Consider the following 54,699-nt stretch of genomic DNA (forward strand, 5'->3'; position numbering starts at 1 on the left):
CCACTATATCGCCCCCTGCGGCCATAACTTGCGCCGGCAATTTGAGATGGTGAAGCGGGCAGCCGAAGGCCTGTGCAGTGTACGGTGCGAGATTTGCCACGCTGAGAAAGAACAGGCTGAAGCAGAAGAACGGGGGTGGCACCTGATCGGAGAAGACACAGGTGGCAACCAGAACTACCGTCTGTACCGGCATGCGTCCTGCGGCCACGAACAAAGGATCGCCCGTGCCAACATGCAAACCAGCCGGTTTGCCTGCGGGCAATGCGGTGAGGACTGGCCTGCCGCACCAAGCTACCTCTACGCGATGCAATTCCGGCTGGCCTCCGGGTTGCGCCTCGTCAAGCTTGGCTTTTCACGGAACCCGGATTCCCGCCTGCGCCACCAGTTGCTGAAGCACCGTGACCTGGACGCGAAGATCCTGAAGACCGTTCCGATGGCAACCGGGCAGCTGGCCTTGCAGGCCGAGAAGCGGCTGCACGCGAAGCTGCAGGCGGGGTTTTCCGATCAAGTCGCACCGCCAGAGCTCTACAGTGACGCCCTGCGGGTCCGCAGCGAGGTCTATTTCGCCGATGCGGCCCAGGTGATCTTCGCGATGCTCGACGCCATCGAGGCAGAAGAAGACAGCTAAGCGCCCCCCTCCTCTTCAATTTCCAACATCTCCCGCCCGGTTTCACCGGGCGCCCGATCCCTTTTGCCTGTTCACAGGAGGCTTGCCATGAGCCAGCTCGATCTCTCCAAATCCGCACGCCCCGATTGGTGGCAGTTCGCCGAAGGCTGCGCCCGCCGCTATCATCTCTATTACCATGAGCTGCAGCAGGCGCGCCGCAAGACACTCAAAGAAGACGCGCCAGACGACAGTGCTGGCGCCGAGGAGCCCCTTGTGCCCCCTGCACCGGATCACCCCCATTCTTTGCTGCAACATCTGAGCGAGCAGCCGGACGCGCGGCATCTGCCGCCGGAACTCTGGGAAGCGCTGGAGCAGGAAGGTGCCGACCCATATGCCTGTGACAACACGGGCCGCTGGCTGCCGGACCCAGACCTGCCGGCAGACAAGCTGCTTCTGCTGCTGCGGATCGCCGCGGCCTTCGGCTCCCCGGCTGCAGTGGACGCGCAGCTTGCCCGTGGCGCCGTGCTGATCCTTCGCAACGTTCCTGCTTCCGGTTTTTCAAGCGTGGAAAACCTCCTTAACCACGCCCTGCTGCCGCCGGGCTGGCAGGCCTATGACGCCCGGCGCCAGGTGCAGCTGCCTCAGCGCGTGACCCTTGCTGTCCCCAGTGCCCGCGATGGTGCGATTGAACAGCAACACATTGATGAGCTGCGCGACCAAATCATCAAAGGCCTGGCGCACAGCCAGCCTTTGTGGATCTGCCTGCCGGATGAGATGGCCCTGCCGGCGCCGCTGGTGGCGGAGCACTGTCATCAGCTGGCATTGCCACAGGTGGACGCAGATTTTCTGATCGCCCTGTTGCGTCGGACCCACAGCCGCACGGGCCGCATTGATGAAGCCGCCGCCCGCGCCGCGCTGCCCCCGAGCGGCCAGCTGCAAGAACTCTCCACCCCCACACTCTCTTTCGCCCTGCGTGCGCCCACTGCCAAAAGGGTCGCGCAGCGCATCACACAAGCGCTTGCTGCCGCTGCGGCTTCACCGCCCGAAGCCCACGCCCCGAGGGAAGAGATCACAGGCATTGGCCCAGCATATGACACCGCCCGGCAACTGGTTGCTGACCTGCGCCTGTGGGCCGAAGGCGGCGTGGCCTGGAATGAGATCCCGCACTCCTTGCTGCTTTTTGGCAAGCCAGGCACCGGCAAAAGTTATCTGGCCAGGGCAATGGGAGGGAGCGCCGAGGTTAATTGCATCGAGACCAGCTGCGCTGAATGGCAGGCCAACGGTCACTTGGGTAACCTCCTGCTTGCGATGCGCAAAAGCTTCGATGAAGCGAAGAAGAATGTTCCCTGTATCCTTTTTTTGGATGAAATTGACGCGATCGGTTCCCGCGACAGCGTCGGCGACAACAGTGCCAGCTACAGGCGCCAGGTGGTCGCCGGGTTCCTTGAGCAGATGGACCGCGTCAGCCGGGAGGAAGGGATCATGGTCGTCGGTGCCTGCAACCACCCGGAGCACCTAGACCCCGCGGTGCTGAGAGCCGGGCGGTTTGACATCAAGATCGAGATGCCGCTGCCAAGCAAGGCGATGCTGCAGCACCTCATTGCTGAGCGGCTGCAGGACGCAGTCCAAGAGGGGGATCTGCAGCTGCTGGCGCGGGACAGCATCGGCAAGACCGCCGCCGACATCGACGCCGCGGTGCGCTCTGCCCGCAGTGAAGCCCGGCACAGCGGCTGCCCGCTCGATCTCCAGCTTCTACGCCGCCATCTGCAAGTCATGGAACTGAAGGAGAGCCATGACTTACTTTACCGCATCTGCGTCCATGAATGCGGCCATGCCATCGTCGCCTGGATCTTCGGCGAGGCGATCACACAGGTCCGGGTGGCTGCCGCAGGCGGAACAATCGAACGGGATGTTCCTCCGAATGCAGGTCTGCCGTCGGATTTCGACCGTCAGTTGTACGTCCACTTGTCCGGTCGGGCAGCGGAGCGGCTCATCTTTAATACTGTGTCCGCGGGCGCTGGCGGCAGTGCCACGTCCGACCTCGGGAAAGCAGCGCGGATGGTCCTGGCAATGGATTTTGAACTGGGTTTAGGCGCCTTCGGCAACAGCTGGTTTGGACCGCAGGATCACGCGCAATTGGCTGAACCCGACCGCAAACGCCTCCGTGAGAAACTCGACTACGCCGAGGACCACGCGCGCGCGCTGCTGTACCCCCATCAGCAGCTGCTGCAGGACATGGCTGCAGACTTGGTGCAGAAACGAGAGTTCGATGCCAAAGCGGTCCGGTCCTGGCTGCGCGACGTGCCGCGCAAAAATGGTCCGGAGCCGGTCCAGGACCAGTAGATGCGCCCGCCAACCAAGCCGCGCCGCCACCGGATTTGCACAAAGCTTATGCGCAAACTTCCGCGGTGCAGGCACCGGTTGACCCAAAATCCGGATAATTCCCTCCTGGAAAAACTTTGCCCAAAACCCCTGCCGGACAGTTCTTTGCCCAACGTCCCTGCCCGGCGCCCTCTGCAGAGGGAAAGTTCCGTATTTCTAGGCACTTATCCACATCTCTCGCCTCTACAGGTTCATAGCGCGGGTCGATCCAACCCAATCGAGCGCCGTAAACTGTCTCCATCAACGCACGCGGGCGGCCGCCGCCCGCCGGAGACAGGAGACCTCGGTCAATGGCACGGGACCGGAGAAGACATGCCAAAAGCCAGCAGGCGCCGGAAACACCCGGTCGCCCGGCCACAATCAACTGCCTGCTTGAGGATCATCCGATGCATGCACTGTCCGAGGAGCGTCTGCTGACCACAGAGGAAGCTATAGCCTATCTCGCCCGCTTCAAAATCTTCACCAGTCGCAGCGGGCTGGACTCCAAATTCAAAAGCGGCAGCCTCGCACGGGTTGAGGTGAGCGGACGAGTTCGCATCCTCTACCGTCCGCCGGATCTGCTAAACGCATTCTTTAAGGGGGAGGTTCAGAGATGCCCCTCATTCTCTTTCGGCGCAAAAACAGCCAAGGCAAACCCACCGGAAATTTCGTCATCCGGGGTACCCTCGCAGGACAAAGCATTTATGAGAGCACTGGAGTTAGCGACAAAAAAGCCGCAGAAATCATCCGTGTAAGACGGTCAGCCGAAATCATCGAGCGTGCGACACTTGGTAAGTCGGCAACCCTGACTTTTGCCGAGGCTGCGCTGACCTACATGGAAAGTGGTGGGGAAACCCGGTTCATCGGACCGCTGCTGATTCACTTCGGGGAAAAGACACGGCTGGCCGACGTCGACAATGACGCGGCGAACAAAGCGGCACGGGCGATCCTGATGCCCGACGCTGCACCCGCCACCATCAACCGGCAGATCATCACCCCCATCAGCGCCATCTACAATCTAGCCGCTGACGATGGCCATGTGACTCCGCGCCGCTTCCGCCGTCGCAAGGAGCCCCAGTCCAAAATCCGCTGGCTGACACCTGGCGAGGCCGAGGATCTACTGGAAGCAAGCGAGCCACACCTGCTCCCGATCGTGACATTCCTGCTTGGAACCGGCTGCCGCACCAGCGAGGCGCTGGGACTGCAATGTGAAAACCTTCACCTAGAAACCCGTCAAGCGCTCATTCCGACATCCAAGAATGGCGAGCTGAAAATGGCCGAATTTCCGGCGCGTGTGATGCGTCTGCTTGCTGCTTCAGGACTGCCGGAAACCGGGGCTGTTTTCCGCACGCCGAAGGGAAAGGCATACAAGCTCAGCACCGGCAGCGGCGGTCAGATTGAAGCTGCCTTCACCAAGGCGCGTGTTGCGGCCAAACTAGGCGGCGATGTGACACCGCACACGCTGCGGCATACCTTTGCCACATGGCACTATGCGATGAACAAGGACTTGCTTCTGCTGATGACGCGTGGCGGCTGGAAGAAACCAGATATGGCGCTCAAGTATGCCAAGCTGGCCCCCGCCGATCTGCCAGAAAAGCTTCTGGCGCACGGCTGGGACTTCCGTACACAGTTGCAGGCCGATCAGGGGCAGAAAGCCATTTTCGGGGCAAAGATCAGGGTGATAAAGTAGGTAGGATGCCGGGGTGAAAAAGTTGATTTGGTTAGCCTAGGCTCCGCATATACGCCATTTTTTAGCCATGAGCGCATTCACTTTCGCAGGCGGGGTGCGGCAAGCTGACCCCGCGCTCATCCGTCAGATTGCGTCAATTAGTGAAGGGTGACACATAGTTTTTTCACTAAGGCGCCACTAACCCCTCAATCTTTTTTTCAGCAGACTCCCCTCTCTCGCACCAGTCTTCATTATTAACTCATTGGTTTGCCATCGGAGCAAGCAGACGTTTATGCTGCGTGCGGCGAAATCGAGTTTCGAGCCCCTAACCTGCTGGTGCTGCGGCTTACAGGAATGTCTGTTTCCGTGTTTCCTACCAGAATGCCGCCTTGTCAGACTTTTATCTGCTGGAACTATCGTCACAGTATCGACAGCAAAAAATCTCTTCGAAGACCAGCAGATTGACGACAGATCAAGGGAAACCTGAGCGCATGTAGGCGATGATCTTCCAGATGTCTTCTTCACTCAGCGTTTGTTTAAAAGCTGGCATGTCTGTTCCGAAGCGTTCTCCACCCTCGGAGATAGCCCAAAGAAGATACTCATCTCCCGACATCGGCATCTGGATCAACCATCTCAGGAGGGCCGGAGAGGGAACGAGCGAGCGTCCGGCTTTACCATCTCCCAAACCCTTGGCGCCATGACACCTCGCGCAGTTTTCCGTGTAAAGTGCCTGACCCTCCGTAAGATTTCCGGGTGTCGCGCGAATGGTGCTTCGAGCCCCCCGATAGGCTGAAGGCACGCCCTCGTTCATGTATGTCCAGTGTCGCTGCATGCGCTGCTGCTGGCCAGGTCCCATGTTGCCATGCCCCCAACCAGGCATGCGTTCAGACCTCATGTGGCCCGGTCCCATTGGCCCATGACCCCACCAGTCTCCTGCTTGCTGTTGGGCACCGGCCACACCGGCAATAGCGATAGACAAAACGCCAAGGGCAAGAATGCGTAATCCACGCCGTGTCATCTTCTCCTCCTTACTGATTCCGCTCGATGAATGTCGCCTCAGGCCGCTTCGTAACTCGTGAACACCTCGGTGCTGCCGTCCTTAAGGATCAAGAATACGTCGTAGGCCTCACGACGATCTTCCGGCCCCATCCCAGGCGAACCGTAGGGCATCCCAGGAACAGCAAGTCCAATGGCGCTAGGTCGCTCCTCCAATAGACGACGAATGTCGGCAACCGGTACGTGCCCCTCGATCATGTAGCCATCGATCTCGCCTGTGTGGCAGGAGATCATTTTTTCGGGAATGCCGTTGTCCAATTTGTGGCGGACGAGCAGTGTTCCAAAGCTGCGCTCCTCGGTAACGCGAAAGCCTTCCTGCCGAAGGATATCGATCCAAGCACTGCAACAGCCGCAATTCGGATCCTTGAGAACATGGATGGAAGGTGTGTTTTGCGCAAACGTGGCAAATGGTGCTGTGCTGGCGAAGCCTGCGGCGTAAGTCAGTATTTGGCGGCGTTTCAGGTGCATAGTGAGAGTCCTCTGTACTTGCGACTCAGTTGAGCAAATTTCGCATCATTCGAGATAGGTTGTCTTGATCCTCGTCAAACATGCTGATGTTCTCCAACTTCCCGGCGCTCGGCGAGCGCTTGGCGCACGATCTGGAAAGCAGGGGAAAGAAACAACGTTGCCATGACCGCAGCAACAATCAGGTCAGGCCAACCGCTTGCCGTGCCCCAGACCCCCAAGGCCGCAAACATAACTGCCACGTTCTGGCGCCAAGCCCTGTCGCTACGGCAATCAAGCAAAACGAACTCGGGCTATGCTACCACCAAACCGGCGAGAAGCAGCAGACCGACCGTGATAAGCGACAGGCTGTCAATGTCTTGCAGGAGAGCTTCAATACCGGTCATCCGATGTGCTCCCAATTCACCCTGCGCAGCAGGAGAGCTGACCTACATCCATGTCAAAGGTCTGCGCTGCGAGTTTCAGCCCTTCTACGGTAGTGAGATAGGGAAATATCGTAGTTCCAAGTGACTTAGCGGTCATTCCGAATTTCAAGGCCATGGCCAGAGTCTGGACGCTGTCGGAGCCTTCCGGCGCCATGATAACACCTCCCAGAAGCTGGTCTGTCCTGGCATCGGCCACCAGTTTAATCAGGCCGCGCGTGTCCCGAGCCGCAAGCGCGCGCGGCACGTTGTCGAGCGTGAGAACGCTGGTTCTCACCTCATGGCCCGCCGCTTGCGCCTGCGCTTCGGTCAGGCCGGCGCCCGCCACCTGCGGGTCGGTGAATACAACCCAGGGCATCGCCGCATTATCGTAGGTCTCTTGACCGCCCAGAACTGCATTGCGGGCTGCCAGTTTCGCGCCATAGGCTGCCATGTAGACAAACTGATCGCGGTCCGTCACATCCCCGGCCGCATAGACGCCGGGGCGGCTGGATTGCATATCCACGCCGACAGCAATGGCCCCTCGCGCATCCGTTTCAACCCCCAGCTCCGCAAGGCCAAGTCCCTCGGTATTCGGGGTGCGCCCGGTTGTCAGGACGAGATAATCTGCCTCCAGATCCTGCACCGCACCGTCCTTTTGCACGTGCAGAACTGCTTCGCTGCCTTCACGGTGGCTACCCTCGTAGCTAACGCCTTCCAAAATCGTAATGCCTTCGTCGCGCAGGATTTCCGCCAGCGCTTCGGAGACCTCTGGCTCAGCCTGCGGCAGCAGGCGAGAGCGGCAGACAAGAGACACACTGACGCCCATCCGGGACATCATCTGCGCCAATTCAACGCCGATGAATCCGCCGCCCAGAAAAATCAAGCGTTCAGGCAAATGCTCCAATTCCAGCAGAGACGTGCTGTCCAGGGACGGCACAGTTTCAATTCCCGCGATGTCTGGCTGTGCTGGCCTCCCGCCGGTTGCGATGATCACCTTCGGCACCTGGATAAACCGGCCTCCTGCCTCGACACCGCCCGCAACCAGCCGCGCGGGGCCTTCTTCGATATAGGTGACACCCTCGTATCCTGGGAGCAAATCGGCATACTTCTTCTGCCTCAGCATAGCGACCAGATCATCCTTGGCCCCGGTTATCGCAGCCCAGTCTGTGACTTCTGCGCTGGCTTTCAGACCGCGAAAGCGATGCGCAGCCATCGCGCCATGCACCGCCTCGGCGGCACGGATCATCGTTTTCGAAGGCACACAACCCACATTCACACAGGTGCCGCCGATGGTGCCGTGCCCGATCAGCGCCACGCGTTTGCCGCCTTTGGCCGCAGTAATCGCGGCCGAGAAACCCGCCGATCCGGCCCCAATGACAGCAAGGTCATATTCTCCATTCGGCGTGCAGCAGTCGCTGTTCATTTTTTGATCCTTTTCAGGGCGCGCGCGGGCGCCGTTGTTTTGTGATTGGTTCATGCTCCGGCGAACTTTGCCGGGATCAGATTCAGCCCCAAAGGAGCACCATCCTAGTGGGGGCAGAAACAGCCGCAGCGCATCGAACGCCAGACCAATGCAAGAGCCGCAGCCGCCAGCCCAATGGCAATCATGCCGTACCCGGTCAGCCACCCGCCAACCGTTCCGACAAGCGCAGACAAAAGGACACGGCCGCCACAGCAGATTATCACCAGCGGTGCCGCCAGGATTGTCGCGGCGAGGCCTCCCATCAGACTGTCGCGCACAGGATCAGCCCTTCTCCATCGCCGGATAACCAGCATTTGCGGAGGCTGCCGAAATAGCTTCAGCGCTTGTTGCCGCGCTGTCAAAAACAACCGTGGCAGTCTTTGCTTCAAAATCCACGTCTACAGAGCGCACGCCACCCACCCCCGCCATGGCGTGCTTCACAGTCACCGGGCAGAGCGCGCAGGTCATATTTTCAACTGCGAAGGTTACAGTCTCCTCCGCTGCAACGCTTTGGGCGGCAGCGGGCAGCGCAAAGGAGGCGATGGACGCCATTCCGAGAAGGCCAAAGCCGAGAACCGCGGCGAGCATTTTTTTCATGAGATATTCCTTTCAATAGAAGAGCGGCGCCCACCAGGTGATGGTCAGAGCTGCCACAACAAGAACCAGCGAGATCCAGAGTGCGGTTTTGGTGATGCGTGCCGAAGAAGGCTTGGCGCAGTAGGAGCCAGGTTCGCAGGTGGCTGGCCTGCGGAAATAGACTTGCCGGAAGCCGGCGCCGATGAAGCCAAGCGCGATCAGAGCGAATACCGGCTTGTAGGGCTCAAGTGCGGTCAGGTTACCAATCCAGGCCCCCGAGATACCGAGCGTGAGCAAAACCAGCGGTCCGACGCAACAGGCGGACGCAAAAACCGCGCCAAGCAGACCGCCCGCGGCAAGCCAGCCTTTGCTGTTTCGGTTCACACCCGTGTCCGCTTCTCCGGTTTGCTTTTCAGCAATCCTCATATTTTTCTCCTCACGAATAGGGCTAGCACCTTGTGTAGGGCCTGTAGTAGCTACAGGGGCAAGGAGGTTATTTACGATGCCAGATCACAAAAACGCGACATCTCTCACTCGGGGGGAGCTGGCCAAGGCAACGGGCTGCAACCTTGAAACCATCCGATATTACGAGAAGACCGGCATGATGCCGGACCCGCCGCGCACGGCTGCGGGCCACCGCATCTACGGGCAGAGCCACATTCAGCGTCTGCGTTTCATCCTGCGGGCCCGCGAGCTCGGCTTTGCCATTGACGAAATTAAAGGGCTGCTTGGCCTCGTGGATGGCGGCACCCAGACTTGCGGCGAAGTGAAAGCCCTGACTGAACGCCATCTCAGCGATGTGCGCCGGAAAATTGAAGACCTTCGCAGGATCGAAAAAGTATTGGCCGCAACAGCAGGCCAATGTTCCGGCGAGGATGTCCCGGAGTGCCCGGTGCTGGAGGCGCTGGCATCTTGACCGGGACGTTTCTGATCTTTGCCCTGGCAGCCCTGGCGGAAATCGCCGGGTGCTTTGCCTTCTGGGCGTGGCTGCGCCTCGACCGTTCGCCGCTCTGGCTCGCGCCCGGCATCGCAAGCCTTGTGCTGTTCGCGTATCTTCTGACGCGCGCAGACAGCGCATTTGCCGGGCGGGCCTACGCCGCCTATGGCGGCGTCTATATCGCCAGTTCTATGTTCTGGATGTGGCTGGCCGAAGGCAATCGCCCCGACCGCTGGGATATAGCAGGAATGATGATATGCCTGATCGGTAGCGCTCTCATTTTGATGCCGTTGCGTAGTTAACGTCCGCCGGCAAGCAATCTTAGAAGAAGGCTGGAGCCCTTCTGTTTCCCTTGGCTCCAGCCTTCAGTTCGGAATCCCTTGCTACGCGCTGTGGAGGGGCGCCGGCCACTCAGCATTTCAGCCGCCTATAACCGTAGTCATAAACTGTAAGGATCCGCTCAGGAAAACCGCTTGTGCAGGGCGGAGTTGACCGCCTCCGACGCAAGCACAAGCACAACAATGGCCATGGTTACCGTCGCGGCCTTGTCATATTGGAACGAGCGCACGTAGGTCTGGACATAAAGCCCGATGCCGCCCGCACCGACAATGCCGAGGATTAGGCTTTCGCGCAGGTTCAGTTCGAAACGGAACACGGTGTCCCGCAGGATGACCGGCGCCATCTGAGGCCAAATCGCCCATCGCAGCTGCTGCGTGCGGCTGGCGCCAGCACTTTCCAGTGCTACCACCGGGGCGGCGGCCACATTGTCGATCGCTTCGGCATAGAATTTCGCCAGCATCCCCGTTGCATGGAAGGTGATGGCGAGGATCCCGGGCAAGGGCCCAAGCCCCACCGCACCAACCATGAGCATCGCCACCAGGATCAGCGGAATGGAGCGGATCATCGCCAGAAGGCCGCGCACCGGGCGCCAAACGGATGACGGCACTAGGGTCTCGGCTGCGAGAACTGCCAGCCCAGCGGACAGGATGACCGCAAAGAAAGTACCGAGGATGGCAATCCGCAGGGTTTCTGCCAGACCCCGCATGACTTCGCGCCAGATCGACAGGTCCGGCGGCATCATCCGCCCGAGGAATTCGCCCAGGCGAGGCCCTGCACCGGGAAGCTTGTCCAGCCCCATTTCTGCGCTTGTGGCGGACCAAAGGACGGCCGCCGCCAGCACGATCCAAGTCAGCACCTGGCTCATCAACTGACCACGCGCAGCCCGGCGCCGGGAACCGTGCCGTGGTAAAGTTCGGCGATGTCGTCGCTGGTCACCTGAGCGGAGGGTTTGTCGAACTGCACTGCGCCGGCTCGCAGCCCCACAATCCGGTCGGCAAAGCGGCGCGCCAGTTCTGGCTGGTGCGAACTGAAGACGACTCCGATGCCGCGTTTGTCAGCTGCGCCTGTGATCAGGCCGAGGATCCGTTCCGCATGGGCGGGGTCAAGGTTGCTCACCGGTTCGTCGGCAAGGATCAGCCTGGGATCCTGCGCCAGGCAACGGGCAATTGCCACCCGCTGCCGCTGACCGCCTGAAAGCTGGTCCGCCCTACGCCGGGCCAGATCGGAGAGACCGGTATCTTCGAGCGCGGCAGCTGTTTTGAGGTGGTCCTGCTCGCCAAACCGCCCCCAAAGGGAGGGCCAGATGCGCATCCGGGAAAGCCGCCCGTTCATCACATTCTGATAGACAGTCAGCCGGTCAACCAGTGCAAATTCCTGAAAGATGAACCCGGCACCGGTGCGCAGCTCACGCGGCGGAGCCTGCGTTGCCGAAAGCGGCACCCCCAGAACCTCGGCCTCGCCGCGCCAGCCGCGCAGGCGGCCGTCGAGCAGTGCGAGCAGGGTGGATTTCCCGGCGCCCGACGGGCCAAGCAGGGCCACACGTTCACCCGGTGCGGCGCTGAGCGACACTTCGCACAGCGCCGCGGCGCCGCCGAAGTGGTGCGACACTGCATTCAGGGTGAAAGCTGCTGTCATTTCAGGTACCCGTAGCGCCGTGCCGTCTCGCGCACGCCTTCGTAAACGTCCCGGTCCACCGCGATGTAGCCGTCCGGCCCATAGAGATACGCCAGCAGGTGGCGGTTGCCTGGCTCATTGAGCTGCAACATGGTTTCGATGAACTTGGCCTGCACGCCCTTGTCCAGGCCGGGCCGTGCAACAACCGCATGGCTTGGGATCTGTTCGCTTTCGGCCAGGACTTTGACTTCTGCCTGCTGATCCGGCGTCAGCAGAAGATCGGCATACTGGCTGGCGCCGGCGGCATCCACAAGCCCATTCGCCATGGCCTGCATCGCCTGCTGATAGCCCCCGGCAAAGAACTTCCGGCCAAAGAAATTGTCCGCATCGGCGGCATCGGCGATAAGCCCCTCGCGCACGAACAGATCAAGCGGGTATAGATAGCCGGACTCCGATACCGGATCGGCAAAGGCAATGTCACGCCCTTTGAGGTCGGCCAGCGTCTCGATGCCGCTGTCCTTGCGGACAAACACGCGACCCGCATAGCTCGGCTGCCCGCGGTAGACCTCGGACAGCAGTGGCACGGCACCAATCTGATCCTCGGCCAGAACATAAGGCAGAGCGCCCATGAAAGATATGTCTGCATCGCCGTTGCGCAGCGCCTCGACGGCGGCGGCATGGTCGAAGGTCACAAACCCTGTCACCGGCATTCCCATGCGTTCGGACAGCCAGCCGGTGACCGCCTTTATGTCGCCCAGCAGCTTTTCGGGGTTTTCTTGCGGAATGAAGGCCAGTTTCAGCTCCTCACCCGCTGCCAAGGCTGGCGCGGCGAGGAATGCGGCCGATACGGCCAGAAAATTGCGGCGCGACAGCATCAGAACATCCTCTCGTCAATATCGGCTTGCATCGCTTTGAACAGGTCCCACTGGCGGCCTGCCTCCTCCCAATCGCCTTTGGCGCTTGCATCGCCGACAGCCCGCAGGATGGCCGCGAACTCATAGATCTCCGGCTTGGAGTTTTGATTAACCATGACACTCGCATCTGCCGCCAGATCAGGGGCGACCGTATCCACCAGAAGGGCGATGTTTTCGGCATCGCGCATCGGCAGCAGCGTATCCAGGGTGCTTGCGAAAGTGGTCAGTTCTTCCCAGGACAAGCGGAACACGCTGTCGCGGCCTTCAAACGCCTGATAGGGTTCCTCACCATCTCCGACAGCCTCGAGATAGGCGGTCAGATCGGCACGCTGTGCCTCATCCAGCCCCAGAACTTTGCTTTCGTCGAACCAGTCCACAACGCTGGCCAGCGTTGGCAGCGACCCGTCGTGCATATAGGGCGCGGTGAAGTTGATATTGCGCAAGGTGGGCGTTTCAAAGTGGATTGGCGTACCGCCCGGGAAGGGGGGCTCGGCAGTGCCGATGTCGTATGTGAGACCATCGCGGAAGTTACGCTCGGGCGTGTGGCACGAGGCGCAGGAGCGGTCTCCCAGTCCGGCGAAATCGGTGTTGAACAGCTTCTCCCCGCGCTTGGCAGCTTCCGAGGCCAAATTCGTCAGCCTGCCCGCCCTGTCGATTTTCGGATTCGGAAGAAAGTCGAACTGCTTGACATAGGCCTCCAGCGCGTCCAGCTGGAAGGGTGTCGGCTCATCGCCTGCGAACTCGGTCACGATCACATTGCGGATGAACCGCCGCAGGCTGGGCTCGCGCCCATCGCGCCCGTAAGGCGCAGTAAAGCGGATGCCCCGCATTGAAGGCGTGTCCAGATGGTCGTCTACCCGGTCATTGAACATCGGGTTGAAGAAGGAGCCGTCCACATCCATGCCGCCCGCGTATTTTGACAGTCCGGGGATGAAGAAGTCCCGGTTCACATCCGAACGGTTGTGGCAGGTGGAACAGGCAATACCCAGTTCGCGAGCCGGGCCGCCAAAAATTTCCGGGCTGTCGAACAGCATGTCGCCATAGGCAACCAGCGGCAGGTTCGCCTCATCCTCGCCAGCTTCTTCAAATTGCAGCACCAGCCGGGGCAATTCCTGCTGATCGGCGATATTCGACCCCGGCGGCAAGGTTGCAGGCAGCGACACCGGCGTTCCCGAGCGCACTGCGCTTTCGGGGACCGGGGTCAGCGTTTCGCGTTCCGCATAGGCGGCAGGCAAATAATTTTCTGTCAGATAGGTTTCGAGCGTTGCACGTGCTGCGGCAAAGCTCTCTGCATCGGTCTCTTGCGCTCCATGGCCAAGCACGCCAGCAGTGCCAAGCGAGGAGTTCAGGGCGAGCCATGCCCGCCCCAGATCGCGCGCGGCATTCGCATCCGCCGCCTTGATGCCGTCCTCGAACGCCCGGAACAGCGCTTCGGCATTGGCAACCTCATGTGCTGCGTAGGGCTGTCCAAGCGCAGTCTCTGCCGCTGCCAAGTGACGCAGGATACCCTGGGCCACGGCTGCCGTGGCCGCCTCGAACAGCGCCTGGCGGTCATGCGATGCAAGAGCCGCGCTGATTGCGCGGGCCTCATCCGGGCTCACCCGCGACATGGCATCTTCAGACAATGCGCTGCCCGGTGCCGGTGCGGTCCAGCTGTTTTCGATTTTTTCCCAGGGAACCGGGGTCAGGTTCCCCATGAACAGTGTCAGGCGGTAAGCGGCAGAGCGCGGCGCCCATGGGGCTTGCTCAATCGCTGTGGCCCCGGCGGCCACCGGCAAAAGGCCGACTAATGCCGCTGAAATGAGGTTTTTCATGGTCGAACCTACAAAAGTTAGCTTTGGCTAAATTGTGTAGTTTCTTCTATGCCGTTGTCAACCCGCCTTGTTGCAGGCATACAGGGAGGCCAAAATGACATGCGATCTTATGAGCGACATGACCGAAACAGATGAAAACGCCCTCAATCGAAGCCCAGATGAACAGGCAAGCGGTTTTGAGGCCGTACGCACGGCTCATCAAAGCGAGATGGTCGAAGATTATGTCGAGCTGATTGCCGAGTTGATTCACATGAACGGCGCAGCGCGGCCTGTTGAAATCGCCGAGCGTCTAGGCGTGACCCAGCCCACGGTCTCCAAGAACCTGAACCGCCTGAAACGGGAAGGGCTGATTCTGCAGGAGCCCTACCGTTCGATCCGCCTGACGGAAGAAGGCCGCCAGCTGGCCGAAGCCTGCCGCAAACGGCACAGAATCGTTGTGGATTTCCTTGTGGCTCTTGGCGTGTCGCAAGAGGTGGCCGAATATGATGCCGAAGGGATCGAGCACCACGTCAGCGAAGAAACCTTATCTGTATTCCACGCGTTTACCAGTGAACGGACAAAAAGCTGAGCTATTTTTGGCGCTATTGACTGGGGCGGCTAGAAAGCCCACAAAATTCCCGATGAGATCGTGCTGCCCATGACGAGTGCGGCTAATTTAGGCGGGCTTTCAGCACAGCAATACAGCTGCCCGCGCGATTGCCTTCCGGTTTTACCCCTATCAATCTGCAGGCTGGAAGCATCCGTGAGTGATTTATTGCCGGGAGACGAGGAGATCTATTGTCTACCGGCAAGAGGCATCCAATCTTCCTCGGCATGAGACGCTTTCCAAGGCTTCCGCTGGAACCGGTGTGCCTTGCATCGACTGTCATGAACCATGTCCAAACAACTCCGCGCCGGTGTGCATGTTGGCGGATGCCTCAAACTCCAGAACGGAATAGCGGATGCCATAGTGTTTTGCGAGAGACGATTTGATATCCGACTTGATCTGCTCAGCATTGGCAAGGCATCCCTCTTCGACTACCACATGGCAATCGAGCGCGACCTCGTGTTCCTGCATTTGCCAAAGATGCACGTGATGAACATCGGCAACACCGTCCACGCTCCGGATCACTTCCACGACCCCCTTGCCGTCTATGTCCGGCGGGCTGCCCAGCATCAGCGTCCGGATTGGGCGGCCGATCTCGGTCACAGCGAGGTAGAGAATGTAAAGCGCGATACCAATTGTGATCGCAGGATCAACCCACTTCATGTCATAGAGAATGATGAGCGAGCCACCGATAATCACGGCGACTGAAGCCAGCGCATCAGAAAGGTTGTGCAGGAAGAGTGCTCGAATGTTAACACTGCCTTTCTGCATCGAGTAAGTGAGAAATGCGGTTAACGTGTCCACCACCAGCGCAATGCCGCCGAGGATTACGACAGTCCAGCCCGCAACCTCGGGGGGGTCGATCATCCGCATGCCCCCCTCGTAGATGAGATAGACACCAACCAGTATGAGCGTTGTGTAGTTGACCAGCGCAGCGACAATCTCGATCCGGCCGTAGCCGAAAGTCATACGCTCGTCGGCGGGCCGCCGGGCGATCTTGCGCGCGGCAAACGCGATGAGGAGAGATGCCATATCTGAAAAGTTGTGCAGCGCGTCCGCGATCAAAGCGAGGCTGCCCGCGAAAATTCCGCCGACGACTTGAGCGATGGTCAGAAGGGCATTCGCCCAGATCGCGATGGAAATCCGACGGTCTCCAGAAGCAGGATCGATATGAGCATGGCCATGATCATGCGGCATCTTGGTTTTTCTCGTGGCGGTGGTTCACTAGGCCCAGTCCCGGGATGTGCGGCACGTGCCCGGACCGTATTGCGCGGACACGAGCATTCATCCAGTGGCGGATAACTTTGCGATAGAGCCAGTCACGCAAAATTCCGAACGCCTGCCGGTGGTCCCGGTAGAATTCGTCCGGTGTGCCGAAAGTTCCAAAATCCCGGACAATACCAGTTTTCTGAATGTAAGTGTCTCCACCTGTCCAATCGACTGGTGGCGCGCTCAAACAATTGGTTCCGGCACCATAGCCGCATAGGCTTTCGGTACCGGAAAAGGCGGCCTGGAGCGTCCCTAAGAATGCCTCGTCAAGGATGAAACCCTCGAGATTGACCCAGCCTTCCTCTGTCTCGGCCTCCACCCATGAATGCAAGATCTCGTCTGGAGCAATTGGATAAACGATCTCTGGTACCACGCCCCGCTGCAGCGCCTTGTGGATCGTGAAGCCATGCAGCCGGCACCGCACACCCACTCCGCGTAAAAGCGCCATGAGCAGTGTGCCCTTGGTGTTGCACTGGCCGTAGCCGTCGGTGAGAACCCTGGAGGCTGGGATGTCATCCGCGTGGTTGTAACCAAAGGCAATCTCGTTGCGGACGAAGCCGTACACCGCGCCGATTTGCTCATGCTGGGCCAGTTCCTTCCACCCGCGGTTCGTTATTAGCCTGGCAATTGACGGATGGTCAAAGTCCAATAGCCTCGTAGGCTTAAGAAGCGGATCTGCCGGATACACTGCATTTCTCCTCGAATCTTGCAAGAAGGGGTGTAACCGCTACAGTAACTGTAGCTTCAAGCCCTAATCCTGCAATCGCTATCCAGGATTGTCAGGATCACTTGCCTTTAAGCTGTTATGTGGTCCACTCCTTTTGCAGGCTGTGAGCCTCCAGACTTCGTGCTCGCAGCGGCTGCCTTCGAAAGAAGGCATGTCAGTGCTTAAATGCACAACGCCCCGGATAGTTGAGAGCTGCACTCATGCGCCGATTTCGTCGTGCTCCGTCAGACATTCGGCATGATCACGGAGCACCTCAAGGACCCGGCAATCAGATGTCTTGCCGCCACTGCATTCATGCACCATTCGTTCAAGCTCAGTGCGCAGCGCCTCAAGTCTGGCGATCCGCTGATACACCTGCTTCAACTGCCGCCGTGCTATAGCATCGGCTTCGTCGCAGGACCGTTCCGGATGGTCGCTCAGATCGAGTAGTTCCCGGATTGCATCCAGAGAAAAGCCGAGCTGGCGCGCGTGACGGATGAAGGATAGGCGATCAAGCTCGGCTTCACCATAGCGCCGCTGACCGCCTTCGGTCCTGCCTGGTTCGGGCATCAGGCCAATCTGTTCATAGTAGCGGATGGTCTGGACTTTGGTGCCAGTCTTCTTTCCCAAACTGCCAATCGTGAGCATACGCACCCCCAGGACGCTACAGTTCTGGTAGGTTTAATTGGGTCTGGCACTGGCCACAACTCAATTCACAGACACGCGACAAAGTCCCTCTCCTGAAAAAAACGGTTGAACCTCTAGTAGCTGCAGGGTGTAGACGCGCAAAAAATACGTGGAATCAGAAACGGGCTGCTTGCTTTGAAGCTTAAACTCCTTCGGAAAATTCTTTGGGCGCTGGCGGCTGTTGCGCTAATTTGGCTTTTGCTTTGGGCGGATTATCGTGCGGATCAGGCACGTGAGACGCAGTCGGCTTTCCGTGCGGCCTTCGAACTCACGGACCATCAAGGAATAACACGGACGCAGGAAGACTTCGCCGGGCGGTGGATGCTAGTCTTTTTTGGCTTCGCGAACTGCCCCGATGTCTGCCCGACGACTCTCGCTGAGGTCGCCGCTGTGATGGAAGGTCTAGGTCCGGACGCCGGGCGGATTCAGCCGCTCTTCATCTCGATCGATCCCGAGCGCGATACACCAATGACGCTTGCAGATTTCGTACCGCGCTTCGAGGCCGGCATCATCGGTCTCACGGGGACCCCGGACCAGATCGACCGGACAGCGAAGAGCTTTCACATCTTTTACGAAAAAATCGAGGAGGCTGCGGCCCCCGGCGGTTACACTATGGGGCATTCCTCGCAGCTGTTCCTTTTCGATCCTGAAGGTGGCTATGTCACGGCGTGGCCCTATGGCACGCCAGCAGAAGAGATCGTATCCAGTCTGAGAGAGCAGATTTCCTTATGACATTCAGGCTATCATCCGACACGTCGCTCGCAGCCGCATGGATCGTTGCACTAGTTTCCTCACTGTCTGTTTTGTTCATTGGCGAGGTTCTGGGGCAGACGCCTTGTGTCCTCTGCTGGTTTCAACGGGCATTCATGTTCCCGCTGGCGGTTGTGCTGGGTTGCGGGCTCTGGTGGCGGGACAGGAGGGCCGGCCGCTACGGTGTCGCGCTTTCTCTCGCCGGCGGAGCCATCGCATTGTGGCATCTCGGCCTTTTCTGGGGGCTCATTCCCGAACGCATCCAGCCCTGTACTGCGGCAGGTCCGTCCTGCACTGACCAAGGCCAGCTTGTCCTCAGCGTGCCAATCCCGCTGCTCTCGTTCCTGGCCTTTGCCCTCACCGCTGCCCTGTCAGCCGCTTCTTTGAAGGAAAATACCGAATGAACCGCCGCTCATTGATCCTTTCCGTTTCTGCTCTCGCAGTTGCGGCCTTTTCTGGCGCCTCTTGGTATGCAACGCGATCAGAGCCCATTGGGGAGGCCTCTTCAGTCACCCCGGAGATTGCCGACGCTTTGATCCGGCCCTATTCGCCGGTTCTCGGCCCCGAGGGTGCGACCGTGACGATCGTGGAGTTCTTCGATCCTGCGTGCGAAGCCTGCCGCGCATTTTACCCGGTCGTGAAGGATATTATGGCCGAGCATGGCGATACAGTGCGTGTGGTGATCCGCTACACACCGTTTCACGGGGAAGCTTCGGAAGAAGCGATCCAGGTCCTCGAAGCTGCGCGCATGCAGGGGGTCTTTGAGGAAGTTCTGGAAGCGATACTGCGGGATCAGCCCCGCTGGGCGTCCCACGGTGCGCCCGAGCCCGGCCTCATCCTCAATATCGCTGCGGTCGCAGGTCTCGACGCAGAAGCCGCGCGGACGCAAATGCGCCTGCCGGATATTGTAGGCATCCTCAATCAGGACCGTGCCGATGTCGAAGCCGTGGGTGTGCGCCAGACGCCGACCTTCTTTGTGAACGGCAAGCCGCTCGCTACTTTCGGCGAGGCAGAATTGCGCGCGCTGGTCGCAGCCGAAGTCGCGGCAACCAATAGCTGAGTGACAATCTGAAAGGAAACTGGCGAAATGAAACCGGTACTTCATGCTGCCCTTGCAGCACTTGTGCTGCCACTCGGCGCCGCCTCCGCCGCGCTGGCCGGTTCCGGCCAAGTGAGCATCGAGAATGCCTGGTCGCGGGCATCTATCGGCACCAGCCGTCCCGGAGCTGCCTACATGGAGATAGTGAACGAAGGCGATGAGCCGGTCACACTGACAGGTATCAAGACTGATATTGCCATGATGCCTGAAATTCATCGGAGTTCGACGAACGAACAAGGCGTCAGTTCAATGGCTCCCGCGGGTGACGTGTCTATTGCGGCAGGAGAGACCGTCGCGCTGGAGCCCGGCGGTCTGCATGCCATGCTGATGAAACTTCAGCGCCCGATGAAGGAAGGGGAGACTTTTCCGCTTTCGCTTGTTTTTTCGGACGGTGGCTGGGTAACGGTCAACGTGCCGGTTCTTGGCATCGCAGCGCGCGGCCCGGGAAACTGATGCGGCGGCGTTCAGCTCTCGGATATGGCGCGGCGGCATTTGGTGCGATTGGCCTGACACTCTTGCTGGGCTGGTGGCGTGTAGACGGCCCCGGCGCACCAGAGCCCATGGACCAGCGGCCCTTGCCGCTTACGGCGATGGACTTCCGCCTGACTGACCACAAAGGGCAGCCAGTCGGCCCTGATACGCTTGTCGGGCGCCCGTCGATGATATTCTTCGGCTTCACCTACTGTCCTGACGTCTGCCCCACGACGCTCTCGGACATCTCAAGCTGGCTGGACATGATGGGCGAGGACGCCGAGCGGCTGAACACCATCTTTATCACGGTAGATCCCGAGCGCGACACTGTCGACGCTATGGCAGAGTATGTCGGCTACTTCCATTCGGCGATCCGCGGCTGGACCGGTCCAGAAGCGCAGATCAAGCGTGCAATCGAGGGCCTTCGCGCGACCTATGAGAAGGTTACTGGCGAAGATGGGAGATACACGATGAACCATACGGCGAAGGTCTTTCTGTTCGATGCCGAGGGACGCTTCGTCAGCACTATCGACTACCACGAACCGAGAGAATTCGCAGTTCCGAAAATCCGACGCGCGATGAAAGTTAGACTGGAGGGAGCAACATGAGGTTGAGGTGCCTGATGGCCGGGCTGGCGGTAACGAGCGGGATTTCGGCGGCGGTCGCAATGGTCGCCACATCCTACTCAACTACGCCTGTTCAGCCGACCCTAGCCGAGGCTGGCGTTTGGGAACCTGCGCCTCTCACACCGCCTCGGTTTGTGGAAGGCCCCTCTTACAGGCTTGCCCGCACGCGGCCTGGAAGTGCGCCGGACTTTCGTCCGCCGTTCCTTCCGGCCGTGGTAAGGAACGATGCTCCGCTGACTGCCATAGAACCGCCACTCATCACATGGTCACGCGAAATAGCTCCGGGCGAGACGCTTGATGCGGTTCTGGCCGAGGCCGGGCTTGCCGCCACAGACCGCGCAGAGATCGCCCTTGCGATTGACGCAGAATACGATCTCCGCCGACTGCGCCCCGGTCACGCAATCACTGTCATATCCACGACAGATGGAAGCCCTCGCAATGTGACCCTTGTTGTCGAAGAGGGCATACGGATCGAGGCATTATTTGGAGAGCAGCTCGCCACCCGGGTTGTGGCCCCTGAACCCGAAATCGTGACCCTTGCTGGCGAGACCAGGATCGAAACCTCGATCTTCGGGGCACTGGACGATGCCGGGATACCAGCCCGGTTCGCCGTCGATCTGGCGCAAATGCTGGGCGGCACAGTGGATTTCCGGCGCGAACTGAGCGGCGGCGAGACGCTGCGCCTTCTCTGGCGCGAGGCGCGGGTTGCGAACAAGGCTGTCCGCCAGCCCGAAATTTCGTTCGCTGCATTGGACCTTGGAGACGCTCTCTATGAAATCGCCTGGCCAGAGGATGGAACCGGCAAGGCTACAATCTATCTCGACGGCGAAGTGCTGCGTGTCTTTTCCCAGCCAGTAGAGGGCGCGCGGCTAACTTCCGTCTTCGGCCGCCGCAAGCACCCGGTCTTTGGCAATGTCCGCATGCACACTGGTGTGGACTTTGCTGCAGCGCGTGGAACGCCTGTCCGCGCCACTGCGCCCGGAAGTATTGCGTTTATTGGATGGCGCGGTGGCTATGGCCGTGTTGTCGAGATTGCCCATGGTGCGGACACACTGACCCGATATGCTCATCTCAGCGCCGTGCCCGAAGGCCTTGCTGAGGGTCAACGCGTGTCGGCCGGGGATACCATTGGCCGGATCGGCGCGACGGGCACTGCGACCGGCCCCAATCTGCATTACGAGGTGCGCGTAGACGGCCGGCCCACTGACCCGCTCTCCGATGACCGGCTCGCCGAGGCCACCAGGCGTGCAACACCGGACACAGCGGCGCTTACACGCCTGAGGGCGGCACGCGCCAGGCTGGAGGAGCAGCTTGCCAGCGTGATCGCCGAGAACCCCAATGAAAGGCTTTGACCATGAAACGACCGATCGCCGCCCTGGCATGTGCTCTTGCCCTGCTCCCCGCCGCACAGGTGCTGGCCCAATCGACGCCCATTGAGGTTAAAAAGACCAATGGCTGCGGTTGCTGCCTCGCTTGGATGGAACATCTGGGGGAAAGCGTGTTTGTTCCAAGCGGAAAAAACATGTTCGCAGGGCTGCTCGTGCGGTTCAAACTCGACAACGGTGTGCCGCAGCGCATGGTTTCTTGCCACACAGGTCTCACCGAGGGTTACGTAATTGAGGGGCATGTGCCCGCGGCCGACATTCGCAGGCTCCTTGCCGAGCGTCCCGACGCAGTGGGTCTTGCCGTACCCGGCATGCCGCTCGGATCGCCTGGTATGGATCAGGGCAGCTGGCGAGAGGCTTACGATGTGTTCCTTATCAACAATGACGGCTCGACCGAAGTCTACGCCAGTTACCCCGGCAACTGATCAGCACGATTGCACGCGGGCTGAGAACGGAGCTGTATTCCTCTGTTCGCCTGGCCGTTCAGGCTACCTTGCAACCAAATCACTTGATGATCACAGACCGGTTTCGTTTCTACGGACGGAGTATACCGATGCCTGCGAGGTGATCGTGATGGTGTTTGCAATCTCGGCCTTCAATGCCGCAATTCAAGCACCATTTGCGTGACTGCCCGCCGTCGAGCGCGGTCTATGCATATATTTCGATGGGCGTCCCGTCCCGCACCATTGCATAGACCTCTTCGATCTGGCGGTCGGACACAGAGATACAGCCTGCGGTCCAGTCGCGTTTGTTCATTGGGTCAATGCCCCGTCGCGGCCCGCCATGGATGAAGATGTCACCACCCGGAGATTTGTCTTGCGCCGCTGCAAATGCGATGTCCGCCTCGTTTGGATAAGAGATGCCGATGGAGAGGTGGAACAGACTGTCAGGATTGCGCCGGTCAATGAGGTAGGCGCCTTCGGGTGTTCGTCCATCCCCCTCAAATTGCTTATGACCTTCCGGTGCAAACCCCAGCCCGACCGGGTAGGTGCGCAAAACACCCTCAGCGCCATCCAGAACAAGCAAACGTTCTGATTTGTAGAGCCGCAAACGGGTAACTTCGGGCCCGGTATAACTACGGAACTTGCTTGCACAGCCGGATAGGAGGACGGCAATGCCGCCCAGTAGAATTCTGCGTCTCGGGATTCTGTTGATCATCGCTGCTCGGTGCCATTATTGACGGCTTGTTACCACAACCCTAGTTGAAGGGCCGGCACCAAATCAATGACCATGTGCCAAAGCGCCCTTCGCCATTTGTTCACCTGCTGGCTCGCCGCCTTCCGGCGGCGACTTGTGGCGGCCGTCCGCGTTCAGAAGCCGCAGCGCATTGGCCACCACCAGCAACGACACACCCGCGTCCGCAGCAATGGCCCCCCACATCGAGGCCATTCCGAATGCAGTCGCCACGACAAAGGCGGTTTTCGTCGCTAACGAAAGGCCGATATTCTGGCGGATGATGCTCATCGTGCGGCGCGAATGGGCAATCAGCCACGGCACCTTGGCGATGTCATCTGTCATCAGCGCGATGTCCGCCGTCTCGATGGCCGCGTCCGAGCCTACGGCGCCCATGGCGATGCCGTAATGCGCCCGCGCCATGGCGGGGGCATCGTTTACGCCGTCCCCAATCATGGCAACAACCGAATGGCTGTCCACCAGTTCCTCGATGGCGGTTACCTTGTCTTCTGGCAGCAGTTCAGCGCGAACCTCGTCGATACCGACTTCGGCTGCTACCGCGCGCGCCGTGCGCTCGTTGTCGCCAGTTAGCATGACAACGGTGTTGACACCCTGTGCGTGCAATCGAGAGACGATGCCTTTGGCGTCAGGCCTGATCCGGTCGCGCAGTTCAAGAACGCCCAACACGCCCGTCTCGTCGCCCAACGCGACCAGCGTCGCCCCCGCCCCTTCGATCCGGTCCCGCAACTCATCAGGAATGGCATCCCCAAAACCTTTCTCCGCGGCGAACCGGTCAGAACCAAGCCAGACGGGCCGGTCACCCATGCGACCTTCGAGCCCTCGCCCCGGCACCGTGCGGGTATCCTCCGCAGCGGCTACTGAAACGGCGTCCCGCCCGGCGCGCTCGAGGATAGCGCGCGCTAGCGGGTGCGAGGAGCGCATCTCCAGCGAAGACGCCAGCGCAAGCAGGTCCCGCGCCTCCACCATTCCAAGCGGATGGATTGCCGCAACCTCCGGTCGGCCCTCGGTGATCGTTCCGGTCTTGTCCAAGGCCAGCGCCGTCGTGCGGCCAGGTGCCTCGACATAGGCGCCGCCCTTGATCAGCACGCCCGCCCGCGCCGAAGAGGCCAGCGCCGCAACGATCGAGACAGGCGTCGAAATCACCAGCGCACAGGGGCAGGCGATGACCAGGAGCACCAGAGCATTGTAGAACCAGAAGCCCCATGCGCCGCCAGCAAGTGGCGGAAGAACCGCGAGAGCGATTGCCAGTGCCATGACTACCGGCGTGTATATCCGCGCGAACTTCGCCACCCACTGTTCCACAGGAGCGCGGCGGGAATGCGCGTCGCCAACCATGCGTATGATTTTCGAAAGCACTGTGTCCGATGCCTTCTTCGTTGCCCGCACAGTAAGAGTGCCTTCACCGTTGATGGTGCCGGCATAGACTTCGTCGCCCGGTTCCTTTGGCACCAGAGCGCTTTCACCGGTAATGGGGGCCTGATCAACAGCACCCGCTCCCCCTACGACTTCACCGTCAAGCGGAATGCGGTCGCCGCCGCGCACAATGAATTTTGCATTTACAGCTACCGCGGACGCTGGAACCTCCGCTTCCGATCCATCGTCATAAAGCACCCTTGCCGTGGGGGGCGCGAGGTCCAGCAGCGCCGAAACTGCGTTCCTCGCCCGGCCGACACTCCAGTTTTCGAGATAAAGCGAAAGCGAGAAGAAAAAGGCGACCGTCGCGGCCTCGAAGAATTCGCCAAGGCCGATGGCGCCGGCCACGGCGACGACCATCAGGAGGTTCATGTCGGGCGAGAACCGCCGCGCTGAGGACCACGCCTTGGGAGCGACGAGCCAGACGCCAAAGAGGATCGCAACCGCGAAGAGTCCGGCTTCGGCCATCGGCATCGGTCCCTCCCCATGACCAGCGAACAGCCCTATAGCCCCGCTCATACCGGTCTCGACGATGTGGTAGAGGAAACCTGCTGCCCAAAATCCGCCACTCAACGCGGTGAAGCGCCATTGACGTGCCAGATGCGCTGCCTGATCCTTCGCTGCGTTCTTGACGTCCCAGGGCTTCGCACTCATCCCGGTACTAGCGACCAACTTGGTGACCTCGGAGTCGGATAGTGCTATTGCGGTATCAAGGATCGTCATGCGTCCGTTGATCACGTCAAACGCCAGGTGCTCGGTTCCGCCCACACTCGGACCCACGGCCCGGTTCAGAATTGCCACCTCTTCGGCGCAATCGAGTCCGGAGACCTGGAAACTGCGCCCGTTAGCAGGGGGCGGGCCTGCCGGACCAATGTCCCCGCAGGTTGAAGCACCGCCGCAGCAGGCAGATTCATGATCCTGCGTGCAGGTGCTATTGTCATCGTTACGGCGGGTTTCGAGCGGCATAGGCGGACCTTCAGATTCGACGAGATCCTTCGAACCTAATTCCTACAGCACCTAGAGCTTCAAGTGGTCAAACGCGTTTTTTCGCTAGACGCTCAAATGCGCCGTAAATGCGAGGGTCCGACCTCTGGCTTGTGGCGAAACATACCGTATGCCAGATTGCCGACGGGAAACAAAAAAGCAAACGGCAGAGGTTCAGATGCAGAAACGAAATGCGGCAATCGTGGCCACAATGCTAATTCTGGCAGGATGTTCTTCCTCTACTAGTGTCTCCGGCAACGCCGCAACGCGGGTCGGAAACGTGCCTGACGCCGTCGTTGATCTCGCGGCTCCGGGACAAAATCTTGCGTCTGCACGGCTTCTGCCTGAAGACGGCTGCTACTGGTATGAGCATAGCGGGCCAGTTGAAACCACGTTGCTGCCGCTTAGAACAACGGCGGGAAACCCGATCTGTTCGAAACCAAACGCATAGATTAGGTCACCAACCTCCCCCTCAACTCCGTGAAGTGATGCCGTCTTCGGCCTCATACAGATAGGCCGTCGAGCCGGTTTCCACGTTTGGGTAGAGATCGTTGATATGCGCCATAACCATGCGGACGCATCCTGAACTCGCCCTGCCACCGATCGAACGCGGCCAAGGCGTTCCATGAATACGCAGGTAGGTATCGCGGTTTCCAACAAACAAATAGAGAGCGCGGGAACCTAGCGCGTTCTTGGGGCCTGGTTCCTGCCCGTCTGCATACTGGGAATAGGCCTCCGGGTCGCGTTCGATCATGGATTGAGTAGGCGTCCAATGCGGCCACTCAACTTTTCGCCGGATGGTGTAAGTGCCAGGTTCGTACAAATTGCCACGGGCTATGGCCACACCATAGCGCATGGCAGTTCCCCCCTCTTCAATGTGGTAAAGGTATCTCGCAATGGCATCGACATGGATGTCCCCCGGCACCAACCCGTCGTTTGCAACGACCCGGGTGGGAAGGAAACGTTGGTGCAGCCCCCATGGATTAGACGTTGCCGGATCATAGTTTGGCGGTGTGATTTGAGCGTCCCAATTTGCCTTCTGTGTGGCAGTCGGCCAAGATCCGGCCCACACCGGTTCTGCGATTGCAGTAGAGAACAGTGCTGACGAACTTGCGACAAAATGGCGTCTCGTAATCATATCTGAGATTTTCTCCTGTGCCCTTTGATTGCTTCAAATTACCCCACTCCGATAAGAGCTACAGCTACTAAAGGGTCAAGGGGTTTCTGAGGCCAGCGTAGATTTCTGGACCGAGCTATTTTTGCTTACTGTCCCAACCTGGCAAGGCCTCCGTGGGTAGGGAAAACTGATCAGTTCATCACATGGAGGTTTCTGACAGAGAAGTTGAATGGCAGATTTCGGCCCATTGCGCCACGCGGTGGCTTCGATGGCAGGGCGAATATCGGCGTGTTCAAGTCACGGCTCGTTCAAGTATTCTGACCTTAGAGACGGGGTAGTTGTGCCAAAATCGATTCAGAGCCATTTTGAATGCCTATGACGCGTCCCGACATCATGCCGATTGACACGCAGACCGTTGTAATAGACGTGGCGCAGCTCTTGTACCGTACCGGATAAGTCTTGACACTCCAGCGCCGGAAAGCTGCATTGTGTCTGTCAATGAACCGGAAGCTGATCATTGATGTCCCTTTTTATACGGGCGAGGCGGACTACGGCCAACTCGCCCGGAACGTTCATGCGCTGGATCCAACCGCGAGGATCGACTGGGCGGCCGACTGCCGGCTCGTGCAGATAGAATCCAACTCTAGTGCCGGCCTTGTACTCGCGGTGGTGGAACAGACAGGTTTGATCCCAGGATCGGTGCTAGGAGTTTGACAATCATTTGGCTGCTAGCCGATCCGCCCGAGGACCGGAAAGACATCGAGCAGCCAGTAGGACAGCGCGGTGAGCTGCCCGGTCATCATCGCAAGCCCCATCACGACCATGACCGCGCTCGCGGCCTGATGCAGGCGGCACCCGACCCGTCTGGCGCCTTGCAACCGGCCGACAAGCCGATCGGTGAAACCCGCAACAATCAGGAACGGCACGCCAAGGCCTGCAGAATAAATCGCCAGTAGCAAGACCCCTTGCCCAACCATGGCGCTCGCCGCACTGGCGGTGAGGATCGCACCGAGAATTGGGCCAATGCAGGGGGTCCAGCCGAAGCCGAACGCGAGGCCCAGAACATAGGACGCGGCCGGCCTGCCGCCGGGGACGTCGAGATGGAACCGAAGATCCCGTTCCATGGCGCCGATCCGCGCCGCGCCGATCATGAACAGCCCGAACAGAATCACGATGCCACCGCCAACGAGGTTGAGTTCATAACGCCACCGCAACAGTGCCTGACCCAGGGCCGTTGCCGAAGCCCTGAGTGCCATGAATATCGTTGAGAACCCGAGCACGAAGCAGAGGTTGAGCCAAAGGGTCTGAGCCCGGCTGACCTCTTCGACATCACCAGCAGTGGCTGGAAAGCTGCGATGAGCGTGCCGCGGTTGCGAGCGAATGCTGCGTCAGCAAACACCCGAAAAGGCAACGGCTGCAAAGTTCCGCACTGTGATGGAGTGGATGCCCCTCCCGACGGCATCGTGATGTGCCATGCTGGTACTGTCTTAACAGACCAGAAACAGAGGAGGCGACAATGGAAATGGTTGCGATCATAGGAGTAGATTTAGCAAAGCGTAGTTTTCAGGTGCATGGGGCAGCGGCTGACGGCAGTGTTCTGTTCCGCAAAAAGCTGTCTCGGGCGCAAGTTTTGGCATTTTTTGTACAACAACCGAATTGCACAGTTGCTATGGAAGCTTGTGCAACCGCGCATGACTGGGGGCGTCAGATCGAGGCACTTGGCCATGATGTGAAATTGATACCGCCCATCTATGTGAAACCTTTCGTCAAACGGCATAAGAATGATGCGGCTGATGCAGAAGCGATTGCCGAGGCTGCGTCACGTCCAACGATGCGAACAGTCGCCGTGAAAACACATGAGCAGCAAAGTCGGGCGGTTTTGTTCCGGACACGTGACCTGCTTTTGAGGCAACGCACGCAGCTGATCAACGCCCTGCGGGCTCATCTCGCCGAGTTTGGCCGGGTGGCACCAAAAACGACGACAAATATCAAAAGTCTGAGGGAAATCTTGGAAGATCCCGAGAACGGTCTGCCAAAAGTGGTGACAGATGTTGGATCAATCTACCTTGGTCAGATCGCTACACTAACAGAACAAATAGGCAGGCTTGAAAAGCAGGTACGCATCGAAGCGACAAGAGACGATAACGCACGCCGTCTCCAGACCATGCCAGGCATCGGTCCGATAACTGCAATGGCTGTCTCGGCCTTCGCCCCACCTATGGAAATCTTTCGTCGGGGTCGGGATTTTTCTGCGTGGGTAGGGCTGGTACCGAAGCAACACTCGACCGGGGGAAAGCAGAAATTGGGCCGAACGTCGAAGATGGGGCAGAGAGATATCCGCAGGCTCTTGGTCATCGGTGCCATGTCCGTAGTGAGGATGGCGATTCACAAGGGTGCCCCTGAAGCATCTTGGCTCCAAAGGATGCTCGCAAGAAAACCACGTATGGTCGTCGCAATTGCACTCGCAAATAAGATGGCGCGCAGGTTATGGGCCATGTTGGTGAAACACGAAGATTACAGAGACCCGGCTATCGCCGCCGCGTAAGCGTTGCGATGGCCGGTACGTCGGGAATGTGAGGAGGTCTTTGAGTGTAAGGGCAAATGATCGGAAAGATCGGGTTCAGTAAAACCAGGAACTCACACCGGGATAATCAACCCGCCACTGTGATGTGGAACTGAACCGCGTATCTCCATACCGGCCAGCGGCGTCTGAAACGCCGCATAAACAGGCCTGACAGATGACCGCATCCGTTCACATTCCCAAACGCTCAAAAAACAACTTGCATTAAAGGGGGCCTCCACAGATGTGAGTTGTGGCAGGGATGGTGAAAGTTAGTTTCTGATCTCCCCGGCAGCTTCCATCCGACGGGTCGGCACGTTCCTGCAGTCTGCCCGCATCAAAAAATGCCGGATCCTGGTTCCGCATTGAGCATCGCCGCGCCAATGGTTCAGAAAATCACCCGCTTCGGAAAAACACACCCCAGTACTAATTTTTTGCTCTTCCACGTCCTTCAAAAGAAGCTCCGTCGCACGCCTATCCGGCGTCCCCCGTCCCCAATGCACGTGCCGGTCAAGCCAGCTATTTCGGGCCCGGCCACCTTCAGCCCGGTCATTGGATTAAGTAAGAGAACTCAACAAGTACCGCCCTTTCCCCTTCATGGAGTGAATGCCGTACTGCCAACGTGATGATGAATGAGGTCAGCCAGTGCAGCTCCGCATGCTCAAATGAGAAGATCAGGACAGACTGATGGGCTTTCCAGCAGGGAACATCCGCTGACCGGGTGCGGTAGGCCTACTGCGAGCAAACCTGTGCAAAATCCGTGCAAAGGGGTACGTGTAGTCTGGTTTTTCCGATTGTTTTAGAGGTGTTATCTGTTGGGTGCATGCCCCTTAGCAGGGGAGCGCCTTCGACCACTCGGCCACGTCTCCGCTGACCCGTATATCTTCGCAACCATACGGAATGCAAGGCGAAATTTCCCTTTTTCTCACTAATCGCATCAAGAACCCCAACCCCTTGAAAAAGCGCTGAAAGGTCAGGGCATCCGATGGTTTCCGGCCGGGTTCGACCGCCGTCCCGGGCGTTTTTTCTTTCCACCTTTGGACTACTCCGAGGTGCGTGCTCTGAACTCAAGCTCCGAAGGCGCCACAAACTCCAAGCCGGATTTCCGCGTATCTTTGTATCCAGGGGCCTCAGACCATACCCCTTCGCAAATCTGAGCCTGAACCGCGGAAGTGGTCTTCGGAGGCAGAAAATCACCTTACAATGTTCGATACTAATTAGCCCCAGGCAGCAAACTGCCTAAAGGGTACAACAATTCGATCCAGCCAGTTCAGATTGGAGTTTCCTCAACGATTCTGGCTCGAAAAGGCTCCCGGAACGTCTTTGGCTTTGACCAGACTGCGGCCTTCACAAATGATTGCGCCATTTGGTGCGGTGCAGCTTGCCCAAAGATCCACGAGATGTTTCTCAGGCCGCAGCTTGACGATCTCCACCCTGGCCTCCAGAGCGGTATTCAGCGGTGCGGGCGCTTTGAAGTCCAGATCCTGTTTCAGATAATTGGTGCCTGATCCCGGCAGCTCCACCCCCAGAAGATAAGAGAACAAGGCAGCGATCAGCGGCTCAGGCACGCTGTCAGCGCTGGCACCGCTCAACGCCGCATAAGCCTCAAGATCTTTCCGGGTGTAGCTGCGTGTAATCCGCGCCGATTGCCCTACTGTCAGCATGCGATCTCTGCCTCCCCAACCAGGCACTCCGCGCCATCCTCCACCCGCGTGACCAGCATCATCACCCGCCCCGGCGCCTCTTGTGCAATCCGCAGGCTGAGTTCTTCGCCCGCATAAGCCGGGTTCGGAAACATCAGGCTTTGACTGACCTGAGACAGCCCGTCGTCATAGCGCTTTAGCATTCCCCAAAGCTTGGAATAGATCAGCATTCCGTGGCTCACTGTGCGCCCAAAGGCCGTTCCAGCGCAGAACCGGGGATCCACATGGATCGCATTGTCATCGCCGGAAACTTCCGCAAAGGCATCAAACTCTGCTTGCGTCGGGGTCCAGCGTTCCTGCAGATCAATCATGTTTTGAACTCCTCGCGCAGCTTGGGTTTGCATACTTTACCTGCAGCCGTGCGCGGGAAATCTTCAACGATCCTCAAATGTGCAGGCACCTTGTATCCTGCAAGCCGTTCCCGGCACCACGGGCGCAGTGTTTCAGGATCTGCAATCTGGCCTGGGCGCAACATTATGAATGCAGCACCTGCTTCGCCCCATTTCGCGTCGGAAACGCCGACAACCGCGGATTCCAGAATGGCAGGGTGATCATTCAGCACCCGCTCGACCTCGGCGGGGTAAACGTTTTCGCCGCCCGAGATGTACATGTCCTTGATGCGGTCAACAATGTAGTAGTAGCCATCCGCGTCACGCCGCGCGACATCGCCGGTGGCCAGCCAGCCATCCGCAGTAAAGGTCTTCCCTGTCGCCTCCGGGTTGCCGAAGTACCCGGGTGTGACCCCTGGTCCGCGCACCTGCAGTTCGCCCGCCCCTTCGGCGTATTCCGCCACCCCGGCCAGACGGACTTCCACAAGGCTCTGAGGTCTCCCGACGGATCCGATTTTCTCTGCCGCATGGGCCGGATCCATCAGAAAAACGGTCGGGCCGGTTTCGGTCATCCCCATACCGTTCAGCACATTGGCCCCCATTGAGCCAAAGAAGCGGATCAGCGGTTCCGGCAGCGGCGCCCCGCCGCATCCGCAGCGGATCGACGGCCAATCCAGATTTTCAATGCCCGGCATCAGAGACAAGGCCTGGTAGACTGCCGGCACACCGAAAAACTGGTTTATTCGCCCGGAAGCCAAAAGGCCGTGGACCAGTTCGGCCTCAAACTTCGGTAGAATGGCAGAGCTGCCGCCGGTCAGGAAAACCGGCAAAGTGTAGAGGTTTATTCCAGCAGTGTGGAACAGGGGCAGAAAGCACACCGCGCGGTCGGTTGATGCGATGTCGATCGCCTGGCCGATGTTCACGGTATTTGCCCAAGCCATACGCGCGGTCTGGATTACCGATTTTGGCAGACCCGTGGTTCCAGAAGTGAACAAAAGGTACCACGGCCGCTCGGCTGGCACCGGCTCTTTTAATACAGGGCCACCTGCCTTGATCCAACCGGTGAGGTCTTTCTCGATTGAAAGGACAGGCGCACCAGCGCCCGCTGCAGCCTGGCGCGCCGTGGCCTCAAACTCCGCATCCGTCAGCATCATTGAGATACCAGCGTGTTTAAGAGTTTGCACAAGTTCCGCCGCAGGCTGGCGCCAGTTCAGAGGGCACAGAATGATCCCGGTCTTCTGGCAAGCGAACAGGGTGATGAAAAACTCCACCCGGTTTTGGCAAATGATGGCGACACGGTCGCCTTCTGCCAATTGCTGTGCCTGCAACCCTGCGGCCACTGCGTTTGCCGCATCGTTGATCTGGGCAAAGCTCCAGTCGCATCCAGTGGAGGTGTCGTGAAAAGCCAAGGCATCGGGGGTCAACTCCGCGCGCTTTGCGGCCATATCCGGGATTACATCGAACATCGCATTATCCGGTTGGTGTAAGAAACTGTTTCATCCGCGACAGAGTTTCCTGGCGCCCGATCAGCCTTCGGAAGGCGGCAGCTTCCGCGTCCAGCCCTGCTCGGACCCGGGCCAGCCGGTCGCCATTCCAGACCATCGACTTGGCTGCCAGCGCAGAGCCCGCGTCGATGCCCGCCAGGAGTGCCACAGCCCGGGTCTCCGGATCCGCATCAACCGCCTGAACCAGCCCCAGGCGCTGCAAGTCTGCTGCGCCGTGGCGGTGGTTTGCTATCAGCCAGCTTTGTGCCGGCCCGGCGCCGATCAGCTCCGGCAGGAGCGCGGTCCACCCGCCGTCCGGGGCAAAGCCCATGACGCCGTAGTAGGGTTGCACAAAGGCGCCCGGGTCAGCCGCAACAATAGCCGATGCAAAAACAAGCCCCGCCGACCCGCCGGTTGCAGCACCGCGAACCGCCGAGGCGATCACAACGGGCATCTCTATCATCCGCATGATCAGATCTTGCAGAACTGGGACCACGTCTTCGGCGTAGCTCTCCGCACGGCCGTTCTGTGCCGCCTCGAAAAAGCGGCCGACATCACCGCCGGTGGAGAAATGTCGCCCGCCGCGGACCAGCGCCTTTCGGGCATCTGATTGTTCCAAAGCATCGAACGCCCGGTGCAGGGCCCGCAACAAACCAGGCTCCAGCGCATTGGCGCGCGGTGCCTTCATCGTGATCCGGAAACAGGGCTCCCCGTTCGGCAGATCCGCTTTGTCCCAGGAAACCAGTCCCCTCATGGCGCCAATCCGTTGCAGATGAATTTGTGGGCCTCCGCAACGACCCGGTCGATGTCGGCCTCGTCTTCCCAAAGAACGAACCGTTCACCCAGCGTTTTGGCGACCCCCATCAGGGCCCAGGCGCGCACTTCGGCGTCGCCAGGAGAAATCTCTCCCTTCTCAGCGGCTTGGTTCAACTGATCAGCATAGGCCTTGCCAAACTCGGTATAATACTCGCGGTAGGCTTCGGGATCGACAAAACGGGCCTCCTCGACAATGCGGTATTGCAACGGGCGGTCGCGCACCACGGTCAGATAGGCTTCCAGACCTGCACGCTCGGCCTCAAGCCGGTTTACAGCACCGGCAATCCGTTCCGCGGCCTGGGAGCGGGTTGCATGGCCCATGTCCTGCACCAGCTCCCGAAAGACTTCGTCCTTGCCCGAAAAATAGATGTAGAAGGTGCCCAGTGCGGTTTCGGCAGCGCGGGTGATGTCAGCGATGGAGGCCGCAGCAAAGCCCTTTTCACCGATCACCTGTTCGGCGGCGGCAAGGATCTTGGCCCGGCGCTCCATTCCGCGTTTGGTTTTAGGTTTGGCAGTTGTCGGCTTGGTCATCGGCTCTCGTCTTGATCTTGATTGGGTGTTGCGAGCCCTTCTGCCGTAACAAATCGCCGGATGGCATCGCAAAAGGCCTCAGGCTCTTCCAGGTGGGGCGAGTGTCCGGCGTTTTCGAAGCTCTCCACCCGCGCACGTTTTGCCTGCGACGCAATCCATCGCGCTGCATCCTGGCTGTAGAGCCTGCTTTGCGCGCCGGAGCAGACGAGGTAGGGGATATCGATTTTCCGGATCGTCTCCCGCTCATCCATAGCCACCAGATCATCCCAAATCGGGCGCAGGCGTGCGGGGTCTTGCGCCAGCAGCAGGGCTGTTACGTCTTCGCGGCTCGGAGCCGGATCGCTGGTGCGGGCATACATGTTGCGCGCAATGCTTTTTGCCATGCGGGGCCACTCCGGCACGATTTTGCCAGAGGTTGCCAGAATGGCTTCCGCGCTTTGGCCAAGCAGGCCCAGGTCCCAGCCCTCGTCCGGCAGCATCCGGGGGCTCATGTCGATGGTGATCAGCCCGCGCAGGCCGGAGGTTCCATGCCGCGACAGGTGCCGCCACGCGGCCCCGGCACCCATGGACCAGCCGGCCAGGATGGGCCGGTCCAGGTCCTCGATCCACTGCTTTGCAAGGGCAGCGCAGGCGTCGAGGCTGGCTTCCTCTGCCAGCCGGCCGCCATGGCCCGGCAGATCAGGCGCGTGGCAGTCAAACCCCGGCCCCAGACGTTCCGCCGTGTCATCGAACATCGCCCCGTTCATGGCCCAGCCGTGCAGAAATAGAACAGGAATGGTCATGACGCACGCCGTTCCCGCAGCCGCCCGACAATACCCGTCGGAAAGAAGTAGACGCTGAGGATGAACAGGATGCCCAGCCACATCAGCCAGCGGTCCGGATCCAGCAGGTGAGGGATCAGCGGCAGGGCCGAGGTTGCCTCGGATGCGCTGCCCATCAGGTTCTGCAGATAGGTCTGGGCCAGGATGAACAGGGTCGCCCCGATCACCGCGCCATACATCGTGCCCATGCCGCCGATCACGACCATCAGCAGGATGTCGAGCATGATCTCAAAGCTGAGCGTGGTGTCCGGTCCGACATAGCGCAGCCAGATGGCAAACAAGCTCCCCGCCAGCGCAGCCGCAGCCGCCGAAAGGCAGGTCGCAACAGTCCGGTACCAAACCACACGGTAGCCGATCGCCTCGGCCCGGAAATCATTCTCTCGGATTGCCTGCAGTACACGGCCAAAGGGCGAATTCACGATACGCAGCAGAACGAGGAACAGGATGAGCGAGGCGGAAAACACCAGATAGTAATTCAGGATCTTGCCGCTGATCTTGGTACCCATGAACTCGCCCATGCGGTTGGCCGAGGTCAGAACCCGCGGGATCTTGTAGGTCAGCCCGTCTTCACCGCCGGTTATGGCAGAGAACTGCGAAACCAGAACAGCAACGGCTGAGGCCACGGCCAGGGTGATCATTGCAAAGAAGATCGCCCGCACCCGCAAGCTGAACAGACCGATCAGCAGCGCCAGAACAACCGCAGCCAAGGCGCCGGACAGCGACCCTGCCAAAAGCGCGTCAAAGCCGCGCCCCATGTGTGTGGATGCAAGCGCAACACCATAGGCGCCCAGGCCAAAGAACATCGTATGGGCAAAGCTAACGATCCCGCTGTAGCCCAACAGCAGGTCATAGCTCGCCACCAGCAGGATGAAGATACAGATCCGCGCGGCTGTATCGAGCGGGCGCACGCCATCGAACAGGAACGGCGCACCCGCCAGACAGATCAGGATCACAACCAGCAGCGCCGTCAGAACAGTTGAGCGCGGCTGATCCCCGGAGAGTAGTTTGACGATCATCTTACTTCGCCTTCACAACTGGCATCATGCCTTGCGGCCGCCACATCAGGATTGCGGTCATCAGCGCGATGTTCGACACCAGCGCCAGCTTCGGTTCCAGAAAGGCCACGTAGTTCTGCATCAGCCCGACCAGAAGAGCGCCGATAAACGCTCCTTCGACCGACCCCAGCCCGCCGATGATGGCGACGATAAAGACCAGCACCATCATCTTTTCTCCCATCCCGGCGGTGATGACCTCCTGATAGAGGCCCCACATCACACCGCCCAGCCCGGCAAGGGCAGAGCCGGCGATGAACACGCCGACAAAGACCAGGCGCAGACGGTAGCCGAGTGCTTCGACCATCGGGCCGTTTTCCACCCCGGCGCGCACGATCAGGCCGATCTTGGTGCGGCGCAGAACCATGCGCATAGCGATGAACAGGACCAGCCCGACCCCCACGGCCAGAAGGCGGTACTTCTCCATCGCCGCTCCGGCAAAGGTGACTGCGCCCTTCAGCGTTTCGGGACGGTTGATGAAGATCTCATCCGGCCCCCAGACCACATGGATCAGCTGTTCAATGACGATGAGGCCGCCCACGGTGACAAGGATCTGCTTCAAATGCGCGCCGTAAACCGGCTTCACGATGATCCGCTCAAACCCCCAGCCTAAAACACCAGTCACAGCCATCGCGGCGACCACGGCCAGAAGCACTGCAGACATGTTGAGGAGCAGCGATGCGGTGCCGGTCCACTCGCCAAGCGCAATGAGCACCGACACCCCGACAAAGGCGCCCACGGAAACAAAGGCGCCGTGGCCGAAGTTGATCACATCCATCAGGCCGAAGACCAGGGTCAAGCCTGACGCCATGATGAAGATCATCATCCCCATCGCCAGGCCTGAGACAGTCAGCGTCAGCCAGGACGAGGGCACGCCAATTGCCAAAAACCCAAGGAGAACAAGCAAGGGGATCAGCAGAAAAGGCATTGCCTCAGCCAGCCGCTCAGTCAGGGTGATACTGGCGAAAGTCGGTCTATGATCGGGGGCTGCGGTCATCTCAATGCGCCTCCATGCTAAGACCCATCAGACGTTCCTGAAGGTCCTTTTTTCCGGCCAGTTCGGCCATCTCTCCGCTCCAAATCACCCGCCCGTCATCCATGACGGCAGCGCTGTCGCCCAGCGCTTTGGCAACCGAGAAGTTCTGTTCCACCAGCAGAATGGACGCACCCTGCGCTTTCAGCTCACGCAACGCCTGAGCCATCGTCGACACGATTGCCGGGGCGAGCCCCTTGGTCGGCTCGTCGATCAGGTAAAGCTTGCGGTCCTCGGCCATTGCACGGGCGATCGACAGCATCTGTTTCTGGCCGCCGGAAAGGTTCCCCGCCTCGCTGCTCCAAAAGGTTCCCAGCGCCGGGAAAGCCCCCAGCAGCCACTCCTTGCGTCTGGGATCCAGCGGGCCGGAGGTGCAGCCCAGCACCATGTTCTCTTCTACCGTCAGATCGCGGAAAATCCCCATATCCTCGGGCACGAAGCCGATGCCCGCCCTTGCGCGCGCCGGAACCGGGAGGCGGGTAATATCCTGACCGTCAAAGATAATTCCCCCTGACCTTACTGTCCATTGCCCCATTATGGTTTTCAGCGTCGTGGTCTTGCCCACACCATTGCGGCCCAGCAGCATGGTCACCTGACCCCGCGGCACAACAAGATCGACGCCTTGAAGAATGTGATACTGCGCGATGTCGGTATGCACCGCATTCAGCGACAGGATCGGGTCAGACATGCTCCAGCTCCTTGCCCATGTAGGCCTCCTGCACCACCGCAGATGCCATGACCTCGGCGGGCGGCCCATCGGCGGCCAGCGCGCCATTGTGCAAAACGATGATGCGGTCGGCGAGGCTGCGGATCACATCCAGCTTATGCTCTACCAGCAGAACCGTGCGTTCCCGGTCCGCCTTGATCTCGGCGATCAGGTCCAGGATCACCGGCGCCTCGTCGACACTCATGCCTGCCGTCGGTTCGTCGAACATGTAAACCATCGGGTCCAGCCCAATCAGCAGCGCTACTTCCAGCTTGCGCTGGTCGCCGTGCGACAGCTCTGACACGAGCTGGTCTTTCTGGGTGTCCAGCCGCACCCGTTCCAGAATGGCCATCGCCGCGACTGTCAGCTCGGTGTGGCTGTCCGCCATCGAGAACAGTCCGAACCCTTTGTGCTGGCGCGATTGAATCACTAAACGCACATTTTCCAGAACAGTCAGGCTGGGAAACAGATTTGTGAGCTGAAACGCACGCCCCAGTCCGCGGCGGCAACGGGCAGCCACGCCAAGACGGGTAATGTCCTCCCCCATCAGCTTCACCGTGCCGGCGCTGGCCGGGATCTGGCCCGAGATCAGGTTGAAATAAGTGGTCTTGCCTGCGCCATTCGGCCCGACGATAGCGGTCAGCTCGCCTGCGCGGAAACCGCAGGACACCGCATCAACAGCCACATGCCCGCCGAACCGCACCGTCAGTGCATCCGTTTCAAGAAGTATCTGGGTCATTGATCTCTCCCCTGCCCCCGGGGCGGCCTCGGCGGCCGCGCCGGGGTTAGGCGGGGAACATCCCGCCTGTTACTGGTTGCGGATCGGGATGTTCATTTCATCCATGCCGATTTCACGCACAAGCACCGGCACGCCATAGTCCTTGCCGTCCTGGATTTCAGTGCGGAAGTGATACATGGGCTGCATTGCCTGATGGTCTTCGGCACGGAACTGCATGGTGCCCTTAGGGGTTTCCCAGGACATGCCTTCCATTGCCTCGATCAACGCTTCGGTGTCCTCTGCGCCGCCTGCCTTCTTGATCGCTTCGACAATCGCAAGCCCGGACGCCATGCCGCCAGCGGTGAAGAAATCCGGGGGGCTGTCAAACCGCTCGAAATGGGTTTTCACCAGCCACTCGTTCACCGGGTTCTGCGGGATTTCGTAGTAGTAATAGGTCGCGCCTTCCATACCCGGCAGCTCTTTGTACGCCTTCAGCGCCGCAAGGATGTTTCCGCCGGTTGCAATTTCAATGCCGAAACGCTCAGGCTCCATGGCATTGATTTTGCCCATCGGGTTGCCGCCGCCGGCCCAGATGATGAAAAGCTTCTTCTCGCCCTCGACCTCTCCCATCTTGGTAAAGATCCGCTCGGCTGCCGCCGTGAAGTCAGTGGTGTCGGTCGGGACGTATTCTTCATGGGCAATGGTTGCACCTGTGGCTTCCAGCGCTTCCTTAAATGCCGCCACGCCATCACGCCCGAAGGCATAGTCCTGTGCCAGGGTCGCAATAGTCACGCCCTCCCCGCCCAGCGCCACCGCATTTGCAATTGCGTCCTGCGAGGAATTGCGTCCGGTGCGGAAAATATAGGGGTTCCAGTTCGCGCCGGTTATCGAATCCGCGACCGCAGGTTCGACGATTAGAACGCGTTCATACTCTTCGGCAACCGGCAGCATGGCCAATGCCACGCCGGAACTGACTGGGCCGACAGCGATATGCGCGTCATCATCTCCGAAAGCTTCCTCCAGCTGCGCGCGGCCGATGTCCGGCTTCAACTGTGTGTCCTTCTCGATCAGCACGATCTTCTCGCCGTTGATCTCCATGGTGCCGCCCGTGGCGTACTCCAGACCCAGCTTCAGACCGTTGTGCGACTGGGCCGCATAGGCCTCAAACGGGCCGGTTTTGCCATAGACATGGGCAATGCGGATTTCGGCAGAGGCTGCAGACGACATCAATGCACCGGCAACCGTCAACGCAAATAAGCGCAGCATGAGGGCTCCTCCCTGATTTCTCCCTGCAAAACATGAAACATGAATCAACATTCATGTCAATGAAATGGTGACTGACGGTCACTGACAGGCCTGCCCCATGACCAGGTTTCGGACACATTGGATGCCAAGAGAGGGGGCGCTGGCGGTTCATGGCATGGCCGCCTGCGAGCTCCTCCGGCGCTCCCTGACCTGCGTATTGCCGCAGTGTTTCCACCTGCGGCCTGCCGCCCTGCACCGCACGATATGCCAAGACTTCGAAGGCCCGCGCCCAGTCTTTAGCGAACGCGGGTTCCGCAGGCCCCGGAACCACCGGACAAGCCTGCTCCGCTCCTCTTGCACAGGCCAGGCTTCCATTTTCGGGCCGTTTTTCGCCGCTCTGGAAATTCCGCCACGGGCGGGATCCGCAAACCCGCGTTGCTAATCCGGCAATCAATCATCGTTTCGAAAACTTATGCAAACAATCCCTGCACCCGAGCCCGCCCAAATTCTGGCTGGTCCGCATCGAAGCGCCACGGGGCAGTGCAACGCGGTTATCAAGCCCTCTTACGTGACGCTAGAACTCCGGACTCTTGAATTATTTCAGAGACTTGATGTTCCTTCCGGTAGGCCATGACATGCACCCCGGATACACCGGCAATATCACGCATCTGCTGTATGAGCTCCACGCAGATTTTCTTGCCTTCCTGCCCGGGTTTTTCAGCTTTCTCCATACGCTCAATAACCGCATCCGGAATATGGATCCCCGGCACGTTCGAGCGCATCCACCGGGCCGCCCGTGCAGAAGCCAACGGACCGACGCCGGCCAGAATAAAGACTTTCTTGTCCAATCCCAGATCCCGCACCCGCGCCATGAACTTCTCGAACAGCGGAACGTCGTAAATGTAGTTGGTCTGGATGTACTCCGCACCGGCCTCCACTTTCTTGGCCAGTCGTTCCGGGCGCCACTCGTAGGGTGGTATACAAGGATTCTCAGCCGCCCCCAGAAACAGCAGCGGCGGGTTGGTAATGGTGCGCCCGGACAAAAACTTCCGCTCATCCCGCATGGTCCTGATGGTACGCAGCAGCGACAATGAGTCAAAATCGAAAACCGGCTTGGCGCCCGGCTGGTCCCCAACGCCGACACCATCGCCCGTCAGACACAGAACATTGCTGACCCCCATGGCGGCGGCACCCAGCACGTCCCCTTGAATGGCGATCCGGTTCCGGTCGCGGCAGGAGATCTGGTAGACAGGGGAATACCCGGCTCGGGTCAGCAGCGCGCTGATCCCGATTGAGGACATATGGCAGTTCGCGCCCGAGGCATCCGTCGCGTTGATGGCGTCGGCAACTTCCCCAAGCGGGCGGGCAGCATCATAGACATCCGCAGGGTCAGCGCTGTCGGGCGGGTTCAATTCCGCCGTGATGGCAAAGCGGCCTGAGCGCAGCACCCGTTCCAGCCGGCTGTGCGAAACATGGCCTTCGGGAGGCGCTGAATAAGGCTGCGGCAACGTGTGGTCCATCATTTTGCCCCCTTCTGAGCCTGAGCGGGCTCTTGCGCCAGCGGCGCGGCAGAGGGCTCGTTTTTGCGCGCATCAGGGAAAGCGTCTGCAATGGCGGTGCGGCGTTTTTCCCGGGCCTCTCGCAGATGAGCTGCTTTTTCGCGGCTCACCCGCAGCCAGGACGACGACCCTTCGAGGTTGCGTTCGACCGGTGGCAGCACAGTTGCGATCTGCGCGCCGCCCTTCATCCGCGACGCACCGTCCCAGGCCAGCGCCCAAACACACTTCATTTCCGGTTTTACCTCGCAAAACCCTCCTGGCCTTACTCCGCCGCAAGGGCCATTGCGCAGCTGTTTGGGGCAGTTCATCGGGCAGGACATGCCGGTCGAGGATAGCACGCACTGCCCGCACATCTTGCAATCGAACAGCACAGTCTTGACGCATTTCTCGACAAAGGCGATGGGACGTTCGACCCGGTGGTACCCGATTTTGCTCAAGACTGGGTCCAGAGCAATCATGACCTGCTCTACCCGCTTGTATATCCACTCAAAGCTACGCGCATGACGAATGGCGAACAGGCGAATCCGGTACATTGAGCTACCCTTTCTCCAGACCTTAACAACGTTTATCTATATCTTGAGGCAGCATTGACCGAAAAAATCATCCGAATGCGCCAAGTCTCCACGTTCTGTCCCGACTGCCGATCCGCCGTACCCGCCGGACGTCTCACCTGCGGCCTGCTCACAATACCCGGTCCAACCGGCCCATGTGACAAGGCACGGGCCACTCAGCCGAAACCGCCAATGCCCGCGGCTTTTACAAGGCCTGACGGAAGAGCTGCTTTGGAATGGCTCGTCTAATTTTTAGTGTATGACTGTCTTTGGGTCCATCGGCACAACGGACCGAACCAGCCAGGTTCGCTTGGAGAGCAAATGCCCGGTATAAAACTCTGCATGAAATGGCAGAAGAGCAATCTGTGTCCGCAGCCGGCCGGGTCCCCCGAGCGGACGGTTGGGGCGGACGGTGACGCCTGCCCGCTCCCGCGATAAGCATTCTCTTTTTCCTGTAAGGTGCTGTACGGTTTCCCCGTCCATTGGCAGCCAATACACCACCGTTTCGCGCCTTCAGCGGCTCTTCTCAGCCAGCAGCGCTCCGGTAAACAAAAGCAGCGTCTGAGCTGTTTCCGGCTTGTTCAAGAAGATCGAGCACGGCCTGATGCCGGGGCGACTTCCGGCACACGGGATCTGTTGCGCCTGCGTCGCCTGCCAGGGCTAGCGCCTGACAGCGGCAACCACCGAAATCAGCTTCCTTGCGGTCACAGCTGCGGCAGGGCTGCGGCAGCCAATCAGTGCCCCTGTAGGCATTGAACGCGGCGCCGTCGTACCAGATCGCGGCCAGTGGCTTGCTGCGGACGTTGTCAAAGTCCAGGTGCGGGATAGTCTGGGCCGCATGGCAAGGCAGCACAGTTCCATCCGGCGCGATGTTCAGCCCAGCCGTCCCCCAGCCTCCCATACAAGCCTTGGGATAGTCCGCGTAATAGTCAGGCGGGACGAAATCAAAGGCCAGCACACCACGCAGACGCTGCTCCGCCTCAGTAACGACGCGCTTGGCAGCCTCTGTCTGCGCGCGGGTGGGCAGCAGCTGTGCCCGGTTGCGGGACGCCCAGCCGTGAAACTGAACGCAGGCGACCTCAATCCGCCGCGCGCCCATTTCGACGGCCATTTCGATAGTGCGTTCCAGATCGTCCAGATTGTGCCGGTGCATGACAGCGTTCAGCGTCAGGGGAATTCCCCGCGCCTTGATCTCCGCGGCGATCTTCATCTTGCGGTCAAACCCGCCCTTGTAGCCGCCGATCCAATCCGCGAGCTCCGCGTTTGTGCCCTGCAGCGACAGCTGGATATGGTCCAGCCCCGCTGCCTCCAGCGCATCCAGCCGCTTGGGCGTCAGGCCGATGCCGCTGGTGATCAGGTTGGTATAAAGCCCGCAGCCTTGTGCCGCGGCAGTGAGTTCCGCCAGATCGGGGCGCGCGGCGGGCTCGCCGCCGGACAGGTGCAATTGCAGGACCCCCAGTTCCGCAGCCTGGCGGAAGGCATCCGCCCACTCGCCGGTTGTCATCTCCGCGTCCCGGCCCAAGAGGTCCTGCGGGTTGGAGCAATAGGGGCAGGCCAGCGGGCAGCGGTGCGTCAGCTCAGCCAGCATCGCGATGGGCGGAGGCACCGTCATGGCCGCACCGCCAGATACAACCGGGACCGAAGCCCGGCCAGGAAGCGCTGCGCGTCGCCGGCGATCTGCTCCGCCGGGGCATCATAGGCTGCCGCCAGACCGGCAACGATTTCCTCGAACGAAGCGCTGCCATCGACCCGTGACAGGATCGCCACTCCGATGGCATCCAAGGCAATGGCTTTTTCCGGGCAAAGCAGCACCTTGCCGCCCCGCACCTTGTCGGTAATCATGCGCACCCCGCGCGGCAGACAGGGGCGGTCCGTGGGGGCAAGTGCCAGCTTCATACCAGCCCCTCGCCCGGCTGCCAGGCGCCCGGCGGGATCCGCCCCGGCTCTACATAAGCGCCCCAAAGCGCATCAAGCTGCGCCCACAGGACATTGGTCTTGAAGATCAGCGCCTCGCAGGCAGCAGCTTCCTTCTCCAATGTGTCAGCGTTCTCCAGCACCCAAGCCAGGCCGAATTCCACGTCCTTTGGCGCCTCAGTCAGCCGCTTGCGGAAATAGGACAGGCTGGCGGCACTGGCGAAATCGTAATGCTGCAGCAGGCCTTCGATCCGCTGCTCGTGGATGGACGGCGCGAATAGTTCCGTCAGCGATGAGGCCACTGCCTGCAGCAGCGGCATGTCGCGCACATAGCGGATATAGGCGTCGACGGCGAATTGGGTGGCCGGCAGCACGCCACGGCCGGAGGCCACGTAGTCCGGGTCAAGCCCGACCGCTTCGGCCAGCCGCAGCCAGCGGCGTATGCCGCCGCCTTCGCTGATGCCGCCGTCATGATCTTCTATCCGGCTGCGCCAGGCCCTGCGCATGGCGGGATCAGTGCAGCGGGACAGAAAGGCCGCGTCCTTCATCGGGATCGCCGCCTGATAGGCCCAACGGTTGATCACCCAGGCGCGGACCTGGTCGGGAGAGCATTCCCCGCCGTGCAGTCTGTGATGGAATGGATGCTTGTCGTGGTACCGCGCCGCGCCGATGGCGCGCAGGCGGGCTTCCAAAGGTTCTCTCGCCGGAATTTCCCGGGTTTGCACATTCATAAGGCAATCTCCATTCCATCCGCTGCAATTGTCCATCCGGCGGCCAGCACCTGCGCGCGCTCGGCGCTGCCGGGCTGCCAGATCGGGTTGGTGTTGTTGATGTGAATAAACGTCTTCGCCGCATCCACTGTCTGCAGACAGGCAACCGAGCCTTCCGCGCCGCTGATCGAGATATGCCCCATCCGCTGGCCGGTCTTGGTGCCTGTCCCGCTTTGGATCATCTCCTGATCGTGCCAGAGCGTTCCGTCAAAGAATACCTGGTCAGCATCCGCCAGAATCTCCAGCAGCTCAGCGGACACGCCGGAACAGCCGGGGATGTAATAGGCGGTTTTGCTGCCGTCGGTCAGCCGGACGCCGACGGTTTGCTCCCCGATCAGATCCGTCTGCACCTCCCCGCCTTCCATGAACAGCGGCACCTTGCCCGGTACCGGAAAAACCGTTGCACGCAGTCCCGGAAGCAGCTCGAAACCTTCGCTCAGCCGCACAGGATGGCGGCCAACAGCCGCCGGAAGGGCGTTGAACACCGGGTTGGCCGCCAGCACATCCAGCAGCCCGGCAGTGGCGAACAGAGAAAAAGGCGACTGTTCCCGCAGGGACAGGAGACCTGCGATGTGATCAATATCCCCGTTGGTCAGCAGCACCGCGCGCAGCGGGCTGTGGCGCAACGACTGCGGATGCATGGACGGGCAGTGCTGCAGCTGAACCCGTATGTCGGGAGAGGCGTTCAGAACCGCCCAGCTCTGCCCGTCCAGTGTGACGGCCAGCGAGGACTGGGTGGCGGATGCGATCCTGCCGAGACGCGCGTCCCGGCAATTCCGGCAGCCGCAATTCCACTGCGGCAAGCCGCCGCCCGCCGCCGCGCCAAGAACCAGAAACCGCATGGCCGTTTTCCTTTTTGGCGATCAGAACAGATCGGGTTCGTATTCGCGGCCGTCGTCCTCGGACGGGGAGTACATGTTGATTTCCATGCCGCAGTTGATTTCTTTCAGTTTCGGGGCAGACCAGGCCATTTCGTCCTCCTTTGCTGGCTTTAATCCCATTAGCCTAGCTGCCAGCCCCCGGCCCCGGTATTGGCCTTTGGTCGTAAGGGCGGCCTCAGACTTTGGTCCAATGGCACGGGGCGTCCGGGCCCGGCAGACTGCTGTCTATGCGCGTATCCCGGTTCATACTCTGGTTTAACGCCTGGTTCTTTGCGGCCAGCGTGCTGGCGGCGTCGCCATTGCCGCGCGAGGAAATCAGCGCCCTGATCATGCCGCCATTCTCTTTGGGCGAGCTGGTGAACAGCAAGGGTGTCTATACGCTGCTCAACTCGGGCGGGGCGGAGGCAGGCTATGCCTTTGAAACCGAGCCGCTAGCCCCCCTGCCCGGGTTTTCCGGCGCGCCGGTCAACGTGCTGGTGCTCCTGGACCTGGACGGCACCTTTCTGGATGTCCGGCTGATCAGCCATAACGAGCCGGTCTTTGTCTCCGGGCTTGGCCCGGCCCCGTTTCACCGCTTCTTCGAGCAGTACCCGGGCCTGTCAGTTTTCTCCTCGATCACCATCGGCACCCCCTACGGCGAAACGGGTTCCGGCTCCTCTCTGGTCTATCTCGACGGGGTCACCAAGGCGACCGCCTCAGTTCGGATCGCCCATGACTCCATCATGGCCGCAGCCCTGGCGGTCGCACGCGAGAAGATGCACGGCGTCATCACCGCCCCGCCCGCCCGGCCGGACCTGGACCACAGCGAGCCGCTGGACTGGGCGGCGCTGGTCGATCAGGGGCTGGCCGCCCGCGCCACCGTCTCCAATGCGGAGGTTGACGCGGCCTTTGCCGGCACCCTTTGGGCAGATGACGACCCAGAGGCACGGCAGCATCCCGAGGCCCCCTATCTGGATCTCTGGATCATCGACCTTGGCCCGCCGTCAATCGCTCAGGCTGCTCTGTCGACGGACGGCTATGACGAGCTGCAGGATTTCCTGGCGATCTCTCCCGATGATGAGCCTCTCTTGCTGATCGAGACCGGCCGCCACGGGCTGGTCAGCCCGGAGTTCATCCGGAACACCGCCCCGGACCGGGTGTTCGCAACCCAAAACGGTCTGCCGGTGGCGCTGCGGGACAGCGATCTGCTGGTCGAGCTGTCGCCGGCTCTGCCAGCGCCTCTGCACGACGGCACGGCGATGATCCTGCGGGCCGACCGCCGCCTCGGCTTTGACCCGGCGCAGGAATGGACGCTGCACGTCCAGGCGGTGCGCGCGCACGGCATGTTCCAACCCGAGACCGGTACCGTGGAGTTCCCGGTCACGCACCGGACCCCCGAACGTTTTTTCCTGCGGGACGAAGCGCCCGCGCCGGTGCCGCCCTGGCTGGAGGCGCTGCGCAGCCGACAAACCGACGTGGTCCTGCTGGCGCTTTTCCTGACAGCGCTGACCTCCGCGCTGTTGCTGGCGCAAAGCCGGATTGCCGCGCGCAAGGTGCTTACCCCGTTACGGCTGACGGTGCTGTCGGTTGTCACGGTTTTCATCGGCTGGTGGGGTCAGGGCCAGCTTTCCATCGTCACCGTGCTGGGCGTGCTGCGCACCGCGGCCGAGGGCGGCAGCTTTGCCTTCCTCGCCTACGACCCGTTTTCACTGCTGCTGTGGGGCTTCGCAATCCTCGGATTTTTACTGTGGGGGCGGGCCCTGTTCTGCGGCTGGCTGTGCCCGTTCGGCGCGCTTCAGGAATTCGCGCAGCACTTGGGCCGCAAGCTGGGACTGCCTCAGGCGGGCCTTACTCCAGCCTGGGACGGGCGGCTCAAACTCCTCAAATACGGGGTGCTGGGCGCGCTGATCTCGCTGGTCTTCCTGGCACCTGAACACGTGGACACCGCAGCCGAGGTCGAACCTTTCAAGACCGCGATCACCACCACTTTCCAGCGCGAGTGGTATTTCACTGCCTATGCGGTGTTCTGGCTGGCGGCGGGGCTGGTGCTGTTCAAGCCGTTCTGCCGCTACCTGTGCCCGCTGGGCGCGGCCATGGCGGCGGGCGGGCTGCTGCGGCAGCGTAACTGGATCGCCCGGCGCGCCGCCTGCGGCAGCCCCTGCCAGCTGTGCCGGGTGAAGTGCGCCTATGGCGCGATCGAGCCATCCGGTTCGGTCCGCTATGACGAATGCTTTGGCTGCCTCGATTGCGTGTCGATCCACGACGACCCGGCCCGCTGCGTTCCGCTGATCCTGGCGGCGCGCAAGAAACAACAGCTGGAGGCCGCGGAATGAGCGCCAGACTGACCCGCCGCCGGTTCCTGGCAATCTCTGCCGCCGCCCTGGGCGCCGCGGCCCCAGCAGCGCCAGCTGCACCCGTCACTTGGCGGGGATTTGCCCTTGGCGCCGAGGCGCGTCTAACCATCGACGCGCCGCCGCCGCTGGCAGATCAGGCGATTGCAGCCGCGCTGTCGCAGCTGCGGCGGGCCGAACAGCTGTTCAGCCTCTATGATCCGGCCTCTGCCCTGTCCCGGCTGAACCGGACCGGAGTTCTGAGAAACCCGCCGCCGCCGTTTCTGCAATTAGCCCGGCTCTGCACCCAAGTGCATGCAGCAACAGGAGGCATCTTCGACCCCTCAGTCCAGCCAGTCTGGCAGGCCGTCGCGCGCGGTGAAGGCCGCAACGAGGCCGCCCGCCTTACAGGCTGGCGCAAGGTGTCCGTAGCGGAGCAGGAAATCCGGCTGATGCCGGGCCAGGCGCTGACCTTCAACGGCATTGCCCAGGGCTATGCCACAGACACGGTCCGCGCCGCGCTCGCCCGCCTGGGGCTGGAGCGGGTTCTGATCAACGCAGGCGAGTTTGCCGCGCTCGGCGGCCCGTTCCGCATCGGGCTGGCTGATCCGGAGCGCGGTGTTTTTGCAGCCCGCAGCCTGACCAGCCGGGCCATTGCGACCTCCAGCCCCGGCGCCCTGCGGCTGCACGGCACCGTGCATATTCTGCACCCCGCCCTCGGCCGCCAGCCGCATTGGGCCACCGTCTGCACCGAAGCGGACAGCGCCGCGGTGGCGGATGCATCCTCCACCGCCTTTTGCCTCATGAGCGAAGCTGAAATCGCCACCGCGCTGGACCGTCTGCCCGGCCGCCCCCGCGCCACTCTTCTCGCGCAGGATGGCCGATTGAGGACAGTGGGTTAGGGGCAGTATTCTAGCGAAGTTCCGGCGGCCGGTGGCTTAGGCCATGAGCTGCGAAAATGGCGGCAATCCGGCCGTCCTGCAGTCCAGCGGCGATGGCATCTTCCACCGCATAGGCCAGCGGACGGTAGGAAAAGTGCACAGCTACGCCTGACGTCCAAGTCCCCGCGGAAAAGCCAGGCAGCGGCGGTGTATGGACCGCGGTCCGCGCGGTCAGCCCGGCCTCCAATTGCGCCAGAGGCCCCATCGCGGCTTTGACCTCCGCCTGATCCAGGCCCGCCATAGCCGCTGCCGCCGTCGGGTAGCGGCGGATATTGCCGCTCAGCTGGCCGCCGGGAAAGGCCGATAAATAGAAGTCGGCGATTGAGTCGTTCTCGACCGCGACGCTGTCGAAGCGGAAATAGGCGGGCACCGGCGGGTCTTCGGGATATGCGTCCCGGCGGTAGGCGATAGCCACTTCCTCCACATGATACTGGCCAGTGAACACCACTTGTTCGACCCGGCAGGCGAATTCGCTGTCATAGGGGACATGCAGCATAACGTTGGCCACGCTGCCGCCCACGATCGGCCCCTTCCAGACCCAGTTTCGCAGATCCGCATCCAGATTCTCGCCCGCCGCGCCCAGAGAAAACCGCGCTTCCACCCCCAGCTCCGCGGCAATCATCCGGCCCAAATCGATGTCTGCCCCCTTTATTTTGCCCGCCTCCTCGTAAGACCAGGGCGCGAAATCCTCGTAGGCGGCAAAGGTGATGAATCCGCGCTCGGTGATTGTCTCAAGGTCCTGCCCGACGATATCGCGCGAAGCATTCTGCGGTTTTGGCTGCGGCACATGGCTGGCGCAGCGGGCCAGTCCCGCCTGCGCCCAGCCGCAGAAAAGCGCTGCAAAGACGAGGAGACCGGCCAGCTTATGTTTCATCTGTCTCAGCCCTTCGGGTCAATGAGCTGCTGACAAGCCCACGGTCAAGGCCTCCGCGGCACCCGCAAAGTCCGGCTTTGCGCCATCGATCAGGCTGGCAGCCCGGTAAGCCACGCTGTCAGCCACCGGTGCGCCGGAGCCGGTTTCGACACCCTCTGCAATCTTGGCAAGCTCCGCCTGCAGCGCAGCCGCATCTCCGCCCCCGCCGCCGGCCATCGTTGTCAGCTCATCGCGGATTTCCAGCAGCCGGCCGGTGGCCTCGTCCAGGGCACCGTCATCGGGCCGGGTTTCCAAGTAGGTTCGGATCGCCCAGGCGGCCTTCTGGCCCAGCAGCTCCCCGAAGGCGGGCATCTTGGTGATGCCGTTCTGGGTGTATCCGCTGCGGAACCGCTCAACGAACCATTCGTCGCCGAATTCTTCTGCCTCAAGGTAGCGCAGGTCAGGTGCCAGCCCGCCGGAAACGCCGCCCAGCCCGTGGCATCGGGCGCAATTCTGGTTGTAGCCGCTGCTGCCGATGTCGACCGCTGTTTGCCAGACTTCCGCATCCTTGCCGCGATATGGGTTTTCGGTCAGCCATTCCTCTCCGACGTCTGGCAGGGCATCGGTATTCATCGGTTGCGGTGCGACATCTCCGTGGGCGAGCGCCGCTGTGGCAAGTGCTGCTAGGCCAAGGGCCGCAAGAGGCAGTTTGAACATGAGTTCCTCCCGTAAGTTTGAGCTTGCCGCAAGAATAGCCAGCCTGCGCCCTGCCCCGATACGCGACTTAAGTTGGAGAACCGCGCAGGCGGCCTACGACCTTGGTCCAATGGCAGCGAACCTCCGGGCGGCAGTACGCTCAACCCATCCAGACAAAACCGGGTGTTCCGATGCGCTTTCTGATCACATTCGTGATAGCCCTGTTGCCCGCTGCCTCTGCCGCGGCGAACGGGGTTGAGGTGCCGGTCATCTACCTGAAACAGCAGGAGGTGCAGCCCCCGACCCTCTCCAATCTTGATCCGCCGCCCGCGGATCTTGGCGAGACAGGCGCGCAGCTGGGGCTGGCCGACAACCGGACCACCGGCGGCTTTCTAGGGCACAGCTACAGCCTGGAGGCCATTTCCGTCCCTGAGGACGGCGATTTTGCCGCGGCTGTGCGGACCGCGCTGAGCCGCAGCAAGCTGCTGATCCTGGATGCGCCCAAACCGGCACTGCTGGCCGCTGCCGACCTGCCGGAGGCGCAGAATGCCCTGCTGTTCAACAGCGCTAGCCCGGACACCGGCCTGCGCAGCGGCGACTGCCGCCGCAACCTCCTGCACAGCCTGCCCTCGGACTTGATGCGCAGCGACGCACTGATGCAGTTTGCGCTGTCCAAGCGCTGGACCGGGCTGGCGCTGATTTCCGGCAGCCACCCGCAGGATCAGGCGTTTGCCGCTGCGCTGCGCCAGAGCGCCGCCAAGTTCGGGCTGGAAATCACTGCCGAGCAGACCTGGGACTATGGTGCCGACATGCGCCGCAATGCCGCCCAAGAGGTACCGCTGATGTCGCAGGAATTGGGTCGCCATGACCTGCTGCTGGTTGCCGACGAGCTGCAGGACTTTGCCCGCTATCTGCCCTACAACACTTGGCTGCCGCGGCCGGTTGCCGGTTCCGAAGGGCTAGTGCCAACGGCTTGGGCGCCGGTGGTCGAGCAATGGGGCGCGGCGCAGCTTCAATCCCGGTTCCAGGAGCTCGCCGGCCGCAAGATGCTTGCCCGGGACTATGCCGCCTGGGCCGCGATGCGAACCATCGGCGAGGCGGTGACGCGCACGAATTCCGCCGGCGCGGCAGTTCTGCGCAGCTTCATCCTGTCGGACAGTTTCGAGCTGGCCGGTTTCAAGGGCCGGCCGCTCAGCTACCGCCGCTGGAACGGCCAGCTGCGCCAGCCGATCCCGCTCGCCACCCCCCGCGCGCTGGCGGCGCAGGCACCCTTGCCCGGCTTCCTGCACCAGCACAGCGAACTCGACACCCTGGGCCTTGATGAACCCGAAAGCCGCTGCGGAGCCTTCCAATGACATCTATTGCAAAACCCCTTGCCGCGCTCGCCTTCTCAGCGCTGCTGGCCCCGGCCGCAACGCTTGATGCCGCGGAAATCTGGGTCACAAACGAAAAGGACGATACCATCAGCGTGATCGACATCGCCACGCTGGAAGTGGTCCGCACCATCGAAACCGGGGAGCGGCCGCGCGGCATCACCTTCTCCAAGGACTTCTCAAAAGCCTATGTCTGCGCCTCTGACAGCGACACGGTTCAGGTTCTGGATGCCGCCACCGGCGAGATCCTGCACGAGCTGCCCTCCGGCGAGGATCCCGAGCAATTCGTGCTGCACCCGAACGACCGGCATCTCTACATCGCCAACGAGGACGATGCCGTGACCACGGTAGTCGACACCGAAACCCGCAAGGTGGTCGCACAGATCAATGTCGGGATCGAACCCGAAGGCATGGCAGTCTCGCCCGATGGCAAAATCGCCATCACCACCTCAGAGACCACCAATATGGCGCATTGGATCGACACGGATACGCAACAGCTGTTTGCCAATACGCTGGTCGACTCCCGGCCCCGCCACGCCGAATTCACCGCAGGCGGCAGCGCGCTGTGGGTCTCCTCCGAGATCGGCGGCACCATCACCGTTTTCGACACCGCCACTCAGACTGAGACTGGAAAGATAAGCTTCGATGTCAAAGGTGTGCATCCCGACCGGGTGCAGCCAGTGGGATTTGCCTTCACGGCCGATGAAAAAACTGCCTTCGTTGCGCTGGGGCCGTCCAACCATATTGCGGTGGTCAATGCCGGGACGCTTGAGGTGGAAGACTACATCCTGGTTGGCCGCCGGGTCTGGCACATGGCGTTTTCCCCGGACAAGTCGCTGCTGTTCACCACCAACGGCGTGTCCGGTGATGTCACCGTGATCGACACCGCCAAGCGCCAGGCACTGAAATCCATCAAGGTCGGCCGCTTTCCCTGGGGAGCGGCGCTGCGGCCCTGACAACTGCCGCCCCCGCGGCAAACCGCATCCCGACAGGAGGACACCCGATGCTGAAATCCCGTATTCTTTCCACGGTTCTGTGCTTGGCCCTGCCCGCAGCCGGCTTCGCCGATAGCGATGATGACGATCAGGGCAAGGCGGGCCTCGGCCTCGCCGGGCTGTTGTCCGCCTCCAACAAAGAAGACCTGCCGCCGGTCACTTTGTCCGCAGGGATGCCACTGGCCGACGCCCCCTGGGCGCTGAAATCCGGCACCTATTACGAGTTCGAGATTCGAGGCGACGGCAGCCAGGAGCTGGCACTGACGGGCGCGGATTTCTTCCGCGCGGTCTGGATCGACGAGATTGTCGTGGAAGGCCTTGAGATCCGCCCGCTGGGGCTCGACAGCATCGAGTTTGACGAGGCCGGCGAGATGGAGATTGGTTTTATCGCTTTGAAACCCGGGAATTACCACCTCAAGGTGCCCGGTTCGACCGGCGATACTCAGCGGCTGGAGATCACCATCCAATGACCGGGCTTCGGGTGGAAAACCTGAGCTATGCCTACGGCACCCGGCAGGCGCTGGACAGGGTCAGCTTCCGGGTTGAGCCTGGCACCTTCTGCGCTTTGCTGGGCCCTAACGGGGCGGGCAAGTCGACACTGTTTGCGCTGCTTACCCGCCTGTTCACCGCGCCGCGGGGCAGGATCGAGATCGCTGGACACGACATGGCTCGAGCCCCGCGCAAGGCGCTGCGCGGGATGGGGGTGGTGTTCCAGCAGCCGACGCTGGACTTGGACCTGACGGTGCAGCGCAATCTGAGCTATTTCGCCGCCCTGCACGGGCTGCGCGGTGCCAGGGCGCAGGCCCGGATCGAGGCCGCGCTGGAGCGGCTGGAAATGCGCGGCCGGATGGGGGAGCGGGTGCGCGATCTCAATGGCGGCCACCGCCGCCGGCTGGAGATTGCCCGCAGCCTGATCCACCATCCCAAGGTGCTGCTGCTGGACGAGCCGACAGTGGGGCTGGATGCGGCAACCCGGCGCGCGATCACCGACCATGTGCACGACCTGTCGCGGCGCAAGGGGCTGACGGTACTCTGGGCCACCCACTTGACTGATGAGGTGGAGGACGCCGACCAGCTGCTGATCCTGCACCGCGGCAGGCTGGCGCAAGACGGAACCGCCCGCCAGCTGCGCGGCGGTCTGGGGCTGGCCGATCACTTCCTCAGGCTGACGGAACAGGCGGCATGACCGCCTGGCTGGCAGCCCTGACAGCAATCACGCAGCGCGAGGCGCTGCGGTTCATCGGCCAGCGCGGACGCTTTGTCGCGGCACTGGTGCGGCCATTGCTGTGGCTAGTGGTTTTCGCCGCGGGCTTCCGCGCCGCGCTTGGCCTGTCAATCACCCCGCCCTATGCCACCTACACCACTTACGAGGTCTATATCGTGCCCGGATTGTGCGGTATGATCCTGCTGTTCAACGGCATGCAAAGCTCGCTGTCGATGGTCTATGACAGGGAAATGGGCTCAATGCGGCTGCTGCTGACGAGCCCGCTGCCGCGCTGGTGGCTGCTGGTCTGCCGCCTGCTTGCCAGCACCGCGATCTCGATCCTGCAGGTCTATGTTTTCCTGGCGCTGGCAGCGCTGTTCGGCATCCGCTTTGGCTGGGGCGGCTATGCCGCGCTGCTGCCCGCCCTGGTCCCGGCCGGGCTGATGCTGGGGGCGCTGGGGCTGGCGCTGTCTTCGGTGATCCGCCAGCTGGAGAATTTCGCCGGGGTGATGAATTTCGTGATCTTTCCGATGTTCTTCCTGTCCACCGCGCTTTACCCGCTGTGGAAGATGGCCGAAAGCTCCGCGCTGCTGCGAGATATCTGCGCCGTGAACCCCTTCAGCCAGGCGGTCGAGCTGATCCGCTTTGCGCTGTATCAGCAGCTGAACGCCGCCGCGCTGGCTTGGGTGCTGCTGTCCGGACTGGTCTGGCTGGGGCTGGCGGTCTGGGGCTACGACCCGGCGCGCGGGCTGATCCGCAAGGCCGCGAAACCGGGCTGAGGCGGCCGCGGACACCGCTGGCTAATGCAGCGCAAACCCGGGCAGCAAGGCGCCGGGCTTTGTCGCGTTGCGCCGCCCTTCCCCCTGCCGCTGCCCGCATACGACCATTGTGCAATACCGCCCGCCCGGCCCGCCTTGGATACTGTGGCAGGCCGGCAGCCCGCGCAGGGCGGTGGCTGAGGAATATCCAATGAAAGGGAGGAGCCCAATGAACCGCTTCATCACGGCGGTCGCCGCGGGGACCATGATGGCGGGCGTCAGCCACGCCGGAGTCACCGAAGACGACCTCAGGAACGACCAGACGACCACAACGCAGGTGGTCACAAACGGGATGGGGCGGCACCTGCAGCGCTACAGCCCGCTGGACACAC

The 54,699-nt window shown here is 61.0% G+C and carries 58 protein-coding genes and 1 pseudogene (1 of these 59 only partly in view); 22 read left to right on the forward strand and 37 right to left on the reverse strand.

What is annotated here, in order from left to right:
- The 3 genes from AC4HIX_RS17920 to AC4HIX_RS17930 form a co-directional block, all read left to right on the forward strand.
- Positions 1–628 (forward strand): GIY-YIG nuclease family protein (locus AC4HIX_RS17920; RefSeq protein ID WP_490399975.1); only part of this gene is annotated, 628 nt, incomplete at its 5' end.
- Between the two features lie 87 nt (positions 629–715).
- Positions 716–2,950, forward strand: a complete 2,235-nt coding sequence (locus tag AC4HIX_RS17925; RefSeq protein WP_051357807.1) for an AAA family ATPase — start codon at positions 716–718, stop codon at positions 2,948–2,950.
- Positions 2,951–3,581: 631 nt separating this feature from the next.
- Positions 3,582–4,658, forward strand: coding sequence for a tyrosine-type recombinase/integrase (locus AC4HIX_RS17930; protein ID WP_027236547.1), 1,077 nt, complete (start codon positions 3,582–3,584; stop codon positions 4,656–4,658).
- A gap of 451 nt (positions 4,659–5,109) precedes the next feature.
- On the opposite strand, the gene AC4HIX_RS17935 is transcribed toward AC4HIX_RS17930, so the two are convergent.
- The 6 genes and pseudogenes from AC4HIX_RS17935 to AC4HIX_RS17960 form a co-directional block, all read right to left on the reverse strand.
- Positions 5,110–5,655 carry a c-type cytochrome gene (locus tag AC4HIX_RS17935; protein WP_082023082.1) on the reverse strand — a complete coding sequence of 182 codons (546 nt, stop codon included), beginning with the start codon at positions 5,653–5,655 and terminating at the stop codon, positions 5,110–5,112.
- A 38-nt stretch (positions 5,656–5,693) separates the two neighbouring features.
- Complete coding sequence (locus AC4HIX_RS17940; RefSeq protein ID WP_027236546.1) at positions 5,694–6,161, reverse strand: DUF411 domain-containing protein; 468 nt, start codon at positions 6,159–6,161, stop codon at positions 5,694–5,696.
- A 74-nt stretch (positions 6,162–6,235) separates the two neighbouring features.
- Positions 6,236–6,403, reverse strand: a pseudogene (locus AC4HIX_RS17945) (cation transporter); the annotation flags it as partial.
- A gap of 157 nt (positions 6,404–6,560) precedes the next feature.
- The gene (gene merA / locus AC4HIX_RS17950; protein ID WP_027236545.1) at positions 6,561–7,985 is read right to left on the reverse strand and encodes a mercury(II) reductase; all 1,425 of its coding nucleotides are present in this window, start codon (positions 7,983–7,985) and stop codon (positions 6,561–6,563) included.
- Between the two features lie 321 nt (positions 7,986–8,306).
- Positions 8,307–8,621: a cation transporter gene (locus AC4HIX_RS17955; RefSeq protein WP_027236544.1), complete on the reverse strand. Its 315-nt coding sequence runs from the start codon at positions 8,619–8,621 to the stop codon at positions 8,307–8,309.
- A gap of 12 nt (positions 8,622–8,633) precedes the next feature.
- A complete protein-coding gene (locus tag AC4HIX_RS17960) occupies positions 8,634–9,026 on the reverse strand; it encodes a mercuric transporter MerT family protein (protein ID WP_027236543.1) in 393 nt (130 codons plus the stop codon).
- Between the two features lie 76 nt (positions 9,027–9,102).
- Between AC4HIX_RS17960 and AC4HIX_RS17965 the strand changes: the two genes are divergently transcribed.
- Both AC4HIX_RS17965 and AC4HIX_RS17970 read left to right on the forward strand, forming a co-directional pair.
- Positions 9,103–9,516: a MerR family transcriptional regulator gene (locus AC4HIX_RS17965; RefSeq protein ID WP_027236542.1), complete on the forward strand. Its 414-nt coding sequence runs from the start codon at positions 9,103–9,105 to the stop codon at positions 9,514–9,516.
- Complete coding sequence (locus tag AC4HIX_RS17970; RefSeq protein WP_490399976.1) at positions 9,462–9,839, forward strand: YnfA family protein; 378 nt, start codon at positions 9,462–9,464, stop codon at positions 9,837–9,839. The genes AC4HIX_RS17965 and AC4HIX_RS17970 overlap by 55 nt, the downstream gene beginning before the upstream one ends.
- Before the next feature lie 158 nt (positions 9,840–9,997).
- Here the strand turns inward: AC4HIX_RS17970 and phnE are convergent, their stop codons facing one another.
- Genes phnE through AC4HIX_RS17990 form a run of 4 tightly spaced genes read right to left on the reverse strand, consistent with a single transcriptional unit; the run spans position 9,998 to position 14,101 of the window.
- Positions 9,998–10,741, reverse strand: coding sequence for a phosphonate ABC transporter, permease protein PhnE (gene phnE, locus AC4HIX_RS17975; RefSeq protein ID WP_036797393.1), 744 nt, complete (start codon positions 10,739–10,741; stop codon positions 9,998–10,000).
- A complete protein-coding gene (locus AC4HIX_RS17980; RefSeq protein ID WP_027236539.1) occupies positions 10,741–11,511 on the reverse strand; it encodes a phosphonate ABC transporter ATP-binding protein in 771 nt (256 codons plus the stop codon). The genes phnE and AC4HIX_RS17980 overlap by 1 nt, the downstream gene beginning before the upstream one ends.
- Complete coding sequence (locus AC4HIX_RS17985) at positions 11,508–12,365, reverse strand: phosphate/phosphite/phosphonate ABC transporter substrate-binding protein (protein ID WP_027236538.1); 858 nt, start codon at positions 12,363–12,365, stop codon at positions 11,508–11,510. The genes AC4HIX_RS17980 and AC4HIX_RS17985 overlap by 4 nt, the downstream gene beginning before the upstream one ends.
- Positions 12,365–14,101, reverse strand: a complete 1,737-nt coding sequence (locus AC4HIX_RS17990) for a cytochrome c peroxidase (RefSeq protein ID WP_490399977.1) — start codon at positions 14,099–14,101, stop codon at positions 12,365–12,367. The genes AC4HIX_RS17985 and AC4HIX_RS17990 overlap by 1 nt, the downstream gene beginning before the upstream one ends.
- Positions 14,102–14,327: 226 nt before the next feature.
- On the opposite strand from AC4HIX_RS17990, the gene mntR reads away from it, so the two are divergent.
- A complete protein-coding gene (mntR, locus tag AC4HIX_RS17995; protein WP_152612216.1) occupies positions 14,328–14,786 on the forward strand; it encodes a manganese-binding transcriptional regulator MntR in 459 nt (152 codons plus the stop codon).
- 297 nt (positions 14,787–15,083) lie between these two features.
- Here the strand turns inward: mntR and AC4HIX_RS18000 are convergent, their stop codons facing one another.
- The 3 genes from AC4HIX_RS18000 to AC4HIX_RS18010 all read right to left on the reverse strand — a co-directional run bounded on the left by AC4HIX_RS18000 (position 15,084) and on the right by AC4HIX_RS18010 (position 17,427).
- Entirely contained in the window at positions 15,084–16,001 is a 918-nt protein-coding gene (locus tag AC4HIX_RS18000) for a cation diffusion facilitator family transporter (RefSeq protein ID WP_027236536.1), read from the reverse strand.
- Positions 15,991–16,761 carry a transglutaminase-like domain-containing protein gene (locus AC4HIX_RS18005; protein WP_027236535.1) on the reverse strand — a complete coding sequence of 257 codons (771 nt, stop codon included), beginning with the start codon at positions 16,759–16,761 and terminating at the stop codon, positions 15,991–15,993. Before AC4HIX_RS18005 ends, AC4HIX_RS18000 begins: the two co-directional genes overlap by 11 nt.
- A 237-nt stretch (positions 16,762–16,998) precedes the next feature.
- Complete coding sequence (locus AC4HIX_RS18010) at positions 16,999–17,427, reverse strand: MerR family transcriptional regulator (RefSeq protein ID WP_027236534.1); 429 nt, start codon at positions 17,425–17,427, stop codon at positions 16,999–17,001.
- A 174-nt stretch (positions 17,428–17,601) separates the two neighbouring features.
- Between AC4HIX_RS18010 and AC4HIX_RS18015 the strand changes: the two genes are divergently transcribed.
- Genes AC4HIX_RS18015 through AC4HIX_RS18045 form a run of 7 tightly spaced genes read left to right on the forward strand, consistent with a single transcriptional unit; the run spans position 17,602 to position 22,222 of the window.
- Positions 17,602–18,198: an SCO family protein gene (locus AC4HIX_RS18015; RefSeq protein WP_051357804.1), complete on the forward strand. Its 597-nt coding sequence runs from the start codon at positions 17,602–17,604 to the stop codon at positions 18,196–18,198.
- Positions 18,195–18,620 (forward strand): disulfide bond formation protein B, encoded by a 426-nt coding sequence (locus AC4HIX_RS18020; RefSeq protein WP_027236532.1) that lies wholly within the window; start codon positions 18,195–18,197, stop codon positions 18,618–18,620. Before AC4HIX_RS18015 ends, AC4HIX_RS18020 begins: the two co-directional genes overlap by 4 nt.
- Positions 18,617–19,276, forward strand: coding sequence for a DsbA family protein (locus tag AC4HIX_RS18025; protein WP_027236531.1), 660 nt, complete (start codon positions 18,617–18,619; stop codon positions 19,274–19,276). The genes AC4HIX_RS18020 and AC4HIX_RS18025 overlap by 4 nt, the downstream gene beginning before the upstream one ends.
- A 27-nt stretch (positions 19,277–19,303) precedes the next feature.
- Complete coding sequence (locus AC4HIX_RS18030; RefSeq protein WP_027236530.1) at positions 19,304–19,768, forward strand: copper chaperone PCu(A)C; 465 nt, start codon at positions 19,304–19,306, stop codon at positions 19,766–19,768.
- Positions 19,768–20,394 carry an SCO family protein gene (locus AC4HIX_RS18035; RefSeq protein ID WP_027236529.1) on the forward strand — a complete coding sequence of 209 codons (627 nt, stop codon included), beginning with the start codon at positions 19,768–19,770 and terminating at the stop codon, positions 20,392–20,394. Before AC4HIX_RS18030 ends, AC4HIX_RS18035 begins: the two co-directional genes overlap by 1 nt.
- Complete coding sequence (locus AC4HIX_RS18040; protein ID WP_027236528.1) at positions 20,391–21,764, forward strand: M23 family metallopeptidase; 1,374 nt, start codon at positions 20,391–20,393, stop codon at positions 21,762–21,764. The genes AC4HIX_RS18035 and AC4HIX_RS18040 overlap by 4 nt, the downstream gene beginning before the upstream one ends.
- Positions 21,765–21,766: 2 nt before the next feature.
- Positions 21,767–22,222 carry a DUF411 domain-containing protein gene (locus AC4HIX_RS18045; RefSeq protein WP_027236527.1) on the forward strand — a complete coding sequence of 152 codons (456 nt, stop codon included), beginning with the start codon at positions 21,767–21,769 and terminating at the stop codon, positions 22,220–22,222.
- A gap of 223 nt (positions 22,223–22,445) precedes the next feature.
- On the opposite strand, the gene AC4HIX_RS18050 is transcribed toward AC4HIX_RS18045, so the two are convergent.
- The 4 genes from AC4HIX_RS18050 to AC4HIX_RS18065 all read right to left on the reverse strand — a co-directional run bounded on the left by AC4HIX_RS18050 (position 22,446) and on the right by AC4HIX_RS18065 (position 27,887).
- Positions 22,446–22,955, reverse strand: coding sequence for a L,D-transpeptidase family protein (locus tag AC4HIX_RS18050; protein WP_035919395.1), 510 nt, complete (start codon positions 22,953–22,955; stop codon positions 22,446–22,448).
- A gap of 63 nt (positions 22,956–23,018) precedes the next feature.
- Positions 23,019–25,370: a heavy metal translocating P-type ATPase gene (locus tag AC4HIX_RS18055; RefSeq protein WP_167332324.1), complete on the reverse strand. Its 2,352-nt coding sequence runs from the start codon at positions 25,368–25,370 to the stop codon at positions 23,019–23,021.
- A gap of 490 nt (positions 25,371–25,860) precedes the next feature.
- Positions 25,861–26,526, reverse strand: coding sequence for a L,D-transpeptidase (locus AC4HIX_RS18060; protein WP_036797386.1), 666 nt, complete (start codon positions 26,524–26,526; stop codon positions 25,861–25,863).
- A gap of 707 nt (positions 26,527–27,233) precedes the next feature.
- A complete protein-coding gene (locus AC4HIX_RS18065; protein ID WP_082023080.1) occupies positions 27,234–27,887 on the reverse strand; it encodes a cytochrome c biogenesis CcdA family protein in 654 nt (217 codons plus the stop codon).
- 134 nt (positions 27,888–28,021) lie between these two features.
- Between AC4HIX_RS18065 and AC4HIX_RS18070 the strand changes: the two genes are divergently transcribed.
- Positions 28,022–29,050, forward strand: coding sequence for an IS110 family RNA-guided transposase (locus tag AC4HIX_RS18070; protein WP_027236523.1), 1,029 nt, complete (start codon positions 28,022–28,024; stop codon positions 29,048–29,050).
- A gap of 1,301 nt (positions 29,051–30,351) precedes the next feature.
- On the opposite strand, the gene AC4HIX_RS18075 is transcribed toward AC4HIX_RS18070, so the two are convergent.
- The 18 genes from AC4HIX_RS18075 to pqqA form a co-directional block, all read right to left on the reverse strand.
- Complete coding sequence (locus tag AC4HIX_RS18075) at positions 30,352–30,729, reverse strand: hotdog family protein (protein ID WP_490399978.1); 378 nt, start codon at positions 30,727–30,729, stop codon at positions 30,352–30,354.
- Complete coding sequence (locus tag AC4HIX_RS18080) at positions 30,723–31,079, reverse strand: MaoC family dehydratase (RefSeq protein ID WP_490399979.1); 357 nt, start codon at positions 31,077–31,079, stop codon at positions 30,723–30,725. The genes AC4HIX_RS18075 and AC4HIX_RS18080 overlap by 7 nt, the downstream gene beginning before the upstream one ends.
- Positions 31,076–32,563: a class I adenylate-forming enzyme family protein gene (locus AC4HIX_RS18085; RefSeq protein ID WP_490399980.1), complete on the reverse strand. Its 1,488-nt coding sequence runs from the start codon at positions 32,561–32,563 to the stop codon at positions 31,076–31,078. The genes AC4HIX_RS18080 and AC4HIX_RS18085 overlap by 4 nt, the downstream gene beginning before the upstream one ends.
- Before the next feature lie 4 nt (positions 32,564–32,567).
- On the reverse strand, positions 32,568–33,335 hold the full coding sequence (locus tag AC4HIX_RS18090; RefSeq protein ID WP_490399981.1) for an enoyl-CoA hydratase/isomerase family protein: 768 nt from the start codon (positions 33,333–33,335) through the stop codon (positions 32,568–32,570).
- Positions 33,332–33,928, reverse strand: a complete 597-nt coding sequence (locus AC4HIX_RS18095) for a TetR/AcrR family transcriptional regulator (protein ID WP_490399982.1) — start codon at positions 33,926–33,928, stop codon at positions 33,332–33,334. Before AC4HIX_RS18095 ends, AC4HIX_RS18090 begins: the two co-directional genes overlap by 4 nt.
- On the reverse strand, positions 33,925–34,710 hold the full coding sequence (locus AC4HIX_RS18100; RefSeq protein ID WP_490399983.1) for an alpha/beta fold hydrolase: 786 nt from the start codon (positions 34,708–34,710) through the stop codon (positions 33,925–33,927). The genes AC4HIX_RS18095 and AC4HIX_RS18100 overlap by 4 nt, the downstream gene beginning before the upstream one ends.
- The gene (locus AC4HIX_RS18105; RefSeq protein ID WP_490399984.1) at positions 34,707–35,765 is read right to left on the reverse strand and encodes a branched-chain amino acid ABC transporter permease; all 1,059 of its coding nucleotides are present in this window, start codon (positions 35,763–35,765) and stop codon (positions 34,707–34,709) included. Before AC4HIX_RS18105 ends, AC4HIX_RS18100 begins: the two co-directional genes overlap by 4 nt.
- Position 35,766: 1 nt before the next feature.
- A complete protein-coding gene (locus AC4HIX_RS18110; RefSeq protein ID WP_475047270.1) occupies positions 35,767–36,798 on the reverse strand; it encodes a branched-chain amino acid ABC transporter permease in 1,032 nt (343 codons plus the stop codon).
- Position 36,799: 1 nt separating this feature from the next.
- Entirely contained in the window at positions 36,800–37,522 is a 723-nt protein-coding gene (locus AC4HIX_RS18115) for an ABC transporter ATP-binding protein (protein ID WP_490399985.1), read from the reverse strand.
- A complete protein-coding gene (locus tag AC4HIX_RS18120; RefSeq protein ID WP_490399986.1) occupies positions 37,515–38,279 on the reverse strand; it encodes an ABC transporter ATP-binding protein in 765 nt (254 codons plus the stop codon). The genes AC4HIX_RS18115 and AC4HIX_RS18120 overlap by 8 nt, the downstream gene beginning before the upstream one ends.
- A 69-nt stretch (positions 38,280–38,348) precedes the next feature.
- Entirely contained in the window at positions 38,349–39,524 is a 1,176-nt protein-coding gene (locus AC4HIX_RS18125) for a substrate-binding domain-containing protein (protein ID WP_490399987.1), read from the reverse strand.
- A 533-nt stretch (positions 39,525–40,057) separates the two neighbouring features.
- Positions 40,058–41,026: a methylenetetrahydrofolate reductase gene (locus AC4HIX_RS18130; protein WP_490399988.1), complete on the reverse strand. Its 969-nt coding sequence runs from the start codon at positions 41,024–41,026 to the stop codon at positions 40,058–40,060.
- Positions 41,023–41,595 (reverse strand): methylenetetrahydrofolate reductase C-terminal domain-containing protein, encoded by a 573-nt coding sequence (locus AC4HIX_RS18135; RefSeq protein WP_490399989.1) that lies wholly within the window; start codon positions 41,593–41,595, stop codon positions 41,023–41,025. Before AC4HIX_RS18135 ends, AC4HIX_RS18130 begins: the two co-directional genes overlap by 4 nt.
- 544 nt (positions 41,596–42,139) lie before the next feature.
- Positions 42,140–43,225 carry a pyrroloquinoline quinone biosynthesis protein PqqE gene (gene pqqE, locus AC4HIX_RS18140; protein ID WP_490399990.1) on the reverse strand — a complete coding sequence of 362 codons (1,086 nt, stop codon included), beginning with the start codon at positions 43,223–43,225 and terminating at the stop codon, positions 42,140–42,142.
- A complete protein-coding gene (pqqD, locus tag AC4HIX_RS18145; RefSeq protein ID WP_490399991.1) occupies positions 43,222–43,509 on the reverse strand; it encodes a pyrroloquinoline quinone biosynthesis peptide chaperone PqqD in 288 nt (95 codons plus the stop codon). Before pqqD ends, pqqE begins: the two co-directional genes overlap by 4 nt.
- Complete coding sequence (gene pqqC, locus AC4HIX_RS18150; RefSeq protein WP_490399992.1) at positions 43,506–44,258, reverse strand: pyrroloquinoline-quinone synthase PqqC; 753 nt, start codon at positions 44,256–44,258, stop codon at positions 43,506–43,508. The genes pqqD and pqqC overlap by 4 nt, the downstream gene beginning before the upstream one ends.
- A complete protein-coding gene (pqqB, locus tag AC4HIX_RS18155) occupies positions 44,255–45,139 on the reverse strand; it encodes a pyrroloquinoline quinone biosynthesis protein PqqB (protein WP_490399993.1) in 885 nt (294 codons plus the stop codon). Before pqqB ends, pqqC begins: the two co-directional genes overlap by 4 nt.
- A 21-nt stretch (positions 45,140–45,160) precedes the next feature.
- On the reverse strand, positions 45,161–45,268 hold the full coding sequence (pqqA, locus tag AC4HIX_RS18160) for a pyrroloquinoline quinone precursor peptide PqqA (RefSeq protein ID WP_027245494.1): 108 nt from the start codon (positions 45,266–45,268) through the stop codon (positions 45,161–45,163).
- Positions 45,269–45,405: 137 nt separating this feature from the next.
- Here pqqA and AC4HIX_RS18165 point away from each other — a divergent pair, with 137 nt between their 5' ends.
- The gene (locus AC4HIX_RS18165) at positions 45,406–47,490 is read left to right on the forward strand and encodes a 4Fe-4S binding protein (protein WP_490399994.1); all 2,085 of its coding nucleotides are present in this window, start codon (positions 45,406–45,408) and stop codon (positions 47,488–47,490) included.
- Positions 47,487–48,389 (forward strand): FAD:protein FMN transferase, encoded by a 903-nt coding sequence (locus tag AC4HIX_RS18170; protein WP_490399995.1) that lies wholly within the window; start codon positions 47,487–47,489, stop codon positions 48,387–48,389. Before AC4HIX_RS18165 ends, AC4HIX_RS18170 begins: the two co-directional genes overlap by 4 nt.
- 10 nt (positions 48,390–48,399) lie before the next feature.
- On the opposite strand, the gene AC4HIX_RS18175 is transcribed toward AC4HIX_RS18170, so the two are convergent.
- Both AC4HIX_RS18175 and pedF read right to left on the reverse strand, forming a co-directional pair.
- Positions 48,400–49,302 carry a substrate-binding periplasmic protein gene (locus AC4HIX_RS18175; RefSeq protein WP_490399996.1) on the reverse strand — a complete coding sequence of 301 codons (903 nt, stop codon included), beginning with the start codon at positions 49,300–49,302 and terminating at the stop codon, positions 48,400–48,402.
- 18 nt (positions 49,303–49,320) lie between these two features.
- Positions 49,321–49,998, reverse strand: a complete 678-nt coding sequence (pedF, locus tag AC4HIX_RS18180) for a cytochrome c-550 PedF (RefSeq protein WP_490399997.1) — start codon at positions 49,996–49,998, stop codon at positions 49,321–49,323.
- Between the two features lie 170 nt (positions 49,999–50,168).
- Here pedF and AC4HIX_RS18185 point away from each other — a divergent pair, with 170 nt between their 5' ends.
- The 6 genes from AC4HIX_RS18185 to AC4HIX_RS18210 all read left to right on the forward strand — a co-directional run.
- A complete protein-coding gene (locus tag AC4HIX_RS18185; RefSeq protein WP_490399998.1) occupies positions 50,169–51,332 on the forward strand; it encodes an ABC transporter substrate-binding protein in 1,164 nt (387 codons plus the stop codon).
- Positions 51,329–52,306, forward strand: coding sequence for a YVTN family beta-propeller repeat protein (locus AC4HIX_RS18190; protein ID WP_490399999.1), 978 nt, complete (start codon positions 51,329–51,331; stop codon positions 52,304–52,306). Before AC4HIX_RS18185 ends, AC4HIX_RS18190 begins: the two co-directional genes overlap by 4 nt.
- A 47-nt stretch (positions 52,307–52,353) precedes the next feature.
- Positions 52,354–52,815: a cupredoxin domain-containing protein gene (locus tag AC4HIX_RS18195; protein WP_490400000.1), complete on the forward strand. Its 462-nt coding sequence runs from the start codon at positions 52,354–52,356 to the stop codon at positions 52,813–52,815.
- Positions 52,812–53,531: an ABC transporter ATP-binding protein gene (locus AC4HIX_RS18200; protein ID WP_490400001.1), complete on the forward strand. Its 720-nt coding sequence runs from the start codon at positions 52,812–52,814 to the stop codon at positions 53,529–53,531. Before AC4HIX_RS18195 ends, AC4HIX_RS18200 begins: the two co-directional genes overlap by 4 nt.
- Entirely contained in the window at positions 53,528–54,328 is an 801-nt protein-coding gene (locus AC4HIX_RS18205; RefSeq protein ID WP_490400002.1) for an ABC transporter permease, read from the forward strand. Before AC4HIX_RS18200 ends, AC4HIX_RS18205 begins: the two co-directional genes overlap by 4 nt.
- A 208-nt stretch (positions 54,329–54,536) precedes the next feature.
- Positions 54,537–54,699, forward strand: the start of a protein-coding gene (locus AC4HIX_RS18210) for a PQQ-dependent methanol/ethanol family dehydrogenase (RefSeq protein WP_490400003.1). The gene runs 1,604 nt beyond the window's last position; the window shows 163 of its 1,767 coding nt (coding positions 1–163); its start codon is at positions 54,537–54,539; the stop codon falls past the right edge of the window.

It is taken from the genome of Leisingera sp. (genome assembly GCF_982940295.1).

Excerpts from the sequence above, each read along its gene's own strand:
- pqqE (WP_490399990.1), bottom strand. The coding sequence starts at position 43,225 with ATGACGGTGCCTCCGCCCATCGCGATGCTGGCTGAGCTGACGCACCGC.
- AC4HIX_RS17990 (WP_490399977.1), bottom strand. The coding sequence starts at position 14,101 with ATGGGGAACCTGACCCCGGTTCCCTGGGAAAAAATCGAAAACAGCTGG.
- pqqA (WP_027245494.1), bottom strand. The coding sequence starts at position 45,268 with ATGGCCTGGTCTGCCCCGAAACTGAAAGAAATCAACTGCGGCATGGAA.
- AC4HIX_RS18190 (WP_490399999.1), top strand. The coding sequence starts at position 51,329 with ATGACATCTATTGCAAAACCCCTTGCCGCGCTCGCCTTCTCAGCGCTG.
- AC4HIX_RS18060 (WP_036797386.1), bottom strand. The coding sequence starts at position 26,526 with ATGATTACGAGACGCCATTTTGTCGCAAGTTCGTCAGCACTGTTCTCT.
- AC4HIX_RS18000 (WP_027236536.1), bottom strand. The coding sequence starts at position 16,001 with ATGCCGCATGATCATGGCCATGCTCATATCGATCCTGCTTCTGGAGAC.
- AC4HIX_RS18200 (WP_490400001.1), top strand. The coding sequence starts at position 52,812 with ATGACCGGGCTTCGGGTGGAAAACCTGAGCTATGCCTACGGCACCCGG.
- AC4HIX_RS18105 (WP_490399984.1), bottom strand. The coding sequence starts at position 35,765 with ATGATCGTCAAACTACTCTCCGGGGATCAGCCGCGCTCAACTGTTCTG.
- AC4HIX_RS18045 (WP_027236527.1), top strand. The coding sequence starts at position 21,767 with ATGAAACGACCGATCGCCGCCCTGGCATGTGCTCTTGCCCTGCTCCCC.
- AC4HIX_RS18130 (WP_490399988.1), bottom strand. The coding sequence starts at position 41,026 with ATGATGGACCACACGTTGCCGCAGCCTTATTCAGCGCCTCCCGAAGGC.
- AC4HIX_RS18170 (WP_490399995.1), top strand. The coding sequence starts at position 47,487 with ATGAGCGCCAGACTGACCCGCCGCCGGTTCCTGGCAATCTCTGCCGCC.
- AC4HIX_RS18070 (WP_027236523.1), top strand. The coding sequence starts at position 28,022 with ATGGAAATGGTTGCGATCATAGGAGTAGATTTAGCAAAGCGTAGTTTT.
- AC4HIX_RS18095 (WP_490399982.1), bottom strand. The coding sequence starts at position 33,928 with ATGACCAAGCCGACAACTGCCAAACCTAAAACCAAACGCGGAATGGAG.
- AC4HIX_RS18125 (WP_490399987.1), bottom strand. The coding sequence starts at position 39,524 with ATGCTGCGCTTATTTGCGTTGACGGTTGCCGGTGCATTGATGTCGTCT.
- AC4HIX_RS17965 (WP_027236542.1), top strand. The coding sequence starts at position 9,103 with ATGCCAGATCACAAAAACGCGACATCTCTCACTCGGGGGGAGCTGGCC.
- AC4HIX_RS17955 (WP_027236544.1), bottom strand. The coding sequence starts at position 8,621 with ATGAAAAAAATGCTCGCCGCGGTTCTCGGCTTTGGCCTTCTCGGAATG.
- AC4HIX_RS18085 (WP_490399980.1), bottom strand. The coding sequence starts at position 32,563 with ATGTTCGATGTAATCCCGGATATGGCCGCAAAGCGCGCGGAGTTGACC.
- AC4HIX_RS18175 (WP_490399996.1), bottom strand. The coding sequence starts at position 49,302 with ATGAAACATAAGCTGGCCGGTCTCCTCGTCTTTGCAGCGCTTTTCTGC.
- AC4HIX_RS17980 (WP_027236539.1), bottom strand. The coding sequence starts at position 11,511 with ATGACAGCAGCTTTCACCCTGAATGCAGTGTCGCACCACTTCGGCGGC.
- AC4HIX_RS17930 (WP_027236547.1), top strand. The coding sequence starts at position 3,582 with ATGCCCCTCATTCTCTTTCGGCGCAAAAACAGCCAAGGCAAACCCACC.
- AC4HIX_RS18020 (WP_027236532.1), top strand. The coding sequence starts at position 18,195 with ATGACATTCAGGCTATCATCCGACACGTCGCTCGCAGCCGCATGGATC.
- pqqB (WP_490399993.1), bottom strand. The coding sequence starts at position 45,139 with ATGCGGTTTCTGGTTCTTGGCGCGGCGGCGGGCGGCGGCTTGCCGCAG.
- AC4HIX_RS18165 (WP_490399994.1), top strand. The coding sequence starts at position 45,406 with ATGCGCGTATCCCGGTTCATACTCTGGTTTAACGCCTGGTTCTTTGCG.
- AC4HIX_RS17970 (WP_490399976.1), top strand. The coding sequence starts at position 9,462 with ATGTTCCGGCGAGGATGTCCCGGAGTGCCCGGTGCTGGAGGCGCTGGC.
- AC4HIX_RS18115 (WP_490399985.1), bottom strand. The coding sequence starts at position 37,522 with ATGTCTGACCCGATCCTGTCGCTGAATGCGGTGCATACCGACATCGCG.
- AC4HIX_RS18195 (WP_490400000.1), top strand. The coding sequence starts at position 52,354 with ATGCTGAAATCCCGTATTCTTTCCACGGTTCTGTGCTTGGCCCTGCCC.
- AC4HIX_RS18100 (WP_490399983.1), bottom strand. The coding sequence starts at position 34,710 with ATGACCATTCCTGTTCTATTTCTGCACGGCTGGGCCATGAACGGGGCG.
- AC4HIX_RS17960 (WP_027236543.1), bottom strand. The coding sequence starts at position 9,026 with ATGAGGATTGCTGAAAAGCAAACCGGAGAAGCGGACACGGGTGTGAAC.
- AC4HIX_RS17985 (WP_027236538.1), bottom strand. The coding sequence starts at position 12,365 with ATGCTGTCGCGCCGCAATTTTCTGGCCGTATCGGCCGCATTCCTCGCC.
- AC4HIX_RS18120 (WP_490399986.1), bottom strand. The coding sequence starts at position 38,279 with ATGACCCAGATACTTCTTGAAACGGATGCACTGACGGTGCGGTTCGGC.
- AC4HIX_RS17925 (WP_051357807.1), top strand. The coding sequence starts at position 716 with ATGAGCCAGCTCGATCTCTCCAAATCCGCACGCCCCGATTGGTGGCAG.
- AC4HIX_RS18040 (WP_027236528.1), top strand. The coding sequence starts at position 20,391 with ATGAGGTTGAGGTGCCTGATGGCCGGGCTGGCGGTAACGAGCGGGATT.
- AC4HIX_RS18090 (WP_490399981.1), bottom strand. The coding sequence starts at position 33,335 with ATGAGGGGACTGGTTTCCTGGGACAAAGCGGATCTGCCGAACGGGGAG.
- AC4HIX_RS18050 (WP_035919395.1), bottom strand. The coding sequence starts at position 22,955 with ATGATCAACAGAATCCCGAGACGCAGAATTCTACTGGGCGGCATTGCC.
- AC4HIX_RS17940 (WP_027236546.1), bottom strand. The coding sequence starts at position 6,161 with ATGCACCTGAAACGCCGCCAAATACTGACTTACGCCGCAGGCTTCGCC.
- AC4HIX_RS18010 (WP_027236534.1), bottom strand. The coding sequence starts at position 17,427 with ATGCTCACGATTGGCAGTTTGGGAAAGAAGACTGGCACCAAAGTCCAG.
- AC4HIX_RS17935 (WP_082023082.1), bottom strand. The coding sequence starts at position 5,655 with ATGACACGGCGTGGATTACGCATTCTTGCCCTTGGCGTTTTGTCTATC.
- mntR (WP_152612216.1), top strand. The coding sequence starts at position 14,328 with ATGAGCGACATGACCGAAACAGATGAAAACGCCCTCAATCGAAGCCCA.
- AC4HIX_RS18025 (WP_027236531.1), top strand. The coding sequence starts at position 18,617 with ATGAACCGCCGCTCATTGATCCTTTCCGTTTCTGCTCTCGCAGTTGCG.
- AC4HIX_RS18110 (WP_475047270.1), bottom strand. The coding sequence starts at position 36,798 with ATGACCGCAGCCCCCGATCATAGACCGACTTTCGCCAGTATCACCCTG.
- AC4HIX_RS18075 (WP_490399978.1), bottom strand. The coding sequence starts at position 30,729 with ATGCTGACAGTAGGGCAATCGGCGCGGATTACACGCAGCTACACCCGG.
- pqqC (WP_490399992.1), bottom strand. The coding sequence starts at position 44,258 with ATGAATGTGCAAACCCGGGAAATTCCGGCGAGAGAACCTTTGGAAGCC.
- pqqD (WP_490399991.1), bottom strand. The coding sequence starts at position 43,509 with ATGAAGCTGGCACTTGCCCCCACGGACCGCCCCTGTCTGCCGCGCGGG.
- merA (WP_027236545.1), bottom strand. The coding sequence starts at position 7,985 with ATGAACAGCGACTGCTGCACGCCGAATGGAGAATATGACCTTGCTGTC.
- AC4HIX_RS18035 (WP_027236529.1), top strand. The coding sequence starts at position 19,768 with ATGCGGCGGCGTTCAGCTCTCGGATATGGCGCGGCGGCATTTGGTGCG.
- AC4HIX_RS18135 (WP_490399989.1), bottom strand. The coding sequence starts at position 41,595 with ATGTACCGGATTCGCCTGTTCGCCATTCGTCATGCGCGTAGCTTTGAG.
- phnE (WP_036797393.1), bottom strand. The coding sequence starts at position 10,741 with ATGAGCCAGGTGCTGACTTGGATCGTGCTGGCGGCGGCCGTCCTTTGG.
- AC4HIX_RS18030 (WP_027236530.1), top strand. The coding sequence starts at position 19,304 with ATGAAACCGGTACTTCATGCTGCCCTTGCAGCACTTGTGCTGCCACTC.
- pedF (WP_490399997.1), bottom strand. The coding sequence starts at position 49,998 with ATGTTCAAACTGCCTCTTGCGGCCCTTGGCCTAGCAGCACTTGCCACA.
- AC4HIX_RS18185 (WP_490399998.1), top strand. The coding sequence starts at position 50,169 with ATGCGCTTTCTGATCACATTCGTGATAGCCCTGTTGCCCGCTGCCTCT.
- AC4HIX_RS18205 (WP_490400002.1), top strand. The coding sequence starts at position 53,528 with ATGACCGCCTGGCTGGCAGCCCTGACAGCAATCACGCAGCGCGAGGCG.
- AC4HIX_RS18055 (WP_167332324.1), bottom strand. The coding sequence starts at position 25,370 with ATGCCGCTCGAAACCCGCCGTAACGATGACAATAGCACCTGCACGCAG.
- AC4HIX_RS18080 (WP_490399979.1), bottom strand. The coding sequence starts at position 31,079 with ATGATTGATCTGCAGGAACGCTGGACCCCGACGCAAGCAGAGTTTGAT.